Annotated in this window: 43 protein-coding genes (1 of these 43 running past the window's edge); 13 read left to right on the top strand and 30 right to left on the bottom strand. The window is 69.9% G+C overall.

What is annotated here, in order from left to right; translation table 11 throughout:
- From ACIA8R_RS25835 to lanL, 20 genes are all read right to left on the bottom strand, one after another.
- Positions 1-629 carry the 5' portion of an EamA family transporter gene (locus tag ACIA8R_RS25835; protein ID WP_364098870.1) on the bottom strand. It extends 460 nt beyond the left edge of the window, so the window shows 629 of its 1,089 coding nt (coding positions 1-629); it begins with the start codon at positions 627-629; its stop codon lies off the left edge, out of view.
- Positions 630-665: 36 nt separating this feature from the next.
- Positions 666-1,403, bottom strand: coding sequence for a thioesterase domain-containing protein (locus tag ACIA8R_RS25830; RefSeq protein WP_364098873.1), 738 nt, complete (start codon positions 1,401-1,403; stop codon positions 666-668).
- A 9-nt stretch (positions 1,404-1,412) separates the two neighbouring features.
- On the bottom strand, positions 1,413-1,673 hold the full coding sequence (locus ACIA8R_RS25825) for an acyl carrier protein (RefSeq protein ID WP_364098876.1): 261 nt from the start codon (positions 1,671-1,673) through the stop codon (positions 1,413-1,415).
- Positions 1,674-1,802: 129 nt separating this feature from the next.
- A complete protein-coding gene (locus ACIA8R_RS25820; protein WP_364098879.1) occupies positions 1,803-2,183 on the bottom strand; it encodes a DCC1-like thiol-disulfide oxidoreductase family protein in 381 nt (126 codons plus the stop codon).
- Positions 2,180-3,598 (bottom strand): MFS transporter, encoded by a 1,419-nt coding sequence (locus tag ACIA8R_RS25815; protein WP_364098882.1) that lies wholly within the window; start codon positions 3,596-3,598, stop codon positions 2,180-2,182. The genes ACIA8R_RS25820 and ACIA8R_RS25815 overlap by 4 nt, the downstream gene beginning before the upstream one ends.
- Positions 3,576-12,869, bottom strand: a complete 9,294-nt coding sequence (locus tag ACIA8R_RS25810) for an amino acid adenylation domain-containing protein (protein WP_397040811.1) — start codon at positions 12,867-12,869, stop codon at positions 3,576-3,578. The genes ACIA8R_RS25815 and ACIA8R_RS25810 overlap by 23 nt, the downstream gene beginning before the upstream one ends.
- 13 nt (positions 12,870-12,882) lie before the next feature.
- On the bottom strand, positions 12,883-14,358 hold the full coding sequence (locus ACIA8R_RS25805) for an alpha/beta fold hydrolase (RefSeq protein ID WP_397040809.1): 1,476 nt from the start codon (positions 14,356-14,358) through the stop codon (positions 12,883-12,885).
- A 44-nt stretch (positions 14,359-14,402) separates the two neighbouring features.
- On the bottom strand, positions 14,403-16,472 hold the full coding sequence (locus tag ACIA8R_RS25800) for a phenylalanine--tRNA ligase subunit beta (protein ID WP_397040807.1): 2,070 nt from the start codon (positions 16,470-16,472) through the stop codon (positions 14,403-14,405).
- A complete protein-coding gene (gene pheS / locus ACIA8R_RS25795) occupies positions 16,469-17,503 on the bottom strand; it encodes a phenylalanine--tRNA ligase subunit alpha (RefSeq protein ID WP_397040805.1) in 1,035 nt (344 codons plus the stop codon). The genes ACIA8R_RS25800 and pheS overlap by 4 nt, the downstream gene beginning before the upstream one ends.
- A 44-nt stretch (positions 17,504-17,547) precedes the next feature.
- Positions 17,548-18,777: an alanine--tRNA ligase-related protein gene (locus ACIA8R_RS25790; protein ID WP_397040803.1), complete on the bottom strand. Its 1,230-nt coding sequence runs from the start codon at positions 18,775-18,777 to the stop codon at positions 17,548-17,550.
- Positions 18,778-18,887: 110 nt separating this feature from the next.
- Positions 18,888-19,733, bottom strand: a complete 846-nt coding sequence (locus tag ACIA8R_RS25785) for a hypothetical protein (RefSeq protein ID WP_364098899.1) — start codon at positions 19,731-19,733, stop codon at positions 18,888-18,890.
- Entirely contained in the window at positions 19,733-20,251 is a 519-nt protein-coding gene (locus ACIA8R_RS25780; protein ID WP_364098902.1) for a hypothetical protein, read from the bottom strand. The genes ACIA8R_RS25785 and ACIA8R_RS25780 overlap by 1 nt, the downstream gene beginning before the upstream one ends.
- Positions 20,248-21,297 carry an LD-carboxypeptidase gene (locus ACIA8R_RS25775; protein ID WP_397040801.1) on the bottom strand — a complete coding sequence of 350 codons (1,050 nt, stop codon included), beginning with the start codon at positions 21,295-21,297 and terminating at the stop codon, positions 20,248-20,250. The genes ACIA8R_RS25780 and ACIA8R_RS25775 overlap by 4 nt, the downstream gene beginning before the upstream one ends.
- A 30-nt stretch (positions 21,298-21,327) precedes the next feature.
- The gene (locus tag ACIA8R_RS25770; RefSeq protein WP_364098908.1) at positions 21,328-22,203 is read right to left on the bottom strand and encodes a methyltransferase domain-containing protein; all 876 of its coding nucleotides are present in this window, start codon (positions 22,201-22,203) and stop codon (positions 21,328-21,330) included.
- Positions 22,204-22,229: 26 nt separating this feature from the next.
- Positions 22,230-23,252: an amino acid--tRNA ligase-related protein gene (locus tag ACIA8R_RS25765; protein WP_397040799.1), complete on the bottom strand. Its 1,023-nt coding sequence runs from the start codon at positions 23,250-23,252 to the stop codon at positions 22,230-22,232.
- 282 nt (positions 23,253-23,534) lie between these two features.
- Complete coding sequence (locus ACIA8R_RS25760) at positions 23,535-24,092, bottom strand: helix-turn-helix transcriptional regulator (protein WP_364098914.1); 558 nt, start codon at positions 24,090-24,092, stop codon at positions 23,535-23,537.
- Positions 24,093-24,147: 55 nt separating this feature from the next.
- Positions 24,148-24,456, bottom strand: coding sequence for a hypothetical protein (locus ACIA8R_RS25755; protein ID WP_397040797.1), 309 nt, complete (start codon positions 24,454-24,456; stop codon positions 24,148-24,150).
- A 51-nt stretch (positions 24,457-24,507) separates the two neighbouring features.
- Positions 24,508-24,669 carry a hypothetical protein gene (locus ACIA8R_RS25750; RefSeq protein ID WP_357700297.1) on the bottom strand — a complete coding sequence of 54 codons (162 nt, stop codon included), beginning with the start codon at positions 24,667-24,669 and terminating at the stop codon, positions 24,508-24,510.
- A 368-nt stretch (positions 24,670-25,037) separates the two neighbouring features.
- Positions 25,038-26,021, bottom strand: coding sequence for a LuxR C-terminal-related transcriptional regulator (locus ACIA8R_RS25745; RefSeq protein WP_364098923.1), 984 nt, complete (start codon positions 26,019-26,021; stop codon positions 25,038-25,040).
- A 409-nt stretch (positions 26,022-26,430) separates the two neighbouring features.
- Complete coding sequence (gene lanL, locus ACIA8R_RS25740; RefSeq protein ID WP_397040795.1) at positions 26,431-29,121, bottom strand: class IV lanthionine synthetase LanL; 2,691 nt, start codon at positions 29,119-29,121, stop codon at positions 26,431-26,433.
- Positions 29,122-29,277: 156 nt separating this feature from the next.
- Here lanL and ACIA8R_RS25735 point away from each other — a divergent pair, with 156 nt between their 5' ends.
- The 5 genes from ACIA8R_RS25735 to ACIA8R_RS25715 all read left to right on the top strand — a co-directional run bounded on the left by ACIA8R_RS25735 (position 29,278) and on the right by ACIA8R_RS25715 (position 32,953).
- Positions 29,278-29,709, top strand: a complete 432-nt coding sequence (locus ACIA8R_RS25735; protein ID WP_397040793.1) for a hypothetical protein — start codon at positions 29,278-29,280, stop codon at positions 29,707-29,709.
- Entirely contained in the window at positions 29,682-30,002 is a 321-nt protein-coding gene (locus ACIA8R_RS25730; RefSeq protein WP_397040791.1) for a GNAT family N-acetyltransferase, read from the top strand. The genes ACIA8R_RS25735 and ACIA8R_RS25730 overlap by 28 nt, the downstream gene beginning before the upstream one ends.
- Positions 30,003-30,274: 272 nt before the next feature.
- Positions 30,275-31,198 carry a Gfo/Idh/MocA family oxidoreductase gene (locus ACIA8R_RS25725; protein ID WP_397040789.1) on the top strand — a complete coding sequence of 308 codons (924 nt, stop codon included), beginning with the start codon at positions 30,275-30,277 and terminating at the stop codon, positions 31,196-31,198.
- A gap of 169 nt (positions 31,199-31,367) precedes the next feature.
- Positions 31,368-32,297, top strand: a complete 930-nt coding sequence (locus tag ACIA8R_RS25720) for a carbohydrate binding domain-containing protein (RefSeq protein ID WP_397040787.1) — start codon at positions 31,368-31,370, stop codon at positions 32,295-32,297.
- A 248-nt stretch (positions 32,298-32,545) separates the two neighbouring features.
- Positions 32,546-32,953, top strand: a complete 408-nt coding sequence (locus tag ACIA8R_RS25715; RefSeq protein WP_397040785.1) for a hypothetical protein — start codon at positions 32,546-32,548, stop codon at positions 32,951-32,953.
- Positions 32,954-33,179: 226 nt separating this feature from the next.
- On the opposite strand, the gene ACIA8R_RS25710 is transcribed toward ACIA8R_RS25715, so the two are convergent.
- Positions 33,180-34,046: a GyrI-like domain-containing protein gene (locus ACIA8R_RS25710; protein ID WP_397040783.1), complete on the bottom strand. Its 867-nt coding sequence runs from the start codon at positions 34,044-34,046 to the stop codon at positions 33,180-33,182.
- 61 nt (positions 34,047-34,107) lie between these two features.
- Positions 34,108-34,893, bottom strand: coding sequence for a phytanoyl-CoA dioxygenase family protein (locus ACIA8R_RS25705; RefSeq protein WP_364098943.1), 786 nt, complete (start codon positions 34,891-34,893; stop codon positions 34,108-34,110).
- A 131-nt stretch (positions 34,894-35,024) separates the two neighbouring features.
- Here ACIA8R_RS25705 and ACIA8R_RS25700 point away from each other — a divergent pair, with 131 nt between their 5' ends.
- Entirely contained in the window at positions 35,025-35,537 is a 513-nt protein-coding gene (locus ACIA8R_RS25700; protein WP_397040781.1) for a GNAT family N-acetyltransferase, read from the top strand.
- A 165-nt stretch (positions 35,538-35,702) separates the two neighbouring features.
- Here the strand turns inward: ACIA8R_RS25700 and ACIA8R_RS25695 are convergent, their stop codons facing one another.
- Complete coding sequence (locus ACIA8R_RS25695) at positions 35,703-36,293, bottom strand: TetR/AcrR family transcriptional regulator (RefSeq protein WP_397040779.1); 591 nt, start codon at positions 36,291-36,293, stop codon at positions 35,703-35,705.
- A gap of 139 nt (positions 36,294-36,432) precedes the next feature.
- Here ACIA8R_RS25695 and ACIA8R_RS25690 point away from each other — a divergent pair, with 139 nt between their 5' ends.
- The 3 genes from ACIA8R_RS25690 (at position 36,433) to ACIA8R_RS25680 (ending at position 39,875) form a co-directional block, all read left to right on the top strand.
- Positions 36,433-36,975, top strand: a complete 543-nt coding sequence (locus ACIA8R_RS25690; RefSeq protein WP_397040777.1) for a dihydrofolate reductase family protein — start codon at positions 36,433-36,435, stop codon at positions 36,973-36,975.
- Between the two features lie 516 nt (positions 36,976-37,491).
- Entirely contained in the window at positions 37,492-38,886 is a 1,395-nt protein-coding gene (locus ACIA8R_RS25685; RefSeq protein ID WP_364098955.1) for an AMP-binding protein, read from the top strand.
- The gene (locus ACIA8R_RS25680; protein WP_397040775.1) at positions 38,886-39,875 is read left to right on the top strand and encodes a hypothetical protein; all 990 of its coding nucleotides are present in this window, start codon (positions 38,886-38,888) and stop codon (positions 39,873-39,875) included. The genes ACIA8R_RS25685 and ACIA8R_RS25680 overlap by 1 nt, the downstream gene beginning before the upstream one ends.
- A gap of 6 nt (positions 39,876-39,881) precedes the next feature.
- Here ACIA8R_RS25680 and ACIA8R_RS25675 read toward each other — a convergent pair whose 3' ends face one another.
- The 5 genes from ACIA8R_RS25675 to ACIA8R_RS25655 form a co-directional block, all read right to left on the bottom strand.
- Positions 39,882-43,067 carry an AfsR/SARP family transcriptional regulator gene (locus ACIA8R_RS25675; protein WP_397040773.1) on the bottom strand — a complete coding sequence of 1,062 codons (3,186 nt, stop codon included), beginning with the start codon at positions 43,065-43,067 and terminating at the stop codon, positions 39,882-39,884.
- A gap of 427 nt (positions 43,068-43,494) precedes the next feature.
- Complete coding sequence (locus tag ACIA8R_RS25670) at positions 43,495-44,550, bottom strand: FAD-dependent monooxygenase (RefSeq protein WP_364098964.1); 1,056 nt, start codon at positions 44,548-44,550, stop codon at positions 43,495-43,497.
- A 666-nt stretch (positions 44,551-45,216) separates the two neighbouring features.
- Entirely contained in the window at positions 45,217-47,925 is a 2,709-nt protein-coding gene (locus ACIA8R_RS25665) for a tetratricopeptide repeat protein (protein ID WP_397040771.1), read from the bottom strand.
- Positions 47,922-48,386: a hypothetical protein gene (locus tag ACIA8R_RS25660; protein WP_397040769.1), complete on the bottom strand. Its 465-nt coding sequence runs from the start codon at positions 48,384-48,386 to the stop codon at positions 47,922-47,924. The genes ACIA8R_RS25665 and ACIA8R_RS25660 overlap by 4 nt, the downstream gene beginning before the upstream one ends.
- Before the next feature lie 253 nt (positions 48,387-48,639).
- Positions 48,640-48,954 carry a DUF1330 domain-containing protein gene (locus tag ACIA8R_RS25655; RefSeq protein WP_352364639.1) on the bottom strand — a complete coding sequence of 105 codons (315 nt, stop codon included), beginning with the start codon at positions 48,952-48,954 and terminating at the stop codon, positions 48,640-48,642.
- Between the two features lie 77 nt (positions 48,955-49,031).
- Between ACIA8R_RS25655 and ACIA8R_RS25650 the strand changes: the two genes are divergently transcribed.
- A complete protein-coding gene (locus ACIA8R_RS25650; protein ID WP_397040767.1) occupies positions 49,032-49,754 on the top strand; it encodes a TetR/AcrR family transcriptional regulator in 723 nt (240 codons plus the stop codon).
- Between the two features lie 677 nt (positions 49,755-50,431).
- On the opposite strand, the gene ACIA8R_RS25645 is transcribed toward ACIA8R_RS25650, so the two are convergent.
- Positions 50,432-51,904: an MFS transporter gene (locus tag ACIA8R_RS25645; protein ID WP_397040765.1), complete on the bottom strand. Its 1,473-nt coding sequence runs from the start codon at positions 51,902-51,904 to the stop codon at positions 50,432-50,434.
- Between the two features lie 104 nt (positions 51,905-52,008).
- On the opposite strand from ACIA8R_RS25645, the gene ACIA8R_RS25640 reads away from it, so the two are divergent.
- Together ACIA8R_RS25640 and ACIA8R_RS25635 are read left to right on the top strand one after the other, a co-directional pair.
- Positions 52,009-52,596: a helix-turn-helix domain-containing protein gene (locus ACIA8R_RS25640; RefSeq protein ID WP_364098984.1), complete on the top strand. Its 588-nt coding sequence runs from the start codon at positions 52,009-52,011 to the stop codon at positions 52,594-52,596.
- 39 nt (positions 52,597-52,635) lie between these two features.
- The gene (locus ACIA8R_RS25635; RefSeq protein ID WP_397041143.1) at positions 52,636-53,166 is read left to right on the top strand and encodes a recombinase family protein; all 531 of its coding nucleotides are present in this window, start codon (positions 52,636-52,638) and stop codon (positions 53,164-53,166) included.
- 236 nt (positions 53,167-53,402) lie between these two features.
- Here ACIA8R_RS25635 and ACIA8R_RS25630 read toward each other — a convergent pair whose 3' ends face one another.
- The gene (locus ACIA8R_RS25630; RefSeq protein ID WP_397040763.1) at positions 53,403-57,254 is read right to left on the bottom strand and encodes a hypothetical protein; all 3,852 of its coding nucleotides are present in this window, start codon (positions 57,252-57,254) and stop codon (positions 53,403-53,405) included.
- Positions 57,255-57,400: 146 nt separating this feature from the next.
- On the opposite strand from ACIA8R_RS25630, the gene ACIA8R_RS25625 reads away from it, so the two are divergent.
- A complete protein-coding gene (locus ACIA8R_RS25625; RefSeq protein ID WP_364098990.1) occupies positions 57,401-57,580 on the top strand; it encodes a hypothetical protein in 180 nt (59 codons plus the stop codon).
- Positions 57,581-57,671 lie beyond the last annotated feature (91 nt).

Here is a 57,671-nt window from a genome sequence, read left to right as displayed (position 1 = left end):
CCGACCGGTACGTCCTCCAGGAATGCCGCCCAGCGGATGTTCCATGGCGCGGCCACGGGGGTCAGGACGAGGGCGCCGCCACCGAGCCCCCAGACCAGCAGGCCGAGCACGTCGACTCCGGCCAGCGATTCACTGAGCAGGAAATACGTGGCAAGACAGCAGGCGGCGGACAGAGCGAACAAGAGGCCGAGCGGGTCGAGTCCCGCACCCGCCCGCACCTGCACGACCGACGCCAGTCCCATCGTCACCAGAACGGCGCCGAGAACGGCGTGCGAGGAGATCCTCCGCCGCCACATGACGCGCACCCAGAGCAGTACGAGGACGGGCGCCAGATAGACGATCAGAAGGGCGATGCCCACCGGTATCCGGGAAAGCGCGGCGAAGAACATGCCCTGCGCGCCGGCCACCGCCAGCAGACCGTACGCGGCCATGGCCGGCAGCACCGACCGGGGGACGCGCAGAGCGTCCCGCCGCCGCAGGAGCACGAACGGCACGAGCAGGCAGGAACCTATGAGCAGCCGAATCCACACCGCCTGCAGCGATCCCAGGCCGACATGACCGAGGGCCTTCGCCGCGACCCCGGCGAAGCCGAAGCAACAGGCGGAGGTCAAGGCCATGATCAGGCCCACGGCCCGCACTCGATGATGCACTGGACAGCCCTTCGACTAGCTCGTCCGGGAAATCTGGCGACCCACCGCCGCGGCGGTCCGCTCCCATTCCCGGGGGCCGGGAGGCAGCACGCGCAGGGTGAACTCCGAGTCGGTCAGGCCGGCCCACAGGGAGAAGTCGGCGATCGTCGCTCTGGCCTGGTCACGTACGACGACGGAGATCGGTACGGTCAGCGGCGGGGCGGCGTGGTGACGGAAGCTCTCCGCGATGGCCAGATCCCCGCGGAGCGCCGGCTCCAGGATCTCCACCCAGTCCGGGTCGTCCAGCAACGCGGAATCGGTGTCGCCGGCCCGCTTCAGGTAGTCCACCAGCTCACCGGTGGCCGCGTCGGACGGCGGATATCCCATTTCCGTCTCCGCGAGAGTCTGGGGCGCGCCCACACCCTGCACGATCAACATGCGCGGGCCGGTCTTCCCGGCGGCCTGGAGCCGCTGTGCGAGCCGGAAGGCCACCAGCGCGCCGAGACAGTCGCCGAAGAAGACCGACGGAATGTCCATGGCAGGGCCGACCGCCTCGTGCAGCGCCGCGCACAGGTCCTCGATGTCGGTGAACGGCGCCCGGCCGAAACTCCGCTCCCTGCCGGGGAGCAGAGGCACGCACAGCTCGATCTCCGGCGGCAACGCCTCGGCCCAGCTCGCGAACATGGCCGGGCCGCCCGCGATGTGCGGAAAACAGAAGAGCCGAGTTTCAGGAGCGGGCGAACGCTCATGCTTGATGATCGATATACGCGTCATGTCGCGCTCCTATTCCGGATAACGTGTCATCGGGTCACCGGGCGCCACCCCGAATTCCACGTTCTGGTCGAGCCCGGCAATCGTCGGCCACCGGTAGAAGAGGCGGGCCGTCACTTTCCCGTCGAGTTCGTCACGCACCCGATTGACGATCTTCATGGCCATGATGGAGTTTCCGCCGAGGTCGAAGAAGTTGTCGTCCGCTCCGACCTCGGCCACCTCCAGCACGTCCGCGAATATCCTCGACAATGCCTGCTGCCGTTCGTTTTCCATGGGTCACTTCGTCCAAATGCGGGGCGGCTTCATCGATGAACACTTTAGGCAGCACCGGACGATTCGATGGGTAGTTCCATCGGCAGAACGAAGGCAACTCCCGCCCCCTCACGAAGAGGGGCGACGGCCTTACAACCGGCAGGCGGGGGTGCCGCCGGGCAGCCTGCTCCTGTTGCGCGCGATCCAGCGATAGACGAGAGCGGCCGGAGCGGCGATCGGCCGCAGCTCCATCAGCCGTCCGGCGATCGGCCACGGCCGACGTCCGTGCCGCAGGACTCTGGCGAACGCCCGCGCGCCCCCGGCGCGGGTCTCGGCCGGGTGCAGCCACCACACCTCGCGCGTCACCTGCTCGACCGTGAGCGCCAGCGCGTCGAGGTCCTCTCGCTGCCAGGGACGGTAGTCGACGCCGGGTGCGACGTGCCGCGACAGCAGCCGCACCACCGAGGTGCAGAAGCCGCAGTCGCCGTCGAAGATGAGCGTCCCCCGCGGGTCTTGGAGCCGGTCGTTCATGACACATCCCTCGGAATGCAGGTCGTGACCACCGCGGCCACGGCGCAGGCGGCGCAGGCGGCCAGCAGGGCGATCGTCAGGCCGGTACGCGACGGGTAGAGGTGCACGACGCCGCCCACCGGGACTCGGGCGTTGTAGTTGGCGAAGACGGCACTCGTCAACGCGCTGGAGAGCGCGGCGCCGAGCTGCCGGACGAGGGTGTTGAACCCGTTGGCCGCGGCTATCTCGGCAGCGGGGGCGGTCGCGGCGATGATGGCGGGCATGGCGAAGAATGCCAGGCCCAGCCCGACGCCGACGACGGCAGGGGCGAGAACGATCCAGGACGATCCCGACAGCGGGATGATGAGCGCGTAGCCGGTGCCGACGACTCCGCAACCGAGCAGGAGCACGCCCCTGCTCCGCAACCTGACGACGATCCGCGTGGACACCGGGGCGACGGCCACCATCGCGATCCCGGCCGGAGCGAGCGCGAGCCCCGCCTCGACCATGGACCACGCCGCGCCGTACCCCGTACCCGGCGGTGCCTGCAACATCTGGGGCACCACGAGGGACAGCACGAACATCGCGAAGCCGACCAGCAACGTGACCACGTTGGTCAGGAGCATCGGCAGAGCGCGCAGCGTGCGCAGGTTGACGAGCGGCTGGCCGACGCGTGACTCGTACCGCGCCCAGCAGGCGATGACGACCGTGCCCACGACGGCGGCGCCCAGGATGGCGGGGCTCGTCCACCCCCAGTCGTGGCCCTTCGACAGGGCCACGAGAACGCACACCAGCCCGGCCGACAACGAGGTGGCGCCGATCCAGTCGAAACGCCCGCCGTGCCGGATGCCGCTCTCGGGCACGAAGAACGCGACCAGCGACACCTGGACCACGCCCAAGGCGACTACCAGCCAGAACAGCGCATGCCAGTCCGCGTGCTCGGAGATGAACGCCGCCAGCGGGAACCCGACGGTCCCGCCGAGCCCGACCGAGGCGCTCATGGCGGCGAGTCCCCGCCCGAGCCGCCGCGCCGGAAGCTGGTCCCGCATGATGCTCAGCCCGAGAGGCAGCGCCCCCGCCGCGCAGCCCTGCAGGGCGCGTCCGCCGATCAGCGTCGCCGCGGAGCCGGCGCAGCCGCAGATCACCGAGCCGACGACCATCAGGCCCAGGCAGTACAGCAGCACCCGGCGTTTGCCCAGCATGTCGCCCAGGCGCCCGCAGATCGGCGTGGACACGGCGGCGACCAGCAGCGTCGCCGTCACCGTCCAGTACACGGACGCCGGCGTGGTGCCCAGCATCTCCGGCAGGCTCGGCAGCAGCGGGACCGGCAGGATGTTGATGAGCGAGACGGTGAAGCCCGACAGGGTGAGCGACGGTATGAACGCCCTGCTCCGCGCCTCACGAGGTGGGCTGTCAGTGGACGGCGGCGACGTCATTCGCCACCTCCAGGCGGCCGGCCACCGATCGGATGTCCGGCTCGGCCATGAAGTCGGCCAGCGGATACTGGTAGCCGAACCGCTCCCGCATCAACGTGATGACCCGCAGCGCCTTCAGCGAGTTGCCCCCGGCGTCGAAGAAGGACCGGGTCACCGGCATCGCGCGGAGTTCCAGCTCGGCGCACCAGATCTCGTGCAGCGCCTCCTCCACGGCGGTGACGGGCTTGTCCCCGTCGGCTGCCCCGTCCTCCTCCACAGGGTCGGGGAGGTCGGCGGGGGACAACTTCCTGTTGGCGTTCATCGGCAGCTCGTCCACGCGTATCCACTTGTCCGGCACGAGATACGACGGCAGCAGCGCGCGCAGGCTGTCGCGCAGCTCGACGTTCCACGGCCGCTCCTGCGAGAACGTCCCGGGCTCGATCACCACGTAGGCGACCAGCTGCGGATCGCCGGAGGCGTCGGGGCGTACGAGCACCGCGCAGTTCTGGACCTCGGCCAGCCGCCCGAGCGCCCATTCGGTCTCCCCGGGCTCGACCCGGTGGCCGCGGATCTTCACCTGCTGGTCCTGACGGCCGTGGAACTCCAGATCGCCGTCGGCACGCCACCGTACGAGGTCGCCCGTGCGGTAGACCGGCCCTTCGGCGCCGGGCAGGAAGCGCCTCTTCGTGAGGGCGAGATCGTCGAGGTACCCGTGGGCGACGGCCGCCCCGCCGACGTACAGCTCGCCGATCGCGCCGATCGGCACCTCCTGGCCGTTGCCGTCCATGACCTGGACGCGCACGTTGTCGATGGGCCGGCCGATCGGCACGAGCGGGCTGTCGAGGTCGGTGACCTCGTGACTGGTGACGATCACGGAGGTCTCGGTCGGGCCGTACTGGTTGAACAGCCGGACGCCCGGATGCGCGTCGAGGAACCGTCTCAGCGCGGCGGTGACGGTGAGCGGTTCGCCCGCGCTGAGGACCTCGCGCAGGGACGGCGCCTTCAGATCGCACTCGGCCAGGTGTTTCAGGGCCGTGCAGGGCAGGTGGAGCCGCTGCACGGCGTGCCGGTTCAGAGCGGCGCCCAGCGCCTGCGCGTCGCCGCGCACGCCTTCCGGCACGACGACCAGTGCCGCCCCGGAGGCGAGGGTCCCGAAGATCTCCTGCACGCTGACGTCGAAGGCGACGGAGGTCCATTGCAGGGTGCGCAGCGGCGAATGGTTGCGCAGTTGCCAGCGCGCCAGGTTCACCGGGCCGCGGTGCGGCACCTGCACCGCCTTCGGCCTGCCGGTGGAGCCGGAGGTGTAGACGCAGTAGGCGATGTCCTCCGGCGTGCTGGACACCCGCGGCGGTTCCGCGGCGAACGAGGTGCGGACGGTGTCGTCGACCACGAACGTCGGCTCCCATGGAGAACCGGCGAAGCCTTCGTCCACGACCAGCAGAGCCGCCTTGCTGTCCTCCAGGCAGAAGTCGATGCGGCTCTTCGGCAGTGAGACGTCCAGCGGGACGTACGCGGCGCCGGCCTTGAGCACGGCGAGAAGCGTGATGATCAGATTCGCGCCCGGAGCCATGCGGACGGCTGCCCGGTCCCCTCGGCCGAGGCCCCGCTCCGCCAGGGCGCCGGCCAGGGCGTTCGCGGCCTCGTCGAGCTCCCGATAGGTGAGCCGTCCCTCGTCGCCGACGATCGCCGTCGCCTCCGGGGTGCGCCGGGCCTGCTCCTCGACGAGGTGGTGCAGGCACAAGGGCGGCTCGGGCGCCTTCGCCGGAGCCTGGCGGGCCTCCAGGACGTCGCGGTCGGCCGCCGTGAGCCGGGTGAGCGCGGACAGCGGCGCCGCGCCGTCGGTCAGCGCCCGGTCGAGCACCTCACGGGTGTAGTCCAGGACGCGTGCCACCGTGGACGCGTCCAACAGCGCCGAGTCGTACTCGACCGCGCACCGCAGTCCGGTCTCGTGCCTGGTCAGGTAGAAGGTGAGGGCGAACGGCGCCCGGTCCGCCGGGGCGTCCACGATCTCGGCGCGCACGCGCGGCGGGTCGAAGTCGAGACCGGTCGCCCTCTCGTACTCGATCATCACGTCGAACAGGGGGTTGGCGCCGGCGACCCGCTCGGGGTTGAGCGCGGTCACCAGGTCGTCGAACGGGACGTTCTGGTGCTCGTAGGCGCGTGCGCACCGGTCGCGGACACGCCGTACCAGCTGGGGGAAGCTCGGGTCGCCCGTCACGTCCATGCGCAGCGCCAACGTGTTGATGAACATGCCCACCTGGTGCTCGGTGCCCTCCGGCCGGTCGGTCACCGCCGTGCCGAGCATGAAGTCGTCCTGGCCGGCCATCCGCGCGAAGACCGCGCCGAGCGCGCTCAGGATCACCATGAACGTCGTGGCCCCGTGATCGCGGGCATACGACTCGACGCCCGCGGCCAGCCGGTCACCGAACTCGCGGGTCAGACATGCGCCCTGAACCACGTGAGAGCCCGCGACGGCGCGATCGGTCGGAAGGGCGAGGACCTCGGCACCGGCCAGCTCCCCGGTCCAGAAGGCGAGATCGCCGGGGGTGTGCTCGGGACGGGCTGCCACCGAGGCGGCAAGCGCGGGAAGATCCGCGGGCCGACCGGGCCAGGCCCGGTAGAAGGCCGCGAGGTCCCGGGCGAACACTCCGGTGGAGAAGGAGTCGAAGACCATGTGGTGCGCCAGCAGGAACAACAAGTGGCGGCCCTCACCGAGCACGGCCAGGGTGGCGAGGACCAGCGGCCCCTCGGACAGATCCGGCCTCCGCCCGCGCAGCTCCCGCGCCAGCTCGGCGTGCGCCTGTTCCACGGTGCGGCCGGTCAGGTCCACGACAGGGCACCGCACCGGACCCGGCGCGTGGAACGACTGCTGAATCCGGCCGTCGACCTCCCGGAACCGGGAGCGTAGCTGCGGATGGCGGGCGATCACCTGCCGCAGGGCGTCGAGCAGCACTTCGACGTCGAGCGCGCCCTCCAGCAGGATTCCCTTCGGCTCCCAGTAGTCGTGACGGCCGGGATACATCTGCTCGACGATCCACAGCCGCCGCTGCGCCGGGGAGGCCGGAGCGGGAGGTTGCGCCCGCTGCTCCACCTCTTTCCGCGCGGGTGGCGCGGCGGCCCGCGCCCGGAGGGTGGAAATCCCCGGCAGCCCCGCGAGCATCTGCTCGCCGGGCAGCCCGAAGTCGACGAAGCAGGCGATCTCGTCCACGCCGGCGGCGATCAGCGAGTCGGCGATCGGGCGGCAGCTCTCCGGAGTGCCGATCAGCGCACGGTCGCGGCAGTAGCGCTCGTACGCCTCGTCGAGCAGGTATTCCACGTCCGCCTGGTCGGCCCGGGTGACGTCCCCTTCGATGCCCAGGCTGCCGGCGAGGTCGCCGAGCAGATGCAGCGAAGCCCGGAGATACTCGCGGAACGGCCCGGCCGCTTCCCGGCGGACCCGGTCCAGGTCGTCGCCGACATAGGTGTGCATCAGGACGACGACCCGGCCGGCGGCCGGATCGAGACCATGCTCGGCCCGCGCGTCCCGGTAGCGGGCGATGTTCGCCGCGAGCTGGTCGACGCTCTGTGACATGAGGTTGGTGACGATGCCCAGATCGTTCTCGGCCGCCCGGCGGTAACTGTCCGGGTTGCCGACCACGGCGACGTAGAGCGGAGGCCGCGGCTGAACCGGACGCGGGAACAGCCCCACCTCGATGCTCTCACCCGTGCCGGAGGTGACGGAGATCTTCTCGCCCGCCCAGAGCCGCCGCACGGTGCCGAGCCGCTCGACCATCAGGTCACGGCGGTCGGCGTAACTCGCCGGCGCCAGCGCGAAGTCGTTCGCGTGCCACCCCGAGGCCACGCAGAGGCCGGCGCGCCCCTGCGACAGGTTGTCGACCATGGACCACTCCTCGGCGACCCGGATCGGGTCGTGGAGCGGCAGGACGACGGAGCCGGCGTGGAGCCGGACCTTTGACGTGCGGGTCGCCAGCGCGGCTGCCAGCACCGACGGGTTGGGGAACAGGCCGCCGAAGGAGTGGAAATGGCGCTCGGGGATCCACAGGGCGTGGAAGTCGTGGCGGTCGGCGTACTCCGCGGCGCTCACGATGTGGGCATATCTGGCGTTCGCGTCCTGGTCTGGATAGTTGCCGAAGAAGTAGAGGCTGAAGTCGCACGCTCCCGTCGCGGCGGCGTCCGGCCGCGACCGTGCGGGAGCGGTCGTGACGGGGACGGCCGCGGCGGGCGGTGGAGCCACGGCCCGAGCCTCCGGGGACACGACCTGAGCCGGTGGCTGCGGCGCCGGTCGTGCGGCCAGCACGTCGAGTTGCCGTGCGATCAGCCCGGTCACCTTGTCCACCATGCCCTCGGCCAGCCTGAGCTGCGCCGCGTACACATCGGTGAGCTCGGTCGCCGCGACGTCGGGCCCGTTCCCGGGGGCGGGCGGCGGCGGGACGTCCACATCGACGCCTCCGGTCACGGAGTCGGCGAGCTTGCGTGGCGTGTCGGCCTCGTCGAACAGGGCGCGCAGCGGCACGCGTACCCCGAACTCCCTGGCGACCTGCCTGGTCAGCGAGACCATCGACAACGAGTCGCCGCCCAGCGCCACGAAGGTGGCGTCCACATCGACGTCGCCGGGGGCGAGGCCGAGCCGCTCCGCCGTCAACGACCGGATGATGGTGAGAGGACCGTTCACAGCTACCTTCTCCTCGTGCCCGGTGTAGGGGATGTCCGTGCGCTGAAAGGGATGGCCCGGCAGGGCGGCACGCCGGCCTTCCGCGGCGACCCGGCTCCACGCCACCGGGCGTCCCGCCACGTGCAGCTCGCCCACGGCGAGCGCGAGCGCCTTGAGTGGTTCCGTCCCACGTCGCTGCGCCGACGACCAGTCCAGGTCCGGCGTCAGCCGGCGCCCGAGAGCGGCGAGCTCGTCTCTCGGGCCGATCTCCAGGAATGACCGGCATCCGGAGTCCCGCAGCGAGGACACGGCCCGGTCGTAGCGCACCGCGTTCCGCGCCTGTCGTACGAGGTAGCGGGGATCGGGTGCGTCACCGGCGGGCAGCACCGCGCCGTCGACCGACGAGATCAGCGGCACCCTGAGCGGCGACAGTGTGCGGGCGGAGACGGCACGCTCCCACTCCTCCAGCATGGGGTCGAGCAGGGCCGAGTGAAACGCCCGGTTCACCTCCAGGCGGCGCCAGTCCAGTTCCGCCTCCGTCAGGAGCCGTTCGCAGCGCCGGACCGCCGTGACGGTGCCGGAGAGCACGAACTCACGAGCTCCGTTGTGCGCCGCGATCTCCAGCCCGCTGTCGCGGGCGAGACGCTCGATCAGCGCCGCGTCCCCGCGTACGGCCAGCATGCCGCCTTCCGCGACGGCCGATTCCATCAGCCGGCCGCGCCGCGCGGTCAGCAGCACGCCCTCGCGGACGGAAAGGGCGCCGCCCACGCACAGCGCGGAGATCTCGCCGAGGCTGTGCCCGCACACGTACTCCGGCTCCACGCCCCAGTCGCGAAGCTGGGCGGCGAGCGCGACCTGGAAGGCGAACGACGCCGGTTGCGCGAGGTCGTTGGGAAGCGGGCCGGTTCCCCGCCGGCCGAGCAGCGCGTCCGAGAGGCTGACGCCGGTGTGTTCCAGGTGGGCCTGCTCGCACTCGTCGAGCACGCTCCGGAACACCGGCAACGACGCGTGGAGGTCACGCGCCATGCCGTGGTGGGCGTTGCCCTGTCCCGAGAAGACGAAGGCCAGCGAGCCGTCCCGCGGCGGCGCGGAACCGGCTGCCGGGACCTGGCAGGCGCGTAGGGAAGGCACGAGTTCCGCCACGGACGCGGCGACCACGGCGGCGCGTACCTCGAAGGCGGGACGGCGTGCCAGCGAGGCCACCACGTCGGGCACGGTCACGTCCGGATGCCGGACCAGCCAGTCCGCGATCCGGGCCGCCGTCCGGCGGACCGCCTCCTCGGTACGCCCTGACAGCGGCACCGGGTAGGAGCGCTCACCTGACGTGGAGAGGACGCGCGCGGGCGGCTCCTCCACGACCACGAAGGCGTTGGTGCCGCCCACGCCGAGCGAGTTCACCCCGGCACGCAGCGGCTGCGAGCCTTCGGGCGTCCAGGGCACCGGCCGGGGCGAGGCGGCCAGGGTCAAGGGGCTGCTTCCCAGGTTCAGCGCCGGATGGGGCGTCGAGAGGTTGGGTGTGGGCACCAGTTCGCGGTGCCCGAGCATCAGCACGACCTTGATCAGGCCGGCGATGCCCGAGCACGTGTCGAGATGGCCGACGCTCGATTTGACCGATCCGAGCGCGCAGAAGCCCACGCGTCCCGAGTCCGAGCGCAGTGCCCGGCTGAGAGCCTCGAACTCGATGGGGTCGCCGACCGGGGTGCCCGTGCCGTGCGCCTCGACATAGCCGAGGTCGTCGCCGCGGAGGCCGGCACGTCGCAGCGCGGTGCGGACGACGTCCACCTGGCCCTGCACGCTCGGGGCGGTGAAACCCGCCTTGCGCCGGCCGTCGTTGTTGACGGCCGTGCCGGAGATCACCGCGAGTACGGGATCTCCGTCCTCGATCGCCGCCGCGAGGGGCTTGAGCAGGACGACGCCGACCCCGTTTCCCGGGACGGTGCCGTCCGCCCCGGCGTCGAACGGCCGGCACATCCCGGTCGGGGAGAGCACGGACTCGGGGTGGTGGACGTACCGCGAGTCCTGCGGCAGGTTGATCGCCGCCGCGCCGGCCAGCGCCATGTCGGCATCGCCGGCGCGTAACGCCTGGATCGCGAGGTGCACGGCGGTGAGAGACGTCGAGCAGGCCGTCTGGACGCCGATCGCCGGCCCGGTGAGGCCGAGCCGGAACGAGACGGTCGAGGCCAGGAAGTCGCTCTGCCTGCCGATCGCGGCCTGCATGGCGTCCGTGAGTCCTCCGGCCGGCCGGCCGCCCGAGGCGGGCGACTGGTACCCGAGCAGGGTCATCCCCTCACCGGCGAACACTCCGACGCGGGCGTCCGCGCCATCGGCGGCGTATCCCGCCCCCTCCAGCGCCTCGTAGGCGCATTCCAGGAACAGCCGGTGCCCGGGATGGGTGAGGGTGGCCTCCTTCGGGCTCATGCCGAAGAACCGGGGCTCGAACGCGAAGACGTCGTCGAGCATTCCACGGCGCGTCAGTCCGGGAGAGGCCGTCGTGCAGTCCTTTCCCCGGCGCAGGTTCTCCCAGTACTCCCCGGCCGTGCGGGCTCCCGGGAACCTGAGCCCGATCCCGATGACGGCCATCCGCGGGTCCGGGGCGGACGGCCGCCTCGTGCCGCGGTCCGGCTCGCTCGTGCGCCGGTCGAGGAACGCCGCCAGTTCGGCGATCGACGGGTGCTCGAAGAGGGCGTGGACGGGCAGCTCGCGCCCGAGCACCTCGTCGAGGCGCGCGTGCAGGCGCACGATCGAGACCGAGGTCAGGCCGAACTCGTGGAAGGGCCGGTGGTCGTCGGCGCCCCCCGGATCCACGGTCACGCCGAGCGAGGCGACCTCCGAGCGCAGCAGGCGGAGCAGCTCCGGGGACTCGGTGGCGTCCCGCGGAGGTCTTTCCGAGGGCCGTCCCCGGGGCACCATCGCGGCCAGGTCGGCGCGTCGCAGCTTGCCGCCCGGTGTGCGCGGGAAGTCCTCGGGCGCCAGGGGCACGAGGTGGTGGGCGAACAGGCCCAGCCGGCGGACGACGGTCCGTCCCACGTCGCCGGCGATCTCGTCGGCCGTGCGGTCGCCGGGCGAGCAGGCGAAGAAGATCGCTAGCCGTTCGCTGCCCAGCGCCTCGTCGGGTACCCCGCAGGCCGCGACGGCTCCCCGCGCGACGCCGTCGACGGTCTCGACGACCGCCTCGATCGCCGTGCACGAGTGGTTCTCGCCGTTGATGACGATGACGTCCTTGTGCCGGCCGACCATCACGAGCCGACCGTCCAGGACGTACGCCAGATCCCCCGTGGCCAGCCAGCTCTCCGGCCCGCCTCGGCCTTCGGGGAACGCCCGCGCGTTCGCCTCGTCGTCGTGGAGATAGCCGGGCGTCACCCGTGGGGAGCGCACCTGCAGATGGCCGATCTCGCCCTCCGTGAGCAGCCGCTGCCGGTCGTCCACGATGCGGATGGCCGAGCCCGGCGCGGGCCGTCCGAGTGCGACGTAGGAGGCGCACTCCTCGTGCGGCACGTCGGGCCCGGCCGGCGCGACCCTGCCGTGCAGGCTCGATGAACGCAGCCGATGCACGCCGCCCGGCTCGCCGTACCGGCCGAACGTGATGCCCGTGCAGGTCTCGGTCATGCCCCAGGCCGGGACGAAACAGTCGCGCGGCAGGCCGTACGGGGCCAGCGCGTCGAGCAGGTCGTCGACGGCGCGTACCGTGATCTGCTCACCGCCGCTCACGATCGTCCGTACGTGCCTCAGATCCCAGCCGGGCCGCTCCCCGCCGCCCGCGAGCGCGGAGCACAGCAGCCGGAAGGCGAACGTGGGCGCCCACGCGTGGTGCGCCCCATGCGCGCAGATCAGGTCGAACCAGCGCACCGGGCGGGCGAGGACGACCTCCGGCGGCACGTGGACGTTGGTCATCCGCAGGAACACCGGCAGCACGTGGTAGAGCAGCAGGCTCGCGCTGAGGTCGAGGGGCAGCCAGTTGAGCGTCTTCTCCTGCTGCTCCCAGCCCACCATGTGCCGATTTCCGGCGGCGAAGTCGACGAGGCCCGCGTGCGTCAGGGGAATGAGCTTCGGCTTTCCCGTGCTGCCGGACGACAGCATGAGCAACGCCGTGTCCGCCCCGCCGGGCGCGGGCGGCGGCGTCAGGTCCGTCACGGCCGCCGCCCGGCACTCGGCGACGTCGATCGGGCGCAGATCGTCCTCGCCCGCCAGCGTCCGGACGCCGGCCGCGTCGGTCAGGACGCGAGGACGGCCGAGGACGTCACACGCACCGCGGAGCCGTTCGACCGATCGGGTGCGGGAGGCCGTGTCACGGCGCGCGTCCACGGGCAGCGGCACGAGCCCGCCCAGCAGGCAGGCCCACAGAGCGGGGAAGTAGTCCGCCAGGTCCAGACCGTACAGGACGATCGTGTCCCCGGGCGCGCAGCCGGCCCGCAGCAGCCCGGCCAGCACGGAACGCGCGGCTTCGAGCAGCTCCGGATAGGTGAGGACGGTGCTGGACAGGCCGTCGGGCGCGACGATCACCACGCCGTGGTCCGGCGCCTCGCTCGCGGCGCGCAGGAGGGCGCCCGCCAACGTGTCCGCGAGGGCGGCGCCGTCGTCGGCCACCGGCGGACCTTCCACCTGGGCGGCCGCGGTCGTCGTCATGGGCAAGTCGCCGGACATATCGGGGCCTCCCTCAGTTCTCTCGGCGCCAGTAGGCGCCATAGCCGTCGATGTCTCGAATCTCGTCCTCGATCCCGTGCCTGTCGCGGAAGTCGTAGACGGCGTCGCGGCAGGGTTTGAGGAAGTAGTCGTCGACGATGACGAAGCCGCCGCGGGAGAGCTTGGGGTACAGGTGCTCCAGCGCGTCCATCGTCGAGTCGTACAGGTCGCCGTCCAGCCGCAGCAGGGCGAGCCGGTTCATCGGAGCGGACGGAAGGGTGTCCTTGAACCAGCCCGGGAGGAAGCGGACCTGATCGTCCAGCAGTCCATAGGCGCGGAAATTCTGTTGCACCGTCTCCAGCGGCACGCCGATGAAGTGGTTGAACTCGTGGGTGGCGAGCCGCGTGTCGTCGGGGTGCGCGTCCGGCGTGGGTTCGGGCATCCCCTGGAAGGAATCGGCCACCCACACGAGCCGGTCCTCTATCCCCCATGCGGCCAGTACGGCTCGCATCATGATGGTGGTGCCCCCGCGCCAGACGCCGGTCTCGATGAGATCGCCCGGGACGCCGTCGCGGAGCACCCGCTCGACGCATTCCTGGACGTTGTCGAGCCGGCGTAGCCCGACCATGGTGTGGGCCTTGCTCGGCCAGTCCAGACCCGCGCTGCGATTGACCCGGTCATAGGTGGAGCCCGGGCTCCAGTCGCTGGGCACGGGCGGGTCCTCGTAGATGACGTTGGTCAGCGTCTTCTTCATGAGATCCAGGTACAGCCGGGCGGCCCGCTCCTCGGGCGCCGCGGTCCAGCCGAGTTCGGTGAGCACCAGAGCGGCGCACTCCGCGGGGTTCTCCATCGTGAAGAAATGTCCTCGCCCGTTCACGCGGCACATGCGCACCGGCCGGTCGACCGCCAGTTCCCAGTCGGCGGGATCGGTGTCCATCGTGATGGGATCCGCCGAACCCGTCAGCACGGTGACGGGGCAGTCGAGCGGGCCGGTCGGCGGCGTGTAGCGATACTCCGACAGAAGCAGGCCGTCGCGGCGGACGAGCTCCGCGAAGTACTCGGCCGCCTCCCCGTCTCGGGCGATCTCGGGCGGCAGGCCGTCGAGCCGCTCAAGGAAACCGAGGGCCCCCGCGCCTTCGAGCGGCTCGTCCGGGCGCGTGCCCGGCCGCTGCCGCGGGGCGGGACATCCCGAGACGATCAACCGCTGAGCCGGGGGATGCCCACGTCCCGACAGCACGCGTACGGCTTCGTAGGCGATGAGCGCGCCCATGCTGTGGCCGAGCACCGCCCAGGTCCTGCCGGCCGACTCCTTCTCGATGATGCCGGCGACGTCCTCCGCGGCCTCCTGGATCGACGCGTACGGCGTCTCGCCCGCCCTTGCGCCCTTCCCGGCCAGTTCTATCGGCCGTACCTCCGCGCTGTGCCCGAACGGGCCGTGCCAGCCCGCGAAGGAGCTGGCAGATCCGCCGGCATGGGGAATGCAGAACAGAATGGAATGGAGATGCGTCAATGTCGTTAACCGTTCTCACGGGACGGGCGATGGATCGAGGGCACTCAGCGCAGGCGTACGCCCTGGTCGGCGAATCGCTCCGTCACCTTCTCGATGAAGCTCTCGAGCATGGCGTTGACCTCGTCGGCCGGCCGTACGGGCTCGCTGTTGCAGGTGATGACGTACGTGACCGAGCGCTCGCCCGGAGCGGCCCCGCGCGGCAGGAAGACGTCGCCGACTCTGATGCTGCGCACCCAGGGAGGACCGGCGGCGGTCATCACGTCCAGGACGTCCTGGCTGAGCACCGGGCGGGGCATGACGAAGTCGACCATGCGCTCCACGCCGGGGTCCTCACGGAACGGCGGGCGCCCGGCCGGCTCCTTGCGCAGCTTCCACGCGTCCAGGCGCAGCTCCAGGTAGCAGGGACGGTTGCCGCCGAGGCCGGCGCGGCGGCGCACGTCCGGATGCACCTCCGCGACGAGCCCCGCGTGCCGGCCGTCGAGGAGGATCTCGGCGCCGCGGTGGGGGTGGAGGACTCCGGCCAGCGGATGGGCCGGCGGGACGGGGCGGAAGGCGACGTCGGCACCACAACGCAGCGCGATCTCCTCCACCGCGCCGCGCAGGAAGAACACATCCGTCTCGCCCGGCTTGCCCGACCACTGGTCGGCGGCGCGGCTGCCCAGTGCCACGGCCCAGACGACCTCGTGTTCGCGGCAGAGGCCGTTGTCCGCCGTGGCGTCGGGCTCGAAGACCCGGGTCACCTCGAACAGGCGCACGTCGCCCTGCTTGAACCGCAGATTGGCGCTCACCGCCGCCACGGCCTGCGCCAGGCAGTTGTTCTTCAGCATGGAGTAGCGGCGGTCCTCGGCGTTCAGTATCCGCACGTGCCGGGCCAGCGGCTCGGACTCGGCCGGTGAAAGCAGGCGCAACGTCTCCTTGCCGTAGAAGCCCTCGGTGAACGTCTCGTAGAAGCCGAGGCCGGCGAGGGTGTCGCCGATCGCCTGGACCAGCTCTTCCTTCGGCGTGAGCGGGGCGCCGGGGCTGGCCGGCAGTGGCCGGGCGGGCAGCGTGTCGTAGCCGATATGGCGAGCGAGCTCCTCGTAGAGGTCTTCCGGCTCTTTCACGTCCCAGATGCGCGAGCCCGGCACGGAGAACTCCCCGTCGCCCTCGTGGCGGAAGCCGTACTCGCCGAGCCTGCCGGCCATGTCCGTCAGGCCGAGCTCGACGCCGAGGAAGTCGGAGCAGGTCAGCGGGTCGAGCGCGATGCGCGGCGGTGGGGCCGTCCACCGTACGGGCACGGTGGACGGCCCGTCCCGCTCGGCGGCGCCGGCCTCCTCCAGCAGGCGGATCACCCGGCCGGCGCCCCGAAGGACGGCGGTGGGGTCGCTGCCACGCTCGTATCGCTGCGACGCCATGGTGGAGACCCCGATCGCGGCCGCGGCCTTCCTGACCGCCACGGGATCGTAGGCCGCGGACTCCAGGAGCAGCCGCCGCGTCTCCTCCCGCACGCGGGACTCCTCGCAGCCCAGCATGCCCGCCACCGCGAGGATCTTCTCGTCGTCGGCCACCACGGGCAGGCCGGCGGGCAGCGGTCGGGGCTTCCGCTCCCCGATCAGATGGGCCTGCTCACCGGAGCGGCTCGCACGGATGCGGACAGTGCCGCTCACCCGGTCGGCGTCGAAGACGTGAGTCGGCTGGCCGAGCTCCAAGGCCGCGGCGTTGGCCGCGTCCACCGGCGCCGATCCGGTCAGGAGGTCGCCGGCGGCCAGTCTGGCGGTCACAGGGGCGCCCAGCTCGGCCTTCGCATCGAGAACGGTGAGCGGGGTCAGCGAGTACGCCAGGCACGCCGCCGACTCCACGGCCACCTCGATCGTGCCGTCGCCGATCTCCGGCTCTTCGACCGGCGGAAGCGCCACCGGGAGGCGCAGCCGGGCGCCGAGTTCGGTGGCCACCCCCGCGTAACAGCGGTGGTCGCCACGATTGGCCAGGAACTCCAGCGTCACGTACGAGTCCGAGCCGTCGGATTCGACGCCCTTGACCTCAAGACCGGACTCGTCCAGCGCCGCCCGCACCCGGGCGAGGTCATGGGGCAGCTCCGGCAGGAACGCGCGCAGGCCGGCGAGGGAGAATTTCATGAGACGCCTCGATGCAGGTAGGCCAGCTGACGGTGGTCGGCGGAGTACAGCGACCTCACCTTGGAGATGCCGAGCCATTGCGCGGCCATTCTGGTCGTGCCCCAGCCGAACGCGATCCCGCGCATCCCGTCGCCGTCGAAGCCGAATTCGCGAAGCACCGCCGGATGAATCATCCCGGCGCCGATGATGGTCACCCAGCCGACGCGGTGACAGGCCTCGCACCCGTCGCCGCCGCAGGCCGTGCACGCGATGTCCAGCCCGAGCGATGGTTCGGTGTAGGGGTAGTACTTGGGTTTGAACCGCATCCGCACGCGGTCTCCGTACAGAGCCCGTACCACGAAGACGAGAACTTCCTTCAGATGCCCCAGGGCGAGCCCGCGCTCCAGCCAGAAGCCCTCAAGCTGGTGGAACATCGCCATGTGCGTGGCGTCCACCGCCTCGTTGCGGTAGACCCGTCCCGCTGCGACGATCTTGACCGGCGTCCGCGGCCGGCCGCCCAGCACTCGGGCCTGGATGGTGGTCGTGTGCGAGCGCAGGAGCAGCCCGGCGTCGAGCCAGAAGGTGTCCTGCAGGTCCCTCGCCGGATGGTGTTGCGGGATGTTCAGCGCGTCGAAGTTGTGGTACGCGTCCTCGACCTCCGGCCCGTCCGCGCGCTCGAATCCGAGCCGGCGCAGCACGTCCAGGCAGTGGCGCTCCACCTCCGTGAGCGGGTGCCAGGCGCCACGCCGGGGCACCTGACCGGGCAGGGACAGGTCGAGCCATTCGTGCTCGATCTGCCGGGCGGTCTCCTCCGCCCGCACGCGGCCGGTCTTCTCCTCCACTTCCACGCGCATGCGCAGTTCCAGGCCGTTGAGCATGACCGCGCGTTCCTTGCGCTCGTGCTCAGGCAGCCTCGCCAGCTCGCGGAACTCCTCTTTCACCCGGCTGCGCCGGCCCGTGTGCCGGGCCTGGACCGCCGCCAGCTCTTCTCCGGTGACAGCCTCCGCGAGGTCGGCCGAGAACCGGTCATATATCTCTGCTGCAAGGTCCACTTTCACTCCACAGAACGCACGTCGCCGGCATCGCGGGCCGCGGCCTATACCGTGCCGCGCAATGTCGCGCCGAAATTCCCGGCCAGTTCCTGGGTCACGGTCCGCAACGCCTCCTTGATCTGCTGCGGAGTCAACGGATGGCGGGTCAGGAGGCTCAACGAGATCGTCACGGAGTGCTCGTCCTCGTCCAGCGAAGGCCCGCACCACACGTCCGAGACGGACGAGTCGATCCTGAGCACGTCGGGAAGCGCGACCCCCTCGGCGGCTGCGCAGAGCATCTCCGGCGACACGTCCCGGCGGCACCGCAACGACAGGTCGAACGAACGCACCGCTTCGGGCAGCATGCGCAACTGTGCGAGGTCTCGCCGGAAGGGGCGCACCAGGTCCAGATCAGGAGTCTGCGCGGCCGTGATCGCGCCCATCCTGGCCAGCAGCTCGTCCTCGGGCACCCGCAGCTCGGACGCCAGGGCGTCCAGCGTCACCAGGGCCTTGCGCATGATGTAGCCCTGGGCGCGGCCGGACATCTCGATGTCGTTGGCGTACAGCCGGGCGAGCAGCCCCAGCAGGTCCGCGAGCTTGGCCTGCTGCTCCGTCTCCACGGGCGGGAGCACCCCGGGCGGCATCACGTCGATCACCCACCTGCTGCGGGCCAGGCACGCGGCGAGCGTCTCGACGCCGATCCCGAACCCGTAGCCGACGGTCCGGCCGTCCCATTCGAAGGCGATGAGATTTCCCAGGTCGCGCCATTTGCCGCCGGACTGCTCGATGGCGAAGGTGGCGCCCCGCCCGGTCATCCGGTCCTCGCCGAAGCCCCAGCGGTAGTAGCGACGCGGCTCCTCGTCGTAGGCCAACGGCGTCGTCCAGGCGTCCTGCCAGGCGGTGTGCAGGTCATGGTCGTCGGCCGCCACCTTCAGCAGCACCTGCGAGCCCTTCAGCCCGTGCAGGTCGCTGAAGAACCGCCTGATGGTCTCGGCCAGCGAGTCGAGGGCGGCCACGGGCGCGAGCACCGCGAGCATGTTGAACTGCAGGACGAAGTCGGCCGAGAACGCCTCGCTGAAGGTGGTCTTCAGATTGTGCGCCCTGACGCACGGCTGGGTGACCACGAGCGTGCGATCGCCCAGGACGACGTCACCGCGTAGGTAGGGCTTGAACGCGACCACGGCGGAGTTGGTGAACAGAACGGTCGGGTCGTCGCGCGGTACGGCCGGCTCGGCGGACAGACGCTCGGCCCCGGCTCGGAGGAAGTGATCGGTGAAGCCGGCGGTCAGATCCACAAGGGTCTGTTGTGAACGACTCGCCCGCCGTACATCGCTGTGACTGACTTGGCCTGGCATGGCTGGATCTCCTGGCTTCGGGCCCGTCTCTACACGAGCAGTGCGATTCCTTACGAGCGGTCGGTCTTCGGCGACGGGGCGATGAACAGCGCCGGGTACAGCGCCCACAGATGCCAGAAGGAGATGCCCAGGAAACGTTTGGTCGCCAGATGGAAGGCGACGGCGCCGAGCGCGATCAGACGTCGGTTCTTCCATCGGGCCACCAACAGCGGCAGGAAGGCCGCCTCACCGACGACGGTCGCCACGCTCAGCACCCGCATCAGCGGGTCGTTGGCGCTGAGGCGGTGTCCCTCGGCCGTTCCCAGCACGGCCAGCGAGCCCTTGAGGGTGCCGCCCTCCACCATCCATTTGAGCTTGCCGTGAATGAGCTTCGACAGCCCCGCCTGGCTGTAGATCGAGGCGGCCCCCAATTGCATGGCGGCGAGCGCGAGCGACTGAAGCTGCGACTCCTCCTTCGACAGAGGGCCGGGCGGCCGCTTGTCGACGCTCAGCCACTTCGAGGTGTCGACCGCGGTCGCCGCGCACAGGAACAGGTTCAGGTGACTGTTGTAGTTCCACAAACGCGGATGGAACTGGGCGACATAGCAGTTGAGCGCGGCGAAACCGGCCGCCGCGGAGACCCGCACGAGGGCATGGCGCACGCCGATCGTCCACAACCCCACGGCGGCCAGCGACAGCAGACGCAGCGCGTTGAACTGGAAGGCGCTCAGCCGGACGCCGCGACGGTCCTCCGGTTGGCACGCCTGAAGGGTGTCCTGGTGCTCCTCGAAGAACGACCCGGCGGGCATCTGCACGATCGTGCGGATGACCGCGAGCCCCAGACTCACGCGCGCGAGCGGCAACCGGTCGGCGGCGTCCTCCTGCCCGAAGAGGATCGCCGAGAGCCTGCGCACCATCACCCCACCTCACAGCGGTAGAGCACCTGGTGGTCGTAGAGAGGCCCGTCGTCGGTCATCGAGTAGTCTCCGACGTCGATACTGACCATGATCACCTCTAGTCCGGTGAAACCGCGTGGATGCGTGGGCCGTTCCGATCGCCGCACCTCGTCGTAGTTCGGCCAGGGCCGCGTGTTGAGCCGGTCCAATATCGTCCGGCAGAACCGCTCCTTCACCTCGTCGTCCGTGTTCTCCAGCAGGACGGTGGCGAAGATGTCCACAACCCGGAAGAACTCCAGCGGCATCAGGCCGTAGACCTGGCGGAGGCCGGTCCATTCGTCGCCGTCCCTCAGCCGGATCCGTAACTGGGGGAACCGTCGGGGCAGCGCGCGGTTGAACATGTTGTTGGAGCAGAAGGGCCATCGATTGCGGTCGACGACCGTGTGGAAGAACTGGCCCGCCAGCACCGCGAGCAGGAAGGCCGCCGCCATCGCCGGTTTTCTCCCGACCGGCGCCGACCGTTTCGTCGCCTTGTTCATGGCATGCAGCCGTCCTCTCTGACCGCCGGGTCCAGCACCGTCAGACGCTGCCGCTCGCCGGCGTGCAACACGGCCCGCGCCCCGAAGGGCACGCACATCACGGGGTCGGTGTGGCCCAGCGGAAGCCCGCTCAGAACCGGGCCGCGGAAGCCCCGTGCCGCCCGGTCCACGACGGCCGCCAGTTCGGGGAGCCGGTCCGTCGCGGGATCGGTGAACCGGCCGAGCCCCAGCGCGACGATCTGGTCGAAGACCCCGAGGTGACGCAGGTGGGTCAGCTGCGCCTCCACTTCGCCGACGTCGCTGCCCGCGGTCTCCACCAGCAACATCGCGCCCCGCAGGTCCGGCCAGAAGTCCGTACCGGCCAGCCTCAGGAGGGTGTCGAGATTCGCGCCGATCAGGAAGCCCTCCGCCTCGCCTTCCCGCAGGACCCGTACCGGAGCGGCCCGGTCCTGGCGTCTCGGCCGTTCGTCGTCGCAGTCCCAGGCGAGGAACTCCAGAACCTGCTCCTCGGGGAACGGGATGTCACCGATCGGGCGGGAGTCCGCCACGGTGCGCTCCAGCATCGCCTCGGTGTAGGACAGGCACCCGCCGGACTCCCCCCACTGGGGAAGAAGCTGGGGGCCCATCACGACCCCCACCCGAGCGCGTTTCCAGATCGCCAGCAGGAGCGCCGTGGCGTCGCTGTAGCCGATCAGCAGCTTCGGGTGGCGCCGGATCAGGTCGTAGTCGAGCAGTTCCAGCAGTTGGTTGGCGTTGTAGCCGCCGATGGAGGTCATGATGGCGCGGACCTCGCCGTCGGCGAACAGCTCGTGCAGGTCCTGGACCCGCTCCTCGGGGGTGCCGGCCGTGTGACCGGTGTCCTTGAGCCAGTTCCGCCCCTCACGCACGCGGTAGCCCGCCGCCTCCAGCGCGCCGATCGCCCGGGTTCGGCGCCGGGGGAATCTGGCGGCGTGCGGCATCGAGGGGGAGCAGAGTCCGATCACGTCTCCGCGGCGCAGGGCGTGCGGAAGCAGGGGTGCGGGCGGGCTCGGGTCCGGCTCGTCCACCAGAGCCCGCCTCGTCGAGAAGGACATCGCCTACGACGCGGGGCCTTGGCGGGCGACGAAGAACAGGTTGTTCCCGCGTTCGGCCAGGTCCGGCTCGCTGAGCATGCGACGCTCCAGCTTCAGGATGCGTTCGTAGCTCTGGGGGTCGGACAAGCTCCGGGAGACGCCGGCGCTGGTGCCTTCGAGCTGGGTCTCCTGGTAGCCCGGATAGATGAGCGTCGGGAACCCCGTCCTGACCGGGACGGTCAGTCCGAGCCCGACCAGCGTCTCGTGCAGCAGTCCGGGCGTGAACAAGTGCATGGCCGGCATGTCCGGAGTGAACCGCCCGCGAGCGTCGGACACCGCCGACTCCGCGTCCTCCAGCATGCCGACGTGCAGGTTGAAGAAGGCCGCGTGATAGCGGTTGGGCAGCACCAGGGCCAGCTGGGCGTCGGGCGCCATCAGCGTGGCGAGCTGCCTGAGCACCTCATCGGGATCGGCCACGAAACCGAGCACGTTGTGGAAGCTGATGATCAGGTCGAACCGGTCGCCCGCCAGGTGCCGTTCCACGTCCATCAGATCGCCGTTCACCACGGTGAGACGGTCGAGATAGCCGTCTTCCTCCGCCTTGGCCGTGGCGTGCCGTGTCATGTCGGGGCTGAGGTCGAAGTGCACACAGGTCAGGTCCGGGCGCTCCCGCAGAATCCGCTGGGTCCACCGGCCCGTGCCGCCGCCCGCGTCCAGGAGCCGCCCGCCCACCGGGACGTTGGGAAGCACGTACTCCTGCAGCGCCTCCCAGAGAAGCTGGTCCGACAGCCGCCAGTAGACCTGCTCGTCCACCTGGTCGTAGCCGTCGGCTTTCTTGCGGAAATAGTCGAGCACTTCGTGCTGCGTGGAATCGTGCGCGGGGACGTCGATCAGTGCCATGAGAACTCCGTGTCGGTATTGATGCTTCAGGGCAGGATCTGCTGACCGTTGAATCGCAGCAGCAGCGCCAGGTCCCGGATGTCGTCGTGTTTCATCACCCAGAGGAGGAAGCGTTCGACCCCGAGCCCGAAACCCGATGTACGCAGCGGATGGCGGTCCTTCATGGTCATGTACCAGTGATATTCGTCGGCCGACACCTCGTGCAGGGCGAGCGCCCGTTCAAGTTCGGCGGCGTTGGCGTGCCGCTCTCCCGAGCCGACCGTTTCGCCGATGCCGAAAAGCAGATCGGCGCTCAGCGCCTTGGTGGGATCGTCGGGGTCGAACGCCTGATAGAACGGCACGCTGAGGTGGTCCATATGGGTGACCCATACGTATCCCCCGAATTGCTCCATCAGTTCCCGTTCTCCCGCACGGGTGAGAGTGCGGCACTGCGGTCCCATTTCCCGCACGAACGCCGGATCGTGGCGAAGCCGGGCCACCGCCTCCTCGAACGCCACGCGAGGCAGGGCGGCCGAGCCCGCGAGCTCCTCCAGGTGCTCGACGCCGCCCGCGACGTCCAGAACGGCCTGACGGCCGTGCTCGAGCAGGCCGGCGGCAAGATGGCGCAGGTAGTCCTCCACCACCCGGATGACGTCGTCCAGACCTCCGGCGATCTCGGCCTCGCTGTGGAAGAACTGGCACAGGTGCGTCTGGTCGGCCTGCTCGCCCCTGAAGGAAGGCATGAGGTAGTACGCCCCGCCGGGCGAGAGCCGGCAGCCGAATTCGAGCATGAACTGCATCGAGTCCGCGAGATAGGTCGAAACGCCTTCCAGCTCGACCTTCACCGGCGTGCTGTCGCTGCCGCGGCCCATCGGGCTGGAAATGGAACCCGTCGTGATCGGCACGTTGAGATAACGGGCGCCATTGGCTGTCCAGAAGTCGGTCGTCCGATGGGCGACGATATCCTGGAACAGCGTGAGATGCTGGTACCAGGAATTCTCCAGGACGGCGAGATAATGCTTTGCCGGCTCTGCCCAGGAACGGGGCGCGAGAACAGTCGGTTGTGACATGGCAACCTTTCATGAGGCCGGGACGGCGCTTTTCGGGGGAATGGCGGCTTCCGCGCATTCATCGTGTGTCACCGAAACAGCGGGCGTCCAGCGTCTGCCAAGGCGTGTAGCAGCCATGGCGAGAGATTGCCAGCAGAGCCGGCGTACGGCAGCGGGCGGCAGCGGGCTCGACTTTTCCCAGCTCACGACAGAAAAAGGCCGCCAGCCGGCCCGTCGCTCGATGACCGAGAACGGACCGGCCGGCGGCGGACATCACCCGGCCCCGGCTCGCCGGGCGCGGCCTCAAGTCAGATCAGGGATTCTCCACCCTGACGCGTCGTCCGTCCGGAACCATTGAGGCATCTCAGATCCACGCCACATCCAGATCTCCATGAAGATGTGACGGGGCTCGCCGCCGTCCAGGCGGATCATGGAAACCTGCCGGACGGCCCCCTCCGGAGGGCAGGGCCGCGCCTCCACCTGGCCTGGCACGGTGCTCATGAGCGCGTTCTCAATGACGTGCGCGATCGTGGCCCCCAAGTCGTCTTCCGGCATGAAGGCGTCGTTGTCGGCGCCGGCGTTGTGGTCGTCGGCGTTGTCGGCGTCGGCGGCGGCCTCGGTCGCCGCCGCGATGAACAGCGAGCGGGTGCCGCCTTCGAGAGCGAGACCGTCGGCCAGCAGGCGAACGGTCTCCAAACGGGGCCGATGCACCCGTCCACTTTCCAGATCACGAATCGCACGCACACTCAACGTGGACAGATCAGCCAGTTGTTGTTGAGTGAGCCCGGCCCGAATCCGAAGCTTGCGGAGCAGCGAGCGGAGCGACTCTTGGTGCGGCGAACGCCCGACTGAGAGTTTCATTCCATCCTTCCATGCTCGAAGCCAGGGGTTTGACACCGGAGCGAGGGCCATCCGATCAGGCTTCGGTCAACGGATCGGCCCTGAGCAACGTGTCCATCGCCAGCGAGATCACGTCGGCCCCGCAGTGCGCGACCACCCATCCGGCCGGATCGGCATCGTCGGCCAGCACCGCCTCCAGCAGGGCGCGGGAGCCGCTTTCCACCTGCGGAAGGTCGGCGCCGTTCAGGTACAGGACCAGCGATATCCCGCCGGCGTCACTTCGGAGGTAGGCGTGGCAGACGCTGATCGGGCCTCTGAACGCGGTCAGGGAAGAGCGCAGCCGCTCGGTGTCGAGCGGCGGGCTCCCCGGGATCGTCGGAGCCAAGCGAGCTGTAATCACATACATGACGAAACATCGGCAACGATTATCCGGGACTCAGCCCCAGATGTTTCCGTTTACACCGTCGGCCACGTTCATGACTGCTTTGCCGGCGGGCGCGTGACCGGCCAGGGCCACCACCGCGCCGCCCGTTCCGAGCACGGCCACGGAAACGAGGAGGGCAGCGATCTTCGCGGTGAACTTCGTGGGAAGCTGCATTTTCGATCCTTTTCTGGTGAGGAACTGCCGTGTGGTGCGATCAGTATGCTCAGCGGAATGGACCGTGTTGAAGTGCCGGCGCGTGACCTAAAGGTGTCTGACCTGATTAGGTCTGACCGCCGCACGGGGCCGGCAGCGGGCGACGCCAGGGGCGGATCTCCATGTCGCCGAGGCGGGGTCCGCGACAATGCGATCGGGCTGATGGCGGATCCCGGCCCGGGCGAGAAGAACGCGTCCATGAGGTCGGCCGCCCGCTTCCGCGGTGGGGGCCCAATTGGCGTCTACAACTTCCCCGGCGACGGCGGCCCGCACCTGCCGGTGGCGCGTCCAGACCGCGTCGCGGCCGCCCCGAAGGCTGAGGCGGCGGGTCAGAGCCAGCCCTGTCGCGCCGCGCGCAACCCCGCTTCGAAACGGCTACGGGCGCCGAGCCGCTCCATGATCGCCGCCATCATGCGCCGCACCGTGCGCTGAGACAGGCCGAGGTGATGACCGGCCGCCTCGTCCGTCATTCCTTCAGCCAGCAGCTTGAGCAGGTGCCGTTCCTGCGGCAGCAGCCCGGCCTCGTCCTTGTGCGGTTGCGACCCGATGGGCGTCGCCGCGTTCCAGATCTGGTCGAACAACGCCAGGACGGCGACCACGGTCCCGCTTTCCGACACCTGCACGGCCCCGACCTGGGTATTCGACGCATCCACCGGGAGAAAGGCGACCCGGCGATCGTAGATCAACATCCGGATGGGCAGGGTCGGCACCGTGCGGACCTGCGCGCCCATCTCGACCAGCCATTCCGCGTACGCCAGCGTGGGGCCGTCGTTTCGCATGCTGTCCAGCCCGATCGTGCGAATGTCCACCCCCCGGTCACGGACCTGCCTGTCCAGGCACTTGGCCGCCTCGATCAACTGAGGGTCCTGCGCCCCGCCGGGCATCATGCTGGCCACTTCACAGACGGCCTCGGCCGACAGTCTCTCGATGCGGGCCTGGATGGCATCCATCCCGAGCAGCCAATCGGCTCCAGGACGTTGCCCGTCCTGTTGGGCGTCGGAGTATTCGCTGACGATGGCCGCGATGGCGGACTCGGCCTCGGCGATCTGGTTCTGCTGACGCGCCAGCTCGGCCTGGCGTTGCTGGAGGAGCACCTGCAACCCCACCTGCGGGCTGACCGGCCGAAAGCTGCCGGGAGATTCCCAGGAGGGCAGGAGTAATGCCAGCTCGGCCAGATGATCGAGCGCGGTTCGGACCTGATCATTAGTTGTGGAAAGCTCACTCGCCATCGCCTCGACGTCTAAGTCCTGACGTAGAAGGAGCAACCGGTAAACCTTTTCCGCCAGTGGATACAGCCCGAGTGACACCAGCATTCAGCACAACTTTCGACGACGATTCTCGCAGGGATCACATCATTCTATTGATCGAACAAGCACGAACAACCCCCAAGATTTCCCCGGCAATTGGCTATAATGTGCGCCAGAAGGACGACGGTCCGTGATCGCCCGGACACGAGATATGACGCCGCCCTCATGATTGTCGTAAAGATCGGCCCCTGGTACGACGCCCTGAGCACAGCCGGCCACCCCGCGCCGTAAAAGCACCGGCGCCGGGCGGCCGGCCGGCCCGCCAACAGTTCCGCCTCGTCACTCCTACGTGGAGACGAACGAGGTCTGGCAACCCGGTACGGTCCAGGTCATGCAGCAGACGGTTCTCTCCTGCGCTTCGGCGTTCTCCGCGGCGGGAAGCTCCTGAAGAGCGGCCACATCGGTGGACACGGTCTCACCTCCCTTCTGCGTGCGGGGGATGCAGGGCGAACTCATCGGGCATGAACCACCGGCGGCCACCATGGCGCAGCCGTAGCAGGAACCCGATGATCCCGCCCAGGCCCAGGTTGTAGCTGAAGGGCAGGTCCCGCCCGTCCGCGGCGCGGATGACTTTCCGTCCGTTCGCGCGGACGTGCCCGCTGTGGATACGGGCCGCGTGCTCGGCGGCCCAGGTGAGATAGCGTTCCTCACCCAGCAGGCCGGCCAGGTCGAGCAGCAGCTCGCCGTTCCCCGCGTTGCCGTGACAGTGATCGGGGCCGAGCACCCATCGCTCGTTCCGCACCGCTGTCGCGGCCATCTCCGCCATGCTGAGAAAACGAGCGTCGCCGGTCGTCCGCCACAATCTGGCGAAGAAGGCGCCGATGCCGCCGGAGCCGTTGCACCACCATGCGGTGTCCGGCTCCGGCGCCCCCGCCCGGGTGGCGTCTTTGGGGCCGACCGGCCACCGGACGGCCTCGCCGACCCGCTCGGCCCGGGCGTACAGCGCCGTGCCGCAGGTCTCGGCCATCTCGACGTAGTCGGCCCGGCCGAGGGCATGGCCGGCCGAGAGCAGGAACGTCGCGATGCCCGCGACGCCATGCGCGAAACCGTAGTGCGTGAGACCGGCCAGCTTGGACGCGAAGCCTTCGGGGATCGGCCACACGACTTCGTCCGCCCGGCGTTCGCAGGTCTCCATCAGCCGATCGCCGCACAATTGTGCTCGCGCCCGGAATTCGGGGTCGCCCGTGGCCTGCCAGAGCGCGAGTTGCGCGACTCCGGCACCCGCCGTGCCATGCGTGTAGTCCGGTATGTACCACCGCAGCGGAATGCGCCTGGCATAGGCGAGGGCACGTTCGGCGAGGCCGTCGTCACCGAGGACGCGGGCCGCCTCGTACAACGCCCAGGCGCTGCCCGAGCGGCCGAAGAACAACCCGGGAAGAACGCGCGGCTCGCGCTCCAGCTCCGCGCACAGCCATGCGGACGCCGTGGCCAGAGCGTGCCGGTGTCTCTGGTCGTCGAAGACGCGCACCGCGCCCGCCAGCACCATGATCACGCCACCGGCGCCGGCGTGCACACCGGCGGCGTCCCCCGTACGGTTCTCGTGCCGCACGGGCGGCCAGAGAGGTCCGCCGCCGGGCGTCATCCGCTCCGCCGTGTGGTCCAGCAGGTCACGCAGGAGACCGTCCTGCTCGTCCGGGGTGAGGGCCGCGATGGGCTCGGGCGCGGCGCCGCGGTCGCCGCGCAGAGCGGCTCGCACCCGGTCGAGACCCCACCGCGCCCCCGGCTCCGCCGCCGTCAGGCCGAGGATCACAGGTGCCAGGCGACGTAGGGGGTCGTTGCCGTGCATGGCGGTTCGTACCAGCAGCTCCATGCGCTCGGCCGCCACCCGGACGGGGTCGTCGTCAGCCGTGAGCACCAGGTCGACCCGGGCGCACAGGTACAGCAGGCACGCGCCGAGGCTGTAGAGATCGGCCGTCCGCGAGGCGACCGCCGAGGAGCCGCGTGCCGCGATCTGCTCCGGCGCCGTGTAGCCGGGCGTCATCACCGGCGTGGCCGGGCCCCCCGGCCGGGTCACGAACTCCACGTCCACCAGGCGCAACGTGCCGTCCGGAGTGACCACGACATTGCCCGGGCTGAGATCTCGGAGCACCAGGCCGCTTCGGTGGACCAGCGCCACCAGGTCCACCAGCCGCGCGGCCACGGCCCGCACGTCCGCCGGTCGCGGGCGGCGGATCTCCGTCCCCTGTGACTCCTGTTCCACCCATTTCCGCAGGGACCGCCCGGGGATCTCCTCCTCCGCCAGGAACAGGTGGTGCTGGTACTCGAACAGCGTCACCTTGCGGGGCGTGACGCCGAGTGGCTCCATGAGGTCGAGCATGTCCGCCTCGTGCCGCAACCGGGCGTGCGCGTCCGAGATGTGCGGACGAGCCTCCTTGAGGATCACCCGGTGCCCGCTCCGCCGATCCGTGGCCCGGTAGACGCCGCCTCGGTTGGAGTGCCGGATCGCTTCGTCCACCTGGAACCGGTCGGCGATGAACACCGGCCCGCCGTCTCGCGCCGGCGGCGACGTCATCCCGGGAAACGGCGGCGGCGCCCACGCCGGAGGCGTGAACCGGGCCTCACGCCGGTCCTCCGCCCAGGTGCCGTCGGGGGCCACGAGCGCCGGCACGTACGACCCGTCGTCGTCGAGCCTGGACAGGGCGTCCGTGAATCCCCCGTATCGGTAGTGGACCAGGCTTCCCGGGCAGTAGGGCCGGTCGGACAAGATGGCCGGCCCGGCCTGCCCCGCGACGGCCCCGTGCAACTCCTCCACGAGTACGCGGAAATGTTCGTCGTCATCGGGATAGACGGTGATGAATTTTCCTCCGCCGGACCGGGGAAAACGCATGGACGTCAGTTCTGCGACCTGTTCCAAGCCTTTGGCGAATTTGAAACAGGCCCGTCGGCGCAGCAGCACCTCGGCCGCATTCTCCAGCACCGTCGGCGCCGATTCCGTGGTCGCCGAGACGTGTATCTTCCACCCCTGGAGCCGGCGACTGAACCCCGGCGGTTCCACATAACACCAGAATGACTCCGCGCGTATCTTCCAGCGCTCCGGCGCGGTGATCTCAGCCAGCGGGCCGGACAACCGGCCGGTCAGGTCGCCACCGTTCGCGCTGTTCAGCATCGCCTCGCCACTCCCTTTGTCCAGGGTCGGCCGCCAAGGAATGCCCAGCATAGGCACTGGCCGCGGCGGGCCGTCAAGCTGCCCATGGCGGCAGTTCATCGGCAAACAACGGTCCGGCCTTCAGCAATGTCGCCGGGGTGCGATACAAATGTTCACATGCAGCAGGAGCGCCATTTTCTGGAGAATGAGCAGGGTGTTCCGGCAATCAGCTACGTGCACGGCGAACGGGACGGCCGGCCGTGGGCGCACAAGGTCGAGATCATCGGCCCGCGACCGGCCGTGACGGTCGCCGCGAAAATGCGCGGCTGGTACGTCACGGTCTCCGAAGATTTCGGCGCGGAATTGACGGCCCGCGGTGCCCGCCTGATCCGGCACGCGCACGTGATCTCCTGCGATCTCGGCGCGGCGGCGGCCTGGCCCCCGCGACGGCGCCGGAGGGATTCCGGTTCACGCCCTGCGATCGCGCGCCGGAGGAGGTGCTGCCCGCCTGGCGGAACGCGTTCCCGCCCGGACATCCGGATCATTCTCCGCGTACCGACGAAGAGGTGCTGCGAGAGGAGTTGGCTCCCCTTCTCCGGGGCGAGCTGATCGGCCCGCTCCTGCCCTGCAGCTCACTCGCCGTGGACCTGACGGATCGGGTGGTGGCGGGGGTGGTGGTCAATGACTGGGACGGCCTCTCGTGGGTCGCCAACGCCTTCCGCCACCCTGCCGGCACGCCCCGAGGTCTGGGTCTGACCCTCTTCCGTCACGTCATACAGAAGGCGGCGGCCGACGGCCTGGAATCCCTCACCGCCGTGGTCAGCCAGGCGAACCCGGCGCGGCACATCTGGCCGCGGATCGGCTTCCGTACCACCGAGACGTCCATGACGGTCCTTCTCTGAACCCACCCGTTCGCGGGAAGAGAGCCGAGGCGACCATCTGCCTTGGCGTGACGTCGCCACTCCTGACCGTGGACTTCGCCTCCACGCGGATCCAAGATGACACTGGGCAGCTCGTAAAGATCTCCGGACATCCCGCCACGCTTCCGGCGGGGCCCATCCACCAGAGCGTCAGGTCATGAGAGCTTGGAGGGCGATATGACTCGCCTGACCCCCTTCCGCGAGGGCGCGAACGTACATCCGATCAGCCGGCGGTCCGAAACGGCGGACGTGCCGTGACGATCAGGGCCGCCGTCGTCGGCGGCAGTCCCCTCCATCAGCAGGCCGTGGACGACCTGCTGCGCGACGAGGGCTTCCAGCTCGTCCACGCGCTGAGCCGGGACCCGGTCGTGGACGCGGACGGTGCCCCCACCGACGCGACATGGGAGAGCCTGCTGCTCGACCCGGACATCCGGCTCATCGTCCTGTGCACCCACACGGAGGCGAGAGTCGCCCTGGTCCGGCAGGCGGCCGAGGCGGGCAAGGCGGTACTCCTGCAGGAACCCGCCCCCTCCCCCCAGGAACTGGCGCAGCTCCGGCAGCTGACCCGGCGTGACACAGCGCTGATCGGCGTCATGATGCCGTTCCGCATGGCGGTGCCGGCCGAGGTACGAGCCTGGACCTGGACGGCGACGACCTGCGCGACACTCGAGGTCTCCCGGTCACATCCCTTCGAGGAGTTCCGCAACCCGTTGTGGTTCCGCTGGGGGCCGACGCGGCAGAAACGGGCACTCGCCCGGATTCTCACGCCGTACCTCGATCTGGCCTGTCAGCTTCTCGGCGAGCCGGCCGACACGAGGATCCAGGTCGACGACGATCCGGGAGGGCGGGCCATCGGCCTGGTGAGCTTCCACAACGGCTCGCGGCTCGCCTTCGCCGGCACGACCTGTTCCGCGGTTCCGTCTGAGCGGCTCAGCCTGTTCGACACCGATGCGCGCCTCACGGTCAGCGGCAACACGCTGGTCTTCGAACGCATGGGATCGAGGGCCATGCGGGAGATCCCGCCCGTCCGGGTCCTGCGCGGGCTCGTGTACCAGGAGATCGCCCGTTCCATCGAATCCGGCACGCCGCTGCGGCACTCCACCGTGAACGCGTCCGACGGCCTCGCCGCCGTTCTCGCCTCCTTCGTCACCCTCCACCGCACGCAGGTCCACTCGTGAGAGCAGATCGACGTGTCGCGTTCGGGAGGTCCCGCGCGACGTCACGTCGCCTGCGGTGACGTCGATCTGAGCACCAGGCCGACAGGGCCGCCCGCGGCAGGTTGGCCCAACTGCGTGACCACGAATTGGCTCTGTGCCGATGGTGACGTCCTTCCTAAGATCATTTTTCATGAATCCTCTATCGATGCGCCTCATCGCCGTGGGCGCCTTCGTGGCGATGGCCGCGGCGGCGACTCCCGCGTACGCCGCCGCGCCCGCCGGCGACGCCGTGGTGAACGGCTCCCTGGACAACGGGGTCAAGGGCTGGTGGGCGTCCAAGAACACCCCGATCAAGGTGACCGACGGGCGGTTGTGCGCCCAGGTCCCCGCGGGTGGTGACAACGTGTGGGCCGCGATGATCGGGCAGAGCGGCATCGCGGTCCAGGCCGGACAGACCTACCAGTTGAGCTTCGAGGCGACCGCCACGAGGACGACGAGGATCAGGTCGGTGGTCCAGGGCGGCGGCGAGAAGCGCGCCGCGATCGTGGACGGCTACCCCGAGGTCGGCGGCAGCCCGAAGAAGTTCAGCTACGCGGCCACGGCCAAGGGGTCGGACACGGAGGCCCAGGTGTTGTTCCAGGTGGGCGGCGCTGACGCGCCGTACACGTTGTGCCTGGACAATGTCTCTCTCGTGCCCGTGCACCAGAGCGTCGTGAACGGCTCGCTGGACAACGGGGTCAAGGGCTGGTGGGCGTCCAAGAACACCCCGATCGAGGCGACGGGCGGGCGGTTGTGCGCCCACGTCCCCGCGGGTGGTGACAACGTGTGGGCCGCGATGATCGGGCAGAGCGGCATCGGTGTGGAGGCCGGGAAGACGTACCGGCTGAGCTTCAAGGCGTCGGCGACGCGGACGGTGAAGATCAGGTCACTGGTCCAGGGCAGCGGCGAGACGCACACCGCGATCGTGGACGGCTACCCCGAGGTCGGCACCGGCTCCCGGACCTACACCTACCAGAACACCGCCAAGGTCTCCGACCGGGAGGCCCAGGTGTTGTTCCAGGTGGGCGGCGCTGACGCACCGTACACGCTGTGCCTGGACGACATCCTGCTCACCGACTAGAACGTCGGGCGCAACGGTGCTGCCGCCGGCGAGCTCGGTGGTGGCAGACCCGCCGGCGCCGCCGTTGGAGTCAGCGCGGACCTCGAACTGCGGAAGGAGAACGGCGGCCGGGGCGTCTCAAGTGTCAGGGTGGTGGGCTCCGCGTCGGCCATCATCCGGCACCCCTGTTCGAGGGGGGGCCAGCACCACCGTCAAGTGGGAAAGCAGCACCATCGTTCGCCGGGGCCGCGAGTTCCTACCTTTGAGGCATGAAGAAGATCCTCGCAGCCACCGCCCTGCTGGCTGCTGCCGCGATCGCCGGGGGCGCGATGCTGATCCACAGCAACAGCCGTGAGCCGATGGTGCCCGCTTCGGAGACCACCCGCGGCACGTACCGACTGACCGGAGACGAGCTGGAGGTCGACTCCAGCGGCCCGGTGACGATCACCGTGGTCACCGGGCCGGCGGGCGCGGTCGTGGTCGACCGCAGGCTGCGCTGGACCGGCCCCAAGCGCCACACCGAGTCGTGGAGCGAGCACCGCATGACCATCGACTACGAATGCGGGGGCGGCGACTGCGGCGCCGACTACCGGCTGAGCGTGCCTGGCGGTACCCGGGTCAGGTTCGGCGGCGCGAAGGTCAGCTGCCCGCCCGAGATCGCATGCGAGGAGGCCTAACCGGGTCTGGAGCCGGCCCCAGAGCCAGGAACGGGCACTGACCAGGCATCTGGCGACCCCGTTCCGCCGGGAACGGCTGCCTTCCGGGCGGCGGCCGGGACCGGCCGAATGGCCGCCTCACGTGCACTCCATCGCTTCCTATGGCCCTGACCCAGCATTCGTGTCCGGGGGATGCCATCGCGAAGGTCAGCCCCGGACGTCCACCCCGGGGGGTAGGTCGCCGTGTTCAGCGGTGCTGGGGCTCCACCGGGAGCCACAGTTCGGCGTCGGCCTCCGTCTTGTCCGGCGACAGCTGGATGCGGAGGATCTCGGGGCCGGTGCGGCTGCGGTACGGGTTCGACGGGAACCACTCGGTGAACACGTCCCGCCACAGCTCCTGGATGGCCCGTGGCGCGGGCCCGGAGGTGGTGAAGACCGCCCAGGTGCCGGCGGGGACGGCCAGTGTGGTCGTGCCTTCCGGAGCGGCGGCGGAGGTGATCACGCCGTGGTGGTAGTCGAGCTCATCACCCTCGGCGCGGCCGGGTTCCATGTCGTCGCACACCGCGACGATGCCGTACGGTTCCTGGTCCGACAGCTTCTCCAGGCGTTCCAGAGCCTGCGGATCGATCCTACGGACGAAGTCGATGATTGCCTGGTTCGGGCCCGCGTGCACCAGCGGTACCCGGGCCTTGAACCCGACGACGGTGAAGTCCGCCCTGTCCACGACGCGGTACCGCATGCTGCTGCTCCCTTCGATGGTGAGGCGGAAGGCCATTCGGGACTGGGAGGTGAGCGCGGCGCCGGTACGCCGGGCCTCGCCTGGCCCGATGCCGTGCATGGCACGAAACGCCCGCGCGAACGCCTCACCGGAGCCGTAGCCGTAGCGCACCGCGATATCCAGCAGCGTTTCACGCCCCGCGAGTACTTCGGCGCCCGCCAGGGTGAGCCGGCGGCGCCGGACGTACTCCGCGAGCGGCATGCCCGCCAGCGCGGAGAACATCCGGCGCAGGTGCTGCTCCGAGGTGGCCGCGACGCGTGCCAGCTCCTCCACGTCGAGGGCCTGGTCGAGATGGCCCTCGATGTGCTCCATGGCCTGGTTCAGCCGCTCCAGCATGCGTGCCCTCCTTCCACAGCCTCTGCACGGCCGCCCTGCCGACGATAGTCGTCAGGCACCTCTATCCAGCGCCGCCCCCGTCCCGTCCCAGCCCCTGGCGGATCGCAATCTCCACCAGTGAGTACGCGCCGTCGGCGCGATCCAGTTCGTACCGCGCGGCCGGCAGGAGCGGCGGCTGGGCCATGAAGCGCGGCCGCACCCCATGGTGCGGCTGTGCGGCGTGCACCAGGAACGGATGGCACAGGAAGACGTCGCCCGGGGACCCGGTGGCGAGGGCGAGCGGCCGGTGGTCGGACGCCGCCACCAGATCGGGTGCGAGAGTCAGCCCGCTCGCCCCGTCCTCCCCGTACTTCTCCAGCACCTTCGGCACGTCGAGGTGTGAGCCGACCCGGATCCGGGTCGGGGCGTCCTCCTCACCGACTTCGCTGAACAGGAAGAGCATCAACAGCGCCCGCCCCTGGGAGCGCAGATTCGTGAAGTACCAGCTCTCGCCCTCCGGCAGATAGCTCCCCTCGATGTGCCAGCCCGCGTCGTTCGGCTCCTCCTCGTGGGGGAAGCGCAGTGGGAACGTGCCCAGTGAGTAGCGCGGCTCCCAGCGTCCCGCGCCGACGAGCAGGTCGTACGCATGATGCAGGGCCGGGGAATTGGGTGCGGCCGCGAACGGTCCCTGTGCCATACCGGCCACCCAGTGCACGGGCTGCGTCCACGTGGACGGGTCGTCCGGGTCGCAGCCCGTCTCCCGCCACAGCAGCCGCGCACAGTCTGCGGCCACGCGCGGCGCGACGGCACCCTCCAGCTTCACGAAGCCGTCGCGGAGGAAACGGGATGTCAAGGTCGTGTCGTCCATGCCCCCATCGTGCGACGTCACCGGCCTGCATCTCCCGACATTCTCGCTACCGCTTTTGTCGGGTCCGAGGGTGACCAGCACTGGGTTAGGTTGGCCGGATGAGGACATATGAGGATCTACCGGCGGAGCTGATGACCGAGCGGCTGCGGTTGCGACGGTGGGTGCCGTCGGACGCAGAGCAGTTCCGCGGGTTGTGGTTCGAGCGGGACCCGCGAGTGCCGGCGGCCCGCCGGATCGACGCCGAGGGACGGCCGACGGTCGAGGACGTCCGCAGCTGGCTCGTTGACAATCCGCTGACGGCGGCTCCCGGGCTCGGGTTGCTGGCCATAGAGCTGCGCGACACCGGTGAGTTCATCGGGTATTGCGGATTGACCGTCGGCCAGGGGTCGTTCGACGAACCTGAGATCGCGTACGAGCTGGCACAACGAGCTCACGGCCATGGTTATGCGACAGAAGCCGCCCGTGCGGTCTTGGAAGCCGCGATTCGAACAGGGCGTCACCGCCTCTGGGCCACCGTACGGGAGTGGAACACACCCTCGTTCCGCGTCCTTGAGAAACTCGGCTTCCACCGAAGCGACCGCATCGACGAGGACGCCGAACACGGTGACTCGATCTGGATGACACGCGTCCTCAACCCGCGATAGAGACGCAGGCATCAGCCACCAGCTCACACGGGTGGCCACCGCCGAAGGCCTCGACCGGACGCGACGGGTGGGAGTTGCCAGGCACTTTGCTCCAGCATGGCGCGGTGCCGGGCGAGGAGGCTGTCCGCCTGAGGTTGGGCACTGCCCCGGACGCGGATGATCACGTCAGGGAGTTGCGAAGCGCGCGGCGATCGTCCGGGCTGCTTCGTCGACCGCTCGCGACTGCTCTTCCTTGGTGATCGACCACGTACCGTGCGTGAGGCGCGGCCAGAAGATCGCGGACGCGATCATGCCGAGGAACTGTGCGGATGCCAGATCCGGATCACCGATGTCGGCGCTGCCTGCGGAGTGCGCCTCCCGCAGATAGCGTCCCAGCGCCTGCAGCACAGGCAGCGTGCCGAAGTCGAAGGTCCGCTCGCGCAGTTCGGGGAAGTGGTGCGATTCGGCGATCACGGTTCGCATCAGGGCGACCATGCGAGGACGAGTCAACAGTTCCGAATACGCGCGGCCTAGCACCACCAAGCCCGCGTAGAGGTCGCCGGTCGGGATCTCGACCGGTTCCGGCGCCGGCGATCCGCCTGCCGCGAGCACCGTTGCCTCGAAGAGCTCGGCCTTGGTCGGGAACTGCTTGAAGAGCGTCGCCTTGGACACCCCTGCCTGCTCGGCGACACGTGCCAGTGGCGTGCGGTCGTACCCGAACTCCAGGAAGAGCTGCGCGGCGGCGCCGAGGATCGCCTCGCGATTGGTCGCGGCCACCGCACGGTGGTACGAGGAGCGTCCACGTGTCATCCGTTCAGTATCTCATCGAGGCGAGTTCCTTGACTCACCATTACGAGCACGATTACGGTCATAGAGGCGAGTCGATCGACTCACCTCTCGGAGAAAGGAGCGGCTCATGGCCACCGTGATCGTCCACGCGACCATCACTCTTGACGGGTTCATGGCAAGGGAGGACGGCGGGGTCGACTGGATGTTCGGCCGACCCTCCGCTCCCGAGGACGACGCCGTCGTCGGGACGGTGATGAGCCGGATCGGCGCGGTGGTCGGCGGCGCGAACAAGACCCAGACCATCGAGGACGGCGAGATCCCGTACGGCGGCATGCTGAAGGTCCCGGTCTACCTGATGACCCACAGCGCCCATGAGCCGATCGAGCGCGACGGCATCACGTACAACTTCGTCGTCGAGGACATCAACGAGGCCGTCAGACTGGCCACGCAAGCGGCCGGGGACGGCTGGGTCAGCCTGCTCGGAGGAACCATCTCACGACAGTGCCTGCGGCTCGGTCTCGTCGACGAGCTCCACCTGGACGTTGCGCCGGTCCTGCTCGGCGACGGCATCTCGCTGTTCGCAGGCCTTGGGCGGCACATCGAACTTGAGCGCATCGACACATCAGCCTTCGCGAGCGAGGCTCATCTTCGCTACCGAGTCCTCCGTTAGCCCGAGTTGCAGGTCCTCCGAGCCATCGGGTCCGCCACGAGCCCTCGCCACTTGTCCGAGCCCTCCCGCCCCGGAGCCCGTTCAAATCCCATGCGGGTTTCGCCATCATCTTGGCTGAACCCCGACCTCACCAAGCTGCCGAGCGGCCCGACCGGCGGTTTGCGGCCCAAGCCGGACGGGCGCCTGGCCGTCGGGATCTGGGCCGCCGGAGACTGCTGCGAGACCCGGCATCGGCTCACCGGCGGGTGACGGGGCCCGCCACCAGCTGTTTGTAATGACTTTGTAGCGACTGTGTAGGGGATCTCTGGCAGCGGCTCGCACTCTTGATCGCAGAGGGCGCGATCGGTGCGCCCCCTGAAGAACTGGGAGTTCGTCATGGTCAAGACCGCCCGTCGTTACGCGAAGTACGCCGTCAGCACCCTGTCCAGCGCCATCTTCGGGCTGCAGGTCTGACGAACAGCGAGTGATCCCCCGGGAGCCCTCTCCCGGGGGACACCACGACGGGAGGAAAGCGGCGTGTTCGGCACCGCGGTACGCCAGCTCGGCTACGCCTGGTCGATGATGTCGGGGCGCAGGTTCCGGCTGCGGGACGTCTACACGCTGGTCGACGACATGCGCGAGACGCTGGAGACGTTCGGCTCGCCCGGCGAGGGCGCCGACGACCTGATCGCGGGCAACGACCCCGAGCTCCAGGAGGACCTCACCCGGCGGCGGCTGCGGCGCACGGTGGCCCACGCGGCGGCGGAGAGCCCTTACTACCGGCGGTGGTTCGCGGAGCACGGCGTGGACCCGGCCTCCATCACCCCGCAAACCCTGTCCTCGATCGCCCCCACCTCCAAGGCCGACCTGCGCGGCAGGCCGGCGGCCTTCGTCTCCGACCTGGCCAGGCCATCCGTGCTCGCGCACACGACGGGCACGACGGGCACGCCCACGCTCGTGTGGTTCTCCGCCTACGAGATCGAGCTGCTGTCGTGCCTGTCGGCGCTCTCGCTCATGATGTCCGGGAACGTGCGCACGGACGACGTGTGGGCCAACGCGAGCAGTTCGCGGTCCGTCGCGCAGATCCTCACCGAACGGGCCGTCACCCGTACCGGGGCCGTGTTCGCCCACCTGGGCACCATCGACCCGGCCGCCACGCTCGACCGGCTGGCCACTCCGCTGCACGTTCCGGGCAAGCGCGCGCAGATGTCTCACCTCAACGTGCCGGCCTCCCACCTCGCGGCGCTCGTGCAGGAGGCCGAGCGGGGCGGCTGGCGGGCCGCCGACTTCGCGCTGACCACCATCTGGTCCGGCGGCGAGGTCCTCACCGACGCGTTGCGCGAGCGGGCGGAGCACGCGTTCGGGGCCGAGGTCCGCGACGGGTACGGCATGACCGAGATCGCCCCGGTGTCCGGCCGCGTCTGCCCCGACGGTCATCTGCACCTGTCCGCCGACCAGGGCCTGGTCGAGATACTCGACCCCGAGACCCTGGCCCCCGCCGCTCCCGGCGAGGTCGGCACGATCGTCGTGACGCCGTACTCCACGTTCCGCGACACCACGCTTCTGCTCAGGTACGTCACCGGCGACCTCGTCCAGGTTCTGGCCGAGCCCCCGACGTGCGCCCTCGCCGCCCTGCCCGCCACCTCGCGGGTGCTCGGCCGCAGGTCGCCCGGCGGGCTGACCACGCGTGACGTGCTGGACCTGCTGCAGGCCGAGCACGCGCTGCCGCTGCCCACCCGGTACGCCCTTGAGGGCACCATCCTGTACGTCGTCGCGGGCAAGGCCGAACAGGGCCTGCTCGGCCGCCTGGAGGAGCGCGCCCACGGGCTGCCTCTGACCGGCATCGTCCTGGTCGAGACCGCCGAGGACCTGCCCACGCCCTGCCGGCTGCGCACCGACCTGCTGGAGATCAGCTTCGAGCGAGGACTGTGATGACCCCGTACGTGCTCGCCCTGTACGCCCTCGTCGCTCTGGCCGTCGCGCTCACCGCCGCGTACCTGCGCCGTTACGTCATGCCCAGACCGCCGGTCGGCCGGATGGTGGGCGCGGACATCGCGGTCATGGTGGTGACGCTGGTCGTGATGCCGTTCGCGTACCTGCACCTGCCCACGGGCGTCGTCGTGTCGATCTTCGGGCTCGTGGTCCTGACGTTGACCCAGCTCACCCTCGCCCCCGTGCTGGGCGGCCGGTGGGGCATGATCGCCGCCCTGCTCCTGTGCGCCGCCGACGTCACCGCCTTCGCGCTGGGACGGCCGGCCGCGCTCCTTGTGATCAACGACGCCCTGCTGATCCTGCTCGTCGTCGGCGTGGTGAACATGTGGGTGCAGGCGGCGATCACGCCCGCGCAGGTGGCCGCCCTGGCCGCCGCCCTCACCCTGTACGACACGCTGGCCACCGGGCTGACGTCGCTCACCGCCGACTTCGTCCAGCGGATGCAGGGGCTGCCGTTCGCGCCTGTGCTGGCCTCCTCCTATGGCGACGATCCCGCCCTCATCGGGCTCGGCGACTGCCTGATGTTGTCGATCTGGCCGGTGGTGGCGCTACGGGCGTACGGGAAGGCGGCCGCTTGGTGTGCCGCCGGCCTGGAGGCCGTCCTGCTGGCTCTGTCCATCGCCTTCGTCCTGTCCCATGGCCGGCTGCTGCCGCTGCTGACCGTGCTCGGGCCGCTGATCGTCGTGCAGTGGCTGTACTGGCGGCGGTGGCAGGCCCGCCGGACGCCCGCCCCGGCCCGGCCGGAGGTGAACCGGGCGCTGGAGGTGAACCGGGCGCTGGAGGTGGCCGACGCGCCCGCCGGGATGTGGGCCGCCCTGTCGCCCGAGGGCGTGCTGGTCGCCGAGGGCGCCACGCCGGGGCTGGCGCGCAAGGAGGCCAGGCTGGCGGGAACGCAGGGCGTGCCGGTCGTGTGGCGGCTCGGCGAATAGCGTCGGTCAGGGCGCCAGGAACGCGGCCACCTCCCGTCCCTCCGCCGCGTCGCCGAACAGGGCGAGGGAGCCGCGCCACGCCGCCGCCGACTCCTCGTGCCGCCCCAGCAGGGCGTAGGCCCGGCCCAGCTCTCTGAGAGCGCGGGCCCGCCACACCGGAGGCCCGTCGCCGCCGAGCCGTTCCAGCGCGGCCCGCAGGTCCGCCACCGCCCGGCGGGGCTCGCCCTGGCGCAGGTGCACGACGCCGAGCGCGTGCCCGGCCAGCGCCTCGCCCAGGGTGTCGCCGCTTTCCACGAACAGCCGCAGGCTCGCCGCCAGTGTCTCGGCCGCCTCGTCGAAGCGGCCCAGCGCACCCAGTGCCTCCCCCAGCCGGCGCAGCGCCTTGCTCGTCTCGGCGCGATCGCCGAGCGCCTGCGCCGCCAGCAGGCCCTCCCGGTAGCGGACGACGGCCTCCGCCGTCTCGTCCCGCTGGTAGAGGGCGGTGCCGAGGCCGCGCAGCAGGTTGCCGCGGATGGCGTAGTCGTCCTTCTCGGTCACCTCCAGCCGCGCTCTGGCGATCTCCACGGCCCGCCCGTGCTCACCGCGCTCGACGTGGATCCAGACAGGCCAGGTCCACGCGTACGCCAGCCCGGCGGCGTCGCCGTGAGCCGCCATCAGGTCGAGGCAGGCGTACGCGTCGGCCAGCGCCTCGTCCAGATGGCCCGTGCCGTGCCGCGCGGCGGCCCTGACGATCAGCGCGTACGCCGCTCCATGCCTGTCGCCGGTGCGGCCGAACTCCGCCAGAAGCGCGCCGCACATGGTCTCGGCCGAAAGGAACCGACCCCATTCGATCTCCACCGTGGCCAGCAGCAGCCGGGCCCGCAGCGCGGCGCGCCCATCGCCCAGCCCGATCACGATCTGCTGGACCCGCTCGGCGTCGGCCAGGAACCGATCCATGATCAAATAGCTGGTGAGGTGGTGTCCCAGCTCGGCCGCCGCGTCGTTCAGGCCCAGCTCGGCGGCGGTGCTGAGGGCGAGCATCAGCGTACGCCGCTCGGCCGCCAGCCACATCTCGCTCACCCGCACGTCGGGCGCCGGTCCCTCCTCCGGCTCGCGCTCGTACGGCGGGGCCAGCAGGATCGGCAGGCGGCGCGTGGCGGCCCGGGTACGCCGCAGGCATTCCAGCACGTGCCAGGTGAGCACCGCACGCCGCCCCTCGGGGGTCTCCTCCGCCTGCGCCCGTTCCCGCGCGTACACCCGCAGCAGGTCGTGCAGCCGGTAGCGGGGCTGTCCGGCCCCGTCCACCTCGGTCGAGGTGAGCATGCCCCGCGCGACCAGCGTCTCCAGCGCCGCATCCGCCTCCAGCGCGGCCGCCCCCAGCTTGTCCGCATCCCCGTCCGAGCCAGGCGGTCTGGCGGGCGCCGCGTCCGTCTCCGCGGCGGGTCGTCTGAGGAGGGCCGCGACCGACCACTCCGCCACGCTGTCCAGCCCGGCCAGGCCCAGCAGCCGGAACGCGCGCCTGGCCGGGGCCGGCAGCGCCGCGTAGCTCGGCTCGAACGTCGCGCGCACGTCCAGCCCGCCGACGACCAGCTCGTCCAGGCCCCGTCCGGCCAGCCGGGTGGCGAACTCGCTGACCGGCCAGACCGGCCGGGTGGCCAGGCGGGCTCCCGCGACCCGGATGGCCAGCGGCAACCGGCCGCAGGAACGCAGGATCTGCTCGGCCGCGCCGGGCGCCGAACCGATGCGGTCCCGGCCCGCCACGCGTTCCAGCAGGAGCCTGGCGTCTCTCTCGTCGGGGAGGTCGAGCGGGAGCCGTACGGCACCTTCCAGGGCGGGCAGCGGAGAGCGGGAGGTCACCAGGACGGCGCCGCGTGCGGTGCCCGGCAGCAGGTGGCGGAGCTGGTCCTCCTCGACGGCGTCGTCCAGCACGAGGAGCACCGCCCGGTCGGCCAGCCGCTGACGCAGCAGTCCCGCGCGTTCCTCGACCGGGACGGGGATGAGCGCGCCGTCGAGGCCGAGCGAGCGCAGCAGCACGTCCAGCAGCTCGCCGGGCTCCCGGGGGCCGCGCGCGTCCCGTCCGAGCCGGACGAAGAGCTGCCCGTCGGGATAGTCGGCTCGCAACAGGTGCGCCAGTCGTACGGCGAGCGTGGTCTTGCCCACGCCGGGCAGACCGGACACGACCACGATGGGCGGACCGAGCCGATCCGCGGCCGCCCGCAGCAGCCTCAGCAGCTCGGCGACCTCTCCCTCACGCCCGACGAAGTCCGCGGTGTCGCCGGGTAACTGGCACAGCCCCCGGAACGCCATCGGCCGCGCGCCCGCTTCGACGTCCGCGGAAGGCGGCATGCCGTGCCGGTCGGCGTCCGCGGAAGGCGGCGGCGAATGACGACCGCCCTCTCCTGCCGGTGGCGGCGAGTGGCGCCCGGCCTCTCCGGCCGGTGGCGAGTGATGATCGGTCTCGCCGGGGAGCAGCGGCGAACGGCGGTCGGCGTTGCCGGAGAGCAGCGCGGCGTGCAGGCGGCGCAGTTCCGGGCCCGGCTCGATGCCCAGCTCGGCCACCAGCAGCTCACGCGCCTCGCGGAAGGCGTCGAGGGCCTCGTCCCGCCGCCCGCTGCGGTGCAGGGCGACCACGAGCTGCTCTCGCAACCGCTCACGCAGCGGGTGGGCGGCGACGAGGGTACGCAGTTCGGCGGCGAGGCCGTCGTGGCCGAGCGCGAGCCGTACGTCGATCCACTCCGATCTGGCCACCGCCAGCTGCTCCTCCAGCTCGGTGATCCGCGGCGCCACGGCCCCGCTGAGCGGTACGTCCTCGGCCGGGGTTCCGCGCCACAACGCGACGGCGGCCGCGTACTCGCGCTCGGCCGCCACCAGGTCGCCGTTCGCCCGTTCCCTGCGCGCCCGGCGTACGCCCTCCTCGAACACCAGCAGGTCCAGACGCTCCGGCGGGACCTCGCAGGCGTACCCCGACCCCTCGGTCCCCAGCCACAGGCCGCTGCCCTCCAGGGAGCGGCGGAGCTGATGGACGTAGGTTTGGACGTTGGACAGTGCCGAGCGGGGCGGGTCGTCCCAGAGGGCGCCGATCAGGCGTTCGGTGGAAACGGTCGCGTTCGGGTGGAGCAGCAGGACCCCGATCACGGCCCGCTGCTTGCGGCTGAGACGGATCCGGCCGCCGGGACCATTGAGGCGAATGGTGCCGAGGATCGCGAAGTCCACCGGTCCTCCCTCGTGCGTGATCGGATGATCAGCTTTCCGGAAGGCAGTACACCTCTGGTGACGCCCATTTGACAAACGCGGCAAGCCGGACAGTCAGCGATGGCCGGCGTCGGGCGCCGACAGCCGTGATCGGCCCCGGGGAACGGGTTCTGGGGTGCCGGTGCCGGTGCCTGGTGCGGAGCCCGGGTCGCGCAGGCCGATCAGCGGTCTCCGCGCAGGGCGCCGGATTCGATCAGCCGGCGCATCGGCGTGCCATGAGCGACGAGAGAGCCGAACGCTGCGCATCGACACCGAGGGAGCCGCCGGCAGCACTCGTGGCCTTGCCACCGGTGATGGCTGTGACCCTGCTGATCGGCCCGGACTCGTTCGACGACGGCAGGGTCCAATCCGTCATCGTCCGCCTCGTCCGCGACCCGCGCTGACCCCGTCAGCGCGACAACGACTGCAGTGACCCGGCGATCCGGTGCCCGGCCCAGCGCTTGAACTTGCGCGCCGCCTCCAGCCGGCTCACCGCCCGGTCGAGCCGGTAGTACAGCCGCGGCGGCATGTACGACAACAGCGGCGAGTGCCGCTGGCCGAGCAGCGCGAACATCTGCGCGGGCTCCAGGCGCAGGTAGCGCGGCAGGTCCTCGTAGAACCGCGCGCTGTAGCGGGCGGCGCTCTGGACCGGCAACAACGCGGCCTTGCGCTCCCGCGCGTAGGCCGCGAGCGCGGGCGCCAGGGCGGGGTGGCGCTCGATCGCGCCGGCCAGCGCGATGGCGTCCTCGATCGCGAGCGTGGTCCCGGCGCCGATGGAGTAGTGCGTGGTGTGCGCGGCGTCGCCGAGCAGGACGAGGTTGCCGCAGTGCCAGGAGCGGTTCGTCACGGTCTGGAAGCGCAGCCACTGCGCGACGCCCTGCCCGCGCCCGACGAGCCGATGCCCGTCGAGCACGTCGACGAACAGCTTTTCCAGCAGCTCCAGGTTGCCCGCCTCGTCGGCGCGGTCGAGCCCGAGCCCGCGCCACGTGGCGGGCGCGCACTCGATCACGCAGGTGCTGCGCTCGTCGTCGAAGCGGTAGCCGTAGCACCAGATCCAGCCGTGCTCGGTCTCCACGAAGGCGAAGGTGAAGGCGTCGAAGACCTTGGTGGTCCCGAGCCAGATGTAGGTGTTGCCCCCCGTGGCGACCTCGGTGCCGAAGTCGTGGCGGCCGCGCAGCGGGCTGTTCACCCCGTCGGCGGCCACCACCAGGTCGGCGTCCGGGACCTCGCCGAGGATCTCGCGCTCGAACTCCACCCGCACGCCGAGTGCGATCGCCCGGTCGGCCAGGATGCCGAGCAGCCGGTGGCGGCCGATGCCGAAGCCCTCGTCGCCGCGGTGCGTGGTGGTGCGGCCGCCGACGAGGGCCATCCCGTCCTGCCACCGCACGGACGCCTCGCCGATGGCGCGGGCCGACTCGGGATCGCTCTCGTGCAGCCGGTCGAGCAGGCTGCCCCAGTACGTCACGCCCCAGCCGTACGTCGAACCCTCCGGATCGCGCTCGAAAACGGATATGTCACACGAAGGATCGCGCAGCTTCATCTGGATCGCGAAATACAGGCCGGCGGGTCCGCCACCGACACAAATCACCTTCTGCACTTCGTTCGGCACAGAGTAGTTATACGCACACAGTGCGCCACCGCGCGCGCTACGCCACGCCGAACCCGAGCCGGCGGGCTGCCGGACGCGCTTCCTGATCCGAGACAGGGATGGCAAGTTCCCGGCCCTCATGGACGAGGTCCTCGCCGACGCCGGCATCACGACGGTGCTCACCAGCATGCGGATGCCGCGCATGAACTCCATCACGGAGCGATGGGTGCAGCACTGCCGCCCTGAACTCCTCGACCGCTACTGCTCTGGAACGACCGCCAACCTCGACGTACGCCGAAGAGGCCGGCTCGGCGGCGTCCTCCACACATACTCACATGCCCGCTTGACCAGCGTGGATGAGATTATCGGCAGGCGCAGAGCTGCAGGGCGTCGGCCACGTCGGCAATTCTGTCAACAAACAGTGTCCAAGGGTTGTTGAACCGCCGGAGCTGTTGAACGAGTTGTTGAAGGCTCCCAGTGCCTTCTGATGGCCGGCATGGCCGGTCTGTAAAAAACGATCGTCCTCTGAAGGATCCAGCTCCCTCAAGATTCGCCAGTGGCGCGGCCCCGCCTCCGGAACAGCCGCCTCCATCCGCGGGCACCGTGGCGCATGCTGTTGGCGTTCACCGTCTCAATGTTCTCTCGGACAATGCGAGTCGTAGGGTGGTCGGCGCCCAGCACCCGCTCGCAGTCGGCGAAGGCGGCCTCCAGCAGGGGGATGGCCCGGCCCAAGTCCCCCGCGGTTCGGTAGGCGCTGGCGAGGTTGTTGCGTGAGGCCAGGGTGTCGGGGTGGTCAGTGCCCAGCACCCGCTCACGGTCGGCGAGGGTGGCCTCGTACAACGAGATGGCCCGCTCCAAGTCCCCCGCGGTTCGGTAGGCGGCGGCGAGGTTGTTGCGTGAGGCCAGCGTGTCGGGGTGGTCGCCGCCCAGCACCCGCTCACGCTCGGCCAGCGTCTGCTTGTACAACGGGAGGGCCCGCTCCAGGTCCCCCGCCGCCTGGTAGGCGGCGGCGAGGTTGTTGCGGGAGGTCAGGGTTGAAGGGTGGTCGGCGCCCAGTACCCGTTCCCGGTCGGCGAGTGTGGCCTCATGCAAGGAGATGGCCCGGTCCAGGTCCCCCGCCGCCTGGTAGGTGTAGGCGAGGTTGTTGCGGGAGCCCAGCGTGTCGGGATGGTCGGTACCCAGCACCCGTTCCCGGTCGGCGAGGGTGGCCTCGTACAAGGAGAGGGCCTGGCCCAGGTCCCCCGCCGTTCGATAGGCGTGGGCGAGGTTGTTGCGGGAGGTCAGGGTGGAGGGATGGTCGGCGCCCAGCACCCGTTCCCGATCGGCGAGTGTGGCCTCGTGCAAGGGGATGGCCTGACGCAGGTCGCCCGCCGCCTGGTAGGCGTGGGCGAGGTTGTTGCGGGAGGTCAGGGTTGAGGGATGGTCGGCGCCCAGCACCCGTTCCCGATCGGCGAGTGTGGCCTCGTGCAAGGGGATGGCCTGACGCAGGTCCCCCGCCGCCTGGTAGGCGTGGGCGAGGTTGTTGCGGGAGGTCAGGGTTGAGGGATGGTCGGCGCCCAGCACCCGTTCCCGATCGGCAAGTGTGGCCTCGTACAAGGAGATGGCCTGGCCCAGGTCCCCCGCCGTTCGATAGGCGTGGGCGAGGTTGTTGCGGGAGGTCAGGGTTGAGGGGTGGTCGGCGCCCAGCACCCGTTCCCGATCGGCAAGTGTGGCCTCGTACAAGGAGATGGCCTGACGCAGGTCCCCCGCCGCCTGGTAGGTGTAGGCGAGGTTGTTGCGGGAGGTCAGGGTTGAGGGGTGGTCGGCGCCCAGCATCCGCTCGTGATCGGCAACCGTCACCTCCCGCAGGGCGACCGCACGAGTGAGGTCGGCCAGTGCGAACAGGTAGTGGCTACACCAACTAAAAAGCTCCAAAAGCTCGCCAGAAGGACCGTCCTTGAGGTGGGCATGCCGATAGAGAGCATCGGTCTGTTCGATGAATACTTCAACGGCGCCGCGTGCAGCCCAGGTGTGGACGCCGTCGGGCAGGGTGGTGTTGAAGGCGTGCAGCAGGTTGGTGGCCCGGCTCAGGATGGCGTCAAAGTCACCGTGGTGGGCGGCGCGGTCGCGTAGGACGCGCTGGACCAGGCGGTGCATCAAGATAGCGGAATGGTCCTCGCTGAAGGCGATCAGCGAGGTATCGGCCAGGTCGGCCAGCAGGGTTCGTAGCTGTAGCGGCTCGCCGTCGGGGGTGCTCCAGGCTTGCAGGACCTCCAGGGGGACGCCGGCCGGGGACAGCACCGAGAGCATCTCCAGCAGGTCGTGGGCCTGGGGTAGTGCGGTCTCGGCCTGGGTGACCGACAGCAGGATCGCCTCGGCGGTGCCGGCCGGGTAGGCGTCGCCGTGCTGGGCGGGCAGATACTCGGTGACGGGGAAGCCACGCAATAGGTTCAGGTAGTCGCTGTAGCTGAGGCCCAGCCGGGTGATCACGGAGGCGGCCTGGGCCAGCGCCAGCGGCAGGCATCCCAGCTCGCCGGCCAGTTGGGCGACATCGTCGGCGTCCTCGAGGCCGGTGCGCCGGCGCAGGAAGGCGTGGGCTTGGGCGGTGGTGAAGACTTCGACCTCAACGGGTTGGAACAGGCGCAGGAAGGCGCGGTTGCGGGTGGTGATGAGCACGCGGGTGGCGCCGGTGGCCGGGCACCAGCGGCGCACCGCCGCGGCGTCGGTGGCGTTGTCGAACACCAGCAGTGCCGGCCGGGTGGTGGCGGCCAGCCAATTCTTGGCTCGTTCGGCGGCGGCCGTGGCGTCGTCGTCGGCCTTGCGTTCGCCGAGCCGTTCGGCCAGGGCGGCCAGGCCGGTCAGGAGCTGGTCGGTGGTCTCGGCGGCAATCCAGGCGATGACTGGCCAGCGCGCGGCCTGGCAGGCCCAGGCGTAGGAGGCGGCCAGCATCGTCTTGCCCACCCCGGGGGTTCCGGCCATCGCGCAGATCACCGCTGCCCCGCCGGCCACCTGACCGCTCTGGCCGGGCGCGGGATCGCCGAGCAGGCCGGCCACGCGCTGCAGCAGTTGCTCGCGTGGCTGGAAGCCGGGCGGACATTGCGGGATGTCGCCCTCGACGATCTGGCCCGGCTCCGGCGCAGGTGGATAGTGGTGGTGCTCGCTGTGGTTGATGATCTGGTTGTGAGCTGCTTGGTACACCCGGCCGTGCTCACGAGCGGTGCCGTCCATCTGGATGTCCAGCAGCTCTTGGGGATCGTCTGGTGGGGTGGTCATCGTTCGTTGATGGTCTGGTCGCCACCTGCCTGGTACACCCGGCCCTGCCCGGAGGCCTCGGCCCGCATCTGCACGTTCCGCGCGCCGCCACCGGTGGAGATGATGCCGGAGTTGCCGCCGTCAAGGGCGACCGCCCGCTCGCCCGAGGCCGACACCGCGGGCGGTGGGGCCTGCGGCTCGGCCTGTGCCGGGGCGTGCTCGGCGCGCAACTGCGCCCGCAACGCCACCACGGCGACCACCAGCGCGGCCGCCCCCAGCGCCATGCCGGTGAACATGCCGACCACGCTGGCCCGCTGATCCAGTACCTGCAGCACCTGGTCGGGTAAGTGCAGCGGATCGGCGAAGAACCACAGCACCCCGGCCGCTAGGCAGGCTGCCAGCACCACGACTGCGGCGATCGCCACGCCCCGCCATAACCGCGAACCCGGCGCATGTCCCGCCTCGGGCGACGTCTTCGTCATGTTTCCAGGGTGCCCCGAACGGGCGGTAGTGGACCAGAAGTGGCGAAGGCGTTACCGGCCCTCCCCAGCTTCTGCGAATCGGTCTTCTGCGAGCACACAGTCACCGCCATCGCGGACAGCTACTTTGCGGCTCGTCGGATGTTCCCGACCCCCAGGGCCCGCTCGGCGGGTCGGCAGAACGCGCTCGGCATCGTCGACCAGTCCACCAACGGCCTTTGACAAGCGCACGGGGGTCACCACCACCGGAGAGTTCCTAGGAGGGAAGGGTGAAGCCTTCGGGTGGGGAGCCTTCGACGAAGAGCAGCCCGACGCGGGCCTTGCCGTCTCGGATTTGCCTGGCCCGCCGGTACTCAGGGGAGTCGTACCACTGCCGGGCACGGTCCATGTCGGGGAACTCGATGATCAGGAGCCGGGAGGAGGCCCAAGTGCCCTCGGCGGGTTCGGGCACGGGGCCCGCGACCAGGTAGCGGCCGCCGTGGTCGAGGATCGACCGCTGGGCAACGGGGGCGTAGGCCCAGCCGGCCTCCTCATCGAGCACATCGACGTTGGCGATGACGTAAGCAGGCATGGAAACTCCGTTTCATTCGGACACGGCGTGTACTTTTGACCCGCCGAAGGCTAACGCATCCCTGTAACCTGTTCAAGGTGGGCATCGAACAGAGCGAACGCGCCGGGGGCATGATGAGCCGCCGGGAGCGGCTGCGGGTGGAGACGAGCCGGGAGATCAAGACCATCGCGCTGCGGCAGATGGCCGAAGGCGGCCCGGGAGCGATCTCGCTGCGGGGCATCGCCCGCGAGATGGGGATGACCGCGCGCGCGATCTACAGCTACTTCCCTACCCGGGACGACCTGATCACGGCACTGATCAGCGAGATCGCCGCCTCGCTCGCGGATGCGCTGGAGTCCGCCAGCAACGCGGTGCCCAACACCGACCCCGGTGGCAGGCTGATGGCCTGGGGCCGGGCGCTCAGAGAGTGGGCACTGGCCCATCCGGAGAGCTTCCGGCTCTTCTACGGACACCCCGTCCCGGGCTACCAGCCGCCCGAGGACGGGCCGGTCGACCAGACGGCCCGCCGTGTGTGCCGCGAGCTCACCCGCCTGGTGGCGGCCTCGTGGCCGCATGCCCGGCACCACCAGCCCGAAGACACCTCCTGGTCCGACCTCCATCCGGACTACGCCGCAAAGATCCAGGAGGATCTCCCCGACGTGCCGCCCGCGGCGGCGGCCCTCGCGCTGCGCGTCTGGGGCCGGATGCACGGCCTGGTCGCCCTGGAGATCGACGGCCACATTCACCCCGTAGCAGGCAACCCGGCCGCCCTGCACCGCGCCGAAATGCTCGACCTGGTCAGGTCGCTGGGCCTGAGCTGAGCCACGTCTGATCACGCCATAAGAGTGACGGTTCGCTACGCACAGCTACTTTGGTCCTGGGGACACGTTCGGGAGAACACCGCCGGTACGGGCTCGTGCCCGATTCCTCGGCGACCCACGCCACCGAACCCGCCTGGGACGGACGGCGGATGGTGGTCGCCTGCTCCGCCGATCACATGAGGCAGCTCCACGCCCAAGCGGCCGCCCGGCCCTGCATCGACGCCGAACCAGGGGCCAGGAAACTCCTTCGCGCGCTTGAAGTCGCCAGGCGGGACAACCGGACCGAGATCTCGACCGGAGACCTACAGAACGCGACCGGGCTCACCGAGGAACAATCCCTCGCCGCGGTGCAGTGGCTGGAGCGCGACGACCCGTCACCCCGGCGGCCCGCTGATCAGCCATAACCCGACGATGTCCAGTCGTCAGAGTCACCACACGGCTGAGTCGCTACTGGCCGTTCCGATCCTCTTCGCAGGCCAATTGGCAAATCGGCACTTCCGATCTGGTGGGTGGCGTCGCGCGCCAGTCCGCCTCGCCGAAGAGCGGGCGCACCCCCTCGGATTCAAGCGGAGCCGCTGCTGCCCAGAGTCGGGGGGCAGAGTGTGGCGGAACGGAGAACGTGCACTGGGTCCCGTTCCCGCATCTCATCGCTGGCGCAGATGAGGCTGCTTCCTACGTCATCGGGTGAGCTCCTCCGCGGCTGCGGATTCGGCTGTGGGAGCCGGCCGGTTCTTCATGGTCAGGGCCAGGAGGATTGCGCCGGCGGTGAATGCGGCTGCGACGGTAAATGCCTCGGTGACTCCCTCAGTGAGAACCTGGTGGGCCGGTCCGCGCGAAGCGCGCGTGGCCGCGCCGAACACCGTGACGAGGATGGCCAGCCCCAGCGCGCCGCCGATCTGCTGCATGACATTGAGCAGGCCGGAGGCGGCGCCGGCATCCTCGGCTCGGATCCCGGAGGACAACACGGTGGTTGCTCCCACCAGCAAGATGCCCATGCCAAGACCGGCGATCATCATGGGGCCGAGCAGCGCCGTGGCGTAGTCGGCCTGGGGCGTCAGCCGCGTCATCCACAGCAGAGCCAGGCTGATCAGCCCAGCTCCGACGCCGATCAGCGTCTTGGCACCCAGGCGCGGCAGCAGCCGGGCCGCCACACCGGAGGACGCAAGGATCACCAGGGCCAGCGGCACGAAGGCGAACCCCGCCTGCAGTGGGCTGTACCCGCGGGCCTGCTGCAGGAACTGGGTGAGAAAGAAGAACATGCCGTTGCCCGCGGCCAGGACAAACAGCAGCACGACGTAGCCGCCGGCACGGTTGCGGTCAGCGAACAGCCGCAGCGGGACGATCGGCTGCCGGGCACGGGACTCGACGGCCACGAACAGGACCAGCAGGATGGCGGCCACGCCGAGCGCGCCGAGCGTGACCACGTCACCGAAGCCCTGCTCGGCGGCGCGGATGAAGCCGTAGACGAGCGCGGTCATGCCAAGCGTCGAGGTCAGCGAACCCGCCACGTCGAAGCGGCCCGGGTGGCGATCGGTCTCGGTGATGAACAGCGGGGCCAGGGTCAGCAGGACGATGCCGATCGGCACGTTGATGAACAGCACCCACCGCCAGGAGATCCAGTCGGTGAGCATGCCACCGGCGATGAGCCCGATCGCGGCGCCGGAACCGGAGACTGCCGCATAAGCCCCCAGTGCCCGCGCCCTGCGTGCAGGGTCCGGAAAGCCTACGGTGATGAGGGCGAGCACGGTCGGTGCGGCAATGGCGGCGCCGATCCCCTGACCGGCACGGGCCGCCAGCAGCATCCCAGCCGATGTGGCCAGCCCTCCGGCCAGTGAGGCGGCGGTGAAGACGACCACCCCGCCGATGAGAGCCCGCCGTTGGCCGGCGATGTCGCCCATGCGACCGCCGAGCAGCAGCAGACCACCGAAGGCCAGCATGTAGGCATTGAGCACCCAGGACAGGCCGGCCGCCGAGAAGCCGAGGTCGTGCTGGATGTCGGGGAGGGCGATGTTCACCACGTTGGTGTCCAGGATGAACATCGTCTGACAGATCAGCACGATGGCGAGCACCAGACCGGGGTGGCGCTGCTGTCGGGCGGCACCGGCGGGCCCGGATCCCGCTCTTGCCACGTGCGTGCTCTGCTCGGTCATGGCACTCCTCAGAATGGAACCCAAAGAAACGAGGAAGTTCCTCGCTTGTGCTGAGCTAAAATATGAGGAGGTTCCTCGTTTTGGCAAATATGTGGAGGGTTCCCGTGGCGGACCGATCAACGCAGGCCCGGCCCGTAGGGCGCAAAGATGCGCGACGCAATTACGAGCGGCTCCTGACGACCGCCCGGACGGCTTTCGCCGAGCACGGCGTCGGCGCCTCCTTGAACGACATCGCGCGCACCGCCGGCGTCGGCAACGTGACCCTCTACCGGCACTTCCCGACCCGCCAGGCACTACTGGAGGCGTTGCTGGGCGAAAGCCTGCGCGGCCTGAAAGCCCGCTCGGACGAGCTGCTCGCCTCCCCATCCCCGCACCAAGCTTTGGCCACCTGGCTGACGGCCGCGGTCGAGCACGCCATGGCCTATCGCGGCCTGGTCGACGCTCTCGTCGACAGCCTCGCCGACCCCGCATCCGAACTCCACGCCACCTGCCAAGCCGTCAAGGCCGCTGGGGCGCAACTACTGGACAGAGCCCAGCACACGGGGACGATCCGACCCGATATTGATGCTTCTGCCCTTTTCTCCCTGATCGCTTCAGTCGCCTGGGCGGCGGAGCGGACCCCCGCACATCGTGATCGACTTCTGGCCGTCATGTTCGACGGGCTCCGCTGCCGAGTGGATGAGACGACCTAAGTGCCTGTTACCGACTGAGCCGCGGCGACCTACGAGAGCCTGCGGCGCCAGACCCGCCGGATCCACATGAGCTGGTCGCGCTGGACACCACCGGTGCTCGAGGAGAAGATCAGCGGCAAGCTCGCCACCGACGACCGGCCCGTCCTGCTGGACGCGCTGTCCTACATCCGCCGTGGGGACATGCTGACCGTCCAGGAGGTCGACCGGCTCGGCCGCAACCTCCTGGAAGGGCTCATCGTCCTCAACGACCTGTTCCAGCGCGGTATCGCGGTCAAGGTGCTGGAGGGCATCGCGGCCGGCGAGCACACCGAGCGCTCCCTGATCCTCGACCTGGCCCTGGCCCTGTCGGAGGACCGGCGCCGCGACATCGTCCGCAAGACCAAGAACGGCCTGGAGGCGGCCCGCCGCCGCGGCCGGGTCGGCGGCCGCCCCCCGGTGGTCGACGACGACAAACGCGCAGCGATTCCCGCCCGTCGCCAGCGCGGGGAATCCATCCGCACCATCGCCGCCGGCGTGAAGGTCTCCGTCGGCGTCGTCCACAAGACCCTCGCAGACGCCAAGGATGCGTAGGTCGTCGTTCCAGAGCCTGACGAGGGGCAGGTGTCGCAGAAATGCCAGGTTTTCGCGGGGAAAGCGGCGAGACAGTCCCGCGCGCCCGCGGCTGCCGTGGAGGCAGTGGCCGACGCACTGGCCCGCTGGAGGCGGGCCTTCACAGGTCGCGGGTAGGCCAAGAGCTGCCGTGCCGGGTGGTGTCGAGCGTGCGTCCACCACGATGATGGATCGTTCGGGCTCACCTGGCGTGACGATCAGCAAGTCCGGCGGTAAGGGATCTCGGGTATGAAGGTCTTCCAGTCCGCTTCGGACAGAGGCCCGGACTGGGCGCACAACGCGGCTTTGATCTTGTCGGGCGCGATGAGGTGGGTGCGGAGACGGGCGCGGTCGATGGTGAGCACGGCCGACCCATCCGGGGCGAAGGCCAGCGAGTTGAGTGAGCTGTCCCCGAGGGGATCTTCCGGGTGGAAGAAGCCGCTGAGCGGGAGCCCGAGGGGCTGGCCGGCGGTGACATCCCACAGCTGGATTTGGTCGGTTGCGTCTGCCACGGCCAACAGGCGGCCGTCGGGTGAGAAGGCCGCAGGGGAGCCGCCGACGCTCGGCGTGCCCACTTGTTGGAGCGATCTGCTGTCCCAGAGCGTGAGCTTGCCGTTGTAGTGGTTGTCCGCGAGGATTCCGTCCGCGCTCAGCGCCATGGGGACACTCACGCCGGAGTTGGGTGGGACCAGCCGCTTGCCGGTGGAGGTTTCGACGACGCCCTGGTCCGGGGCGGAGATGACCGTCCGGCCGTCGCGGCTGAACAGGATCGGATAGACCATCTGAATGCTGAAGGGCCCATAGGTCCCGGCGGGGAACTGTCCGGTAACTGCAGCGCGCCGTGTTCCCGAGACGATGTCCCACAGTTCCAGCAGGGATGCATCCCTGCTGGCTTTAGTGAGCACGGCCAAGGTCTTACCGTCGGGTGAGAACGCGAAGCGGGACTCGCCCAGAGGGGGCAGGCCCGTCAGGGTGGTCTTCTTGGTCGCCGAAGCCACGTCCCAAATCTGTATCTCCCTGTTTCCGTTGCTGACCGCCAGGAGTCGGCCGTCTTCAGACAGCTGGTAGTCGGTACCGCTGACGTGCAGCGTGTTGCGGCGCACCACCTTGATGGGATCCCAGATCTCCACCTGCTCTCCAGCGTCGTTGACGAGAGCCAAAGTTGAGCCGTCGTCACTTAACACCAGGTTGTCACCCAACATCAGCATGTCACTTACCGCCAGGCCGGAGGGATCGGGGTGGAAGGTGACCGGGTCCAGGATCGCGGCGAGAGAGACGACAATGGTGGTACCGCCTCCGGAGTCCTCGAGGCAGCGCAGGGTGCGGTCACCGGGTCCGAACGCGTAGTGGAAGCAGTTGGCGTTGGCGTACATGTAGATGGGTTGGTCGTCGTTGCTTCCCCACGTGAAGAGGTCCTTGGTGTCCCAGATGACGCCGTTGAAGGAGACGTATCTGCTGTCGGAGCTGAAGATGATCCCCTCGTTGGTGCCGCCGGTTTTGCGGATCGTCCGCCACTTCACCTGGGAGGGGCCGAGCTGGGTGAAGGGGACGACCCCCAGCCGGTTGCCCTGGGTCAGGGCGAGGAACTTGCCGTCGGGGCTGAGCGTGATCTTTGAGATGCGTTCCTTGCCGGTGACGAGCCTCAAGGTGTGCGCCTTGCGGCCGGTGCGCAGGTCCCAGAAGTCCAGCGACGTTTCGTGCGGGGTGACCAGATGCTTCCCATCTGGGGTGATATCGGCCGACCCGAGAAGGTAGGGGATCTCCACCAGGCGTTCGCCGGAGGAGGTGTCCCACAGGCCGCTGGCGTCGCTCTCCGAGAGAAGCAGGTGTTCGCCTGTGGTGTCCAGGCCGAAGAACACCGTGGGGGCGCGGAAGGTCACCGGCCGCGGCCGTCCGGTCGCGGTGTCGAACAGGGCGATGGTGCGGTCCTGCCGGAGCAGAGCCAGAACTTTGCCGTCGCCGCTGAGCCCGGGCCCGGCGAAGAGCCGGGTGTCCAAAGGCCTGCCGGGGAAGGTGAACGACCGGATCACCCTCCGCGCGTCGACGTCGGCGACCTTCACCTCGTTGCCCCGGGCGTAGACCCGCAGACGGCCGGTGTCATCGCCATCGGTGCGCCAGCTCCCGTCAACCCCTGGGGGGCGATAGGTGTACAGCTCGGCCTGGTTGTACAGCGTCAGCAGTGTGCTCCTGGTCTCGAACGTTTTAGGGGCCAGGGTCGCGGCCGCCACCCCGAGCTGCTTGGCGATTATCGGGTCGGTAGGCGCCATCGCCGCGGCGAGGTTGGCGGCCCGCGCTCCGACTGCCTCGTCACGCTGTTTGGAGACGGTCCGGTTCTGAACGATCACAGTCCCGGCTGCTCCGATCGCGATCATGAGCAGGAGGGCCAGTACTGCGCTCAGCATCGTGCGGTTGCGGGCGCGCCGGCGGGCCGAGTCCCGCTCGGCCTGGTCTTGCCGGGTGCCGGCGTCGAGGAAGTCCCGGGCGTCGTTGCCGAGCCTGTCACCGTCGTCTTTGCTGGCCTCTTGTGCACTGGCCAGCCGCAGGCCCCGGTACAGGTACGCCGCGTCGCGGCCCTTGCCGGCCCACGCGCGGGCGTCCCGGTCGAGCTGCTCGCGTACCAGGAGCGAGTCCCGGTGTTCCTCGATCCAGTCGCGCAGCTGCTTCCAGGCCCGGATCAGCGCTTCGTGGGTGAACTCGGCCGTGCTGTCCGCTCGCTCGCTGTCCACGGTCCAGTTCACCGTCACCAACCGGTGCTCGACGAACCGGTCGAGGACCTGACGGGCCGCCTCATATCCCGCACTGTCCTCGGGCCCGAGCAACTCGGTCAGCGCCACTTTGCGGCGCGAGGGCTCGCTCCCCTCTCCGAGGTGGACCAGCCGCGTCAGCATGCTCCGGGCGCGGTCGCGATGGGCCAGCCCCACGGTGTCCAGCGCGGTGTCGGCGGTGCGGGCCAGCGACTTGCTGACCCCGCCGGTCGCCTGATAGCCGGCCAGGGTGAGCTTGCGTCCCTCGCGGTGCCCCCATGTGGCGCGAAGGGTGTGTGACAGCAGTGGCAGGACGCCGCCGGGGTCGCTGGAGATCGCGGGGAGAACCGTGTCGTCGGTGGAGGCGGCTCCCAGGTCTTCCACGATCCGCTCCGCCAGCCCTGTCTCAAGGGTGAGTTCTGCGCGTTCGGCGGGCTTCTCGATGGCCTCGCGCAGTTGCGTCGTGGTCATCGGCCCGACCACGAGCGGACGGGCGAGGGCCGGCGCCAGTTCGGGATGGGCGGCGCAGTGGCCGAAGAAATCGGCGCGCATCCCGATCACCACCACCGCCGCAGGCGCCCCGCGCGCGGGGCTGCAGGCCGCGTGCAGCGCCTGGACGAAAATCCGGCGGTCATCCGCGTTGGCGCAGGTGCTGAAGAGCTCCTCGAACTGGTCGACGATCAGGAGCCTGCACCGGGCCCGCGTCAGCAGATCGTGCAGCAGGGCAGGTTTGCCGGCCAGGCGATCTCGTACGTCGTCCGGATCGTCCTGGCCGCAGAACTTGTCGGCGAGAACCCGGACGGGGTCGTCGGCCTGGGCTTGGACGGAGGTGCCGCCCGGCGTGAGGATCACGTGACCCTCTGGCCATTCCTTGCCGGCGGAGGGGATGAGACCCGCCCGCAACAGCGACGACTTGCCCGCTCCCGAGGGCCCGGTCACCAGCAGCGGCCCGTCTCGCCCGATTTGCGCCGATACCCGATCCCACAGCAATCGGGTCAGATCCCGGCGCCCGCAGAAGTACTTCACATGCTCAGGCTCGAAGACTTCCAGACCTCGGTACGGGCACCCGTCGTCGGCGCGTTCGGCGCGAGCGTGGGCCTGCTTCCAGGCCCCCAGGTCGGCTACGGCGATCCCGACGGCCCCCAGGACCTTACGCAGGTTCGCCCACCGCGGGAAGCTCTTGCCACGCACCATGTCGTGCACCGTCGCCACGCCGATACCCGCCGCAGTGGCCACATGCAGGTAGCTGCCCTCGAACTCCTCGAACAGCTGGCGCAGCGCCGCGTGCAGGTCCGCACGACTGTTGATCCTGGCCGGGTCGGCCATCAACTCTCCCGCTGGAGGCGTCTTTCCGGTTCGGCTATTCGGTTCCATTCGGATCGTAGAGCTGCCCATGCTCTCCTATCTGCCGTTTCCTGGGAATGTGCGATACCGGATGCGCCCGAACACCGCCGGACCCGACCGTGAACGTCATGACCACCACGATCCTCACCACGATCGGCGCAGCCGTCCTGCTCCTGCAGACCGCCACCCGCATCCCGCCCGCCCTCACCGACCTCCTCCGCGCCCTCATCCCCGTACGTGAGGCGCTACGCGAACTCCTGCACCGGCAGGACTCATCCCAGCAGCCCCCACCTCAACCAGAGCGCTAGGAGCTGTTTCTTGGATCAGGTCCGGAGCCAGATAACCAAGGTGGCCAGGGTGACGGTGCCGAGGAAGATGTAGGCGCGCTTGTCGTAGCGT

Origin of the sequence: Nonomuraea sp. NPDC051191, from assembly GCF_044455665.1 — a bacterium.
Taxonomy (GTDB): Bacteria; Actinomycetota; Actinomycetes; order Streptosporangiales; family Streptosporangiaceae; genus Nonomuraea.
Note: the sequence above shows the minus strand (reverse complement) of the source record. Positions and strands in the feature narration are given on the sequence as shown.

What these genes read in the sequence shown, in the direction of transcription:
- ACIA8R_RS25765 (WP_397040799.1), bottom strand. Translation starts at nt 23,252, where the DNA reads ATGTCACAACCGACTGTTCTCGCGCCCCGTTCCTGGGCAGAGCCGGCA.
- ACIA8R_RS25680 (WP_397040775.1), top strand. Translation starts at nt 38,886, where the DNA reads ATGACCCCGTACGTGCTCGCCCTGTACGCCCTCGTCGCTCTGGCCGTC.
- ACIA8R_RS25660 (WP_397040769.1), bottom strand. Translation starts at nt 48,386, where the DNA reads ATGACGAAGACGTCGCCCGAGGCGGGACATGCGCCGGGTTCGCGGTTA.
- ACIA8R_RS25830 (WP_364098873.1), bottom strand. Translation starts at nt 1,403, where the DNA reads ATGACGCGTATATCGATCATCAAGCATGAGCGTTCGCCCGCTCCTGAA.
- ACIA8R_RS25715 (WP_397040785.1), top strand. Translation starts at nt 32,546, where the DNA reads ATGAAGAAGATCCTCGCAGCCACCGCCCTGCTGGCTGCTGCCGCGATC.
- ACIA8R_RS25735 (WP_397040793.1), top strand. Translation starts at nt 29,278, where the DNA reads ATGCAGCAGGAGCGCCATTTTCTGGAGAATGAGCAGGGTGTTCCGGCA.
- ACIA8R_RS25655 (WP_352364639.1), bottom strand. Translation starts at nt 48,954, where the DNA reads ATGCCTGCTTACGTCATCGCCAACGTCGATGTGCTCGATGAGGAGGCC.
- ACIA8R_RS25690 (WP_397040777.1), top strand. Translation starts at nt 36,433, where the DNA reads ATGGCCACCGTGATCGTCCACGCGACCATCACTCTTGACGGGTTCATG.
- ACIA8R_RS25750 (WP_357700297.1), bottom strand. Translation starts at nt 24,669, where the DNA reads ATGCAGCTTCCCACGAAGTTCACCGCGAAGATCGCTGCCCTCCTCGTT.
- ACIA8R_RS25770 (WP_364098908.1), bottom strand. Translation starts at nt 22,203, where the DNA reads ATGGCACTGATCGACGTCCCCGCGCACGATTCCACGCAGCACGAAGTG.
- ACIA8R_RS25625 (WP_364098990.1), top strand. Translation starts at nt 57,401, where the DNA reads ATGACCACCACGATCCTCACCACGATCGGCGCAGCCGTCCTGCTCCTG.
- ACIA8R_RS25820 (WP_364098879.1), bottom strand. Translation starts at nt 2,183, where the DNA reads ATGAACGACCGGCTCCAAGACCCGCGGGGGACGCTCATCTTCGACGGC.
- ACIA8R_RS25760 (WP_364098914.1), bottom strand. Translation starts at nt 24,092, where the DNA reads ATGAAACTCTCAGTCGGGCGTTCGCCGCACCAAGAGTCGCTCCGCTCG.
- ACIA8R_RS25785 (WP_364098899.1), bottom strand. Translation starts at nt 19,733, where the DNA reads ATGGTGCGCAGGCTCTCGGCGATCCTCTTCGGGCAGGAGGACGCCGCC.
- lanL (WP_397040795.1), bottom strand. Translation starts at nt 29,121, where the DNA reads ATGCTGAACAGCGCGAACGGTGGCGACCTGACCGGCCGGTTGTCCGGC.
- ACIA8R_RS25645 (WP_397040765.1), bottom strand. Translation starts at nt 51,904, where the DNA reads ATGACCGAGCAGAGCACGCACGTGGCAAGAGCGGGATCCGGGCCCGCC.
- ACIA8R_RS25710 (WP_397040783.1), bottom strand. Translation starts at nt 34,046, where the DNA reads ATGCTGGAGCGGCTGAACCAGGCCATGGAGCACATCGAGGGCCATCTC.
- ACIA8R_RS25705 (WP_364098943.1), bottom strand. Translation starts at nt 34,893, where the DNA reads ATGGACGACACGACCTTGACATCCCGTTTCCTCCGCGACGGCTTCGTG.
- ACIA8R_RS25825 (WP_364098876.1), bottom strand. Translation starts at nt 1,673, where the DNA reads ATGGAAAACGAACGGCAGCAGGCATTGTCGAGGATATTCGCGGACGTG.
- ACIA8R_RS25780 (WP_364098902.1), bottom strand. Translation starts at nt 20,251, where the DNA reads ATGAACAAGGCGACGAAACGGTCGGCGCCGGTCGGGAGAAAACCGGCG.
- ACIA8R_RS25700 (WP_397040781.1), top strand. Translation starts at nt 35,025, where the DNA reads ATGACCGAGCGGCTGCGGTTGCGACGGTGGGTGCCGTCGGACGCAGAG.
- ACIA8R_RS25745 (WP_364098923.1), bottom strand. Translation starts at nt 26,021, where the DNA reads ATGCTGGTGTCACTCGGGCTGTATCCACTGGCGGAAAAGGTTTACCGG.
- ACIA8R_RS25800 (WP_397040807.1), bottom strand. Translation starts at nt 16,472, where the DNA reads ATGAAATTCTCCCTCGCCGGCCTGCGCGCGTTCCTGCCGGAGCTGCCC.
- ACIA8R_RS25720 (WP_397040787.1), top strand. Translation starts at nt 31,368, where the DNA reads ATGAATCCTCTATCGATGCGCCTCATCGCCGTGGGCGCCTTCGTGGCG.
- ACIA8R_RS25630 (WP_397040763.1), bottom strand. Translation starts at nt 57,254, where the DNA reads ATGGCCGACCCGGCCAGGATCAACAGTCGTGCGGACCTGCACGCGGCG.
- ACIA8R_RS25810 (WP_397040811.1), bottom strand. Translation starts at nt 12,869, where the DNA reads ATGTCCGGCGACTTGCCCATGACGACGACCGCGGCCGCCCAGGTGGAA.
- ACIA8R_RS25665 (WP_397040771.1), bottom strand. Translation starts at nt 47,925, where the DNA reads ATGACCACCCCACCAGACGATCCCCAAGAGCTGCTGGACATCCAGATG.
- ACIA8R_RS25815 (WP_364098882.1), bottom strand. Translation starts at nt 3,598, where the DNA reads ATGACGTCGCCGCCGTCCACTGACAGCCCACCTCGTGAGGCGCGGAGC.